The sequence below is a fragment of the Paraglaciecola sp. G1-13 genome (assembly GCF_055809255.1).
Genome location: NZ_CM147903.1, coordinates 4,150,917 through 4,208,087, shown reverse-complemented (window position 1 = coordinate 4,208,087; position 57,171 = coordinate 4,150,917). Strand labels below are relative to the sequence as shown.

Genomic DNA, 57,171 nt, shown 5'->3' with positions numbered 1-57,171 from the left:
AAGACGTATCTTTTTTATTGGCTAACGAACCAAACTAAGATTTTGCAACCAAAGTACAATGGGTTTACTTTTGATGCTTGCGTATAGTGTTCTCATTGGGGTAACTTTACCTACCTTTTTGCTTTGACCGATAGGTTATATGGTAATAGATGTGTTTTACTGCATAAATGTGTTGCCAATTTTTAATTTAGTTGGTTAAACACATGTGTTTAGTTTAACGTGAACAAATAATCAGTAATGCTACAGTTAATGAATAACAGGGCAGGCTGATAAGCAGTTTTTTGGTTTATTTTATACAGGGTAGTTTGTGAATATCTTTCGAACATTACATCGCAGTATTTTGCTGCTCTTCGTCGTTGTGGTTGTATCCATCGTTACCTTGGTGCACTTCAGCGTGTCTAAAATCGTCGCGGAGCAAAGCCGTGCTCAGCAGCAGTCTCATTCTCCAGCCGTAGAGCTCATTGTGCAGCAACTAATGAAGCCGCTGCATATTTCTGAAACCCTTGTTAAAGCAAAAGAATTGCAAGATCTCATGGGCGCACAGAGCGTTGATGAAGACGCGGTGTTTGCTAGCCTTAAACGCTTGCACCGTGAATTTGGAATGAATTTCTTTATCGCCAGTGAAAAGAGTCGTCGGCAATACTATTCCGATGGTACAACCACGGAATTGGTTGAAGGGGACGTGAGTTGGTATTTTAAATATAAAGAGTCAGCTCAGAATGAAATAGCCGATATTGGTAAGTGGGAAGACACTCACTTTTATATCGATTTAAAAGTCTTTGATGAAGATCAGAATTTTCTTGGATTTTTCGGTGTAGGTAAAAGCCTAAGAAGCTTTTTGGATATTTTCGCGCGTTACAAAGAAACCTATGGTTATGATTTTATCTTTGCGGACCAAGACAGAAACATCACCTTGTCGTCTGATCCCAAATTAGTCGCGGCTAATTCAAAGTTTACCAATTTAACGGAATTGCCTTGGTTTAAAGATTTGTCGGAAGACGAGCAAGCGGGTTCGCTTAATAATTTATTGGTTAAAATAAACGGCTATGATTTTTTAATCGCTGAATTAAATATTCAACCTTTTGATTGGACGCTGTATTTAATGACGCCCCTTGAGTCGCGTCAAACAGAGATAAGCCGAGGCTTTATTTTCAGTATAGTGACCTTGTTGGTGCTTATTTTTGGCCTATTTTTGATCATATATAACCTGTTGTATTACTTCAAAAAAGACATGCAAAAGACCCGTCAAATAGACGTGTTAACTGAATTGCCCAATCGCGCTAGCATGTCCCTTAAGTTCGATGGCTTGATGTACGAGAAATCTTCTGTCAGCTTGGTGCTTATTAATCTCGATAATTTTAAATCTGTGAATGAAACCCATGGGCGTAAGGCAGGGGATATTGTGTTACGCCAAATCGCGTCAATGTTGCAGTTAGAGCTTAGAGAGCAAGATATTATTGGGCGATGGGGTGGTGAAGAGTTCTTGTTGCTACTGCCCAATACCGGCCCTCATGAGGCGGTAGATGTAGCAGAAACCGTACGTAATCGCCTAGCCAATATGACGATAACAACAGGTAGCATGTCTATTCAAATGACGGCCAGTTTTGGTGTGTCGTTTACGGCTATCCCTCGGGCCATAAATGAAGTGATTGCCGCTGCCGACGATGCGCTTTTTGCCGCTAAGCGGGAAGGACGAAACGTGGTGCGCCTGCAATTGATTGAGGAGCATTAATTCTTCAATCTGCATTGCAAGGTTGAGTGCCTGGTGCGTTATATATGGCTATGCAGATATATGTTAGTTTGCATAGCCAATAAGGCATTACACCGCAGGTTTGGCTTTTAACTTACGTTTTGCTATCACGCGGCTTGCCACTCCGGTGACGAGTAACACACCGCATATCACTAATATCACGCCTACCCACATCGAAGGTGTTAAGGTCTCATTTAATAGGACAATCCCCCACAGAATACCGAAGGCTGGAATTAGGTAAGCCACGGTTAGGGCATTGCTTGGGCCGACTTTGGCGATTAATCTGAAGTACATCAAATAAGCTAATGCAGTGCAAAGTGCACCAAGAGCAATGGCATCAACCCAACTGCTTGGCGAAGGAAGCGTGCTAGGCATAAACCAAATATTCAGTGGTAACAGACACAGTGTTGCTGCAAACAAACTGCCTGCGGCTAGCGCCATTGGACCCACGGCGCTGAGGTGTTGCTTAGTAAAGCAGCCAGCATAGCCGTATAGGGCGGTGGCAACTAAAGTCGCTAAAGTGGGCAAAATGGAAATGCCGTCAAATGCGGCGGCCTGCGCAGCACTAAGCACTGCCACCCCAAGAAAACCAATCAACAACCCCAGTACTGCAACGCTAGGTATGCGCTGCTTTAACCACAACCAGCCAATCATTGCCCCAAACATAGGGGCTGTAGCGTTCATCACAGAAGCATATCCAGCTCCTATGTGTAATAAACTGTAGCTAAATAAACAAAATGGTATGGCAGTATTGGTTAACCCGACTATTAAAATACCGCGCCAATGCTCGGTTATTTGTCTGATTGCGACGCGATTGCACACAAATGGCAGCAAAATGAGGCTGGCAATACTTGCTCGCATGGTGATTAAGCTTATTGGACCAAATTCAGGCGTGGCGGTGCGAGTGAAAATAAATGCGGCCCCCCAAATGCTTGCAAGCAAGACTAGCTCGATAAAATCGCGTAATTGCATTTAACCTCCCTGTACTATTCAGCTAATTTTTGCTGGTGATGCGTTGAATTGTGGGTTCTCTAGACTCAGTAAAGTGGCTTTGCGTGTTAAGCCGCCGGCGTATCCCGTCAGTGTGCCGTTGGCCCCAATCACTCTATGGCAAGGCACGATAATCGAGATAGGATTCTTGCCATTAGCGCTGCCCACCGCCCGCACGGCGTTAGGGTTGTTTAATTGCTTTGCTATATCGCCATAGCTACATGTAACACCGTAAGGTATGGCGCGTAACTGTTGCCAAACATTCTTCTGAAAATCAGTACCTATGGGGGCTAGGGGCAAATCAAACGCTTCACGGTCGCGGTCAAAATATTCTTTGAGTTGCTGTCTCGCTTGCTTCAATAACGCATTGCTGGTGGCAGCTGTATCTGGATGCTCTACAAAGGTAATAGCGATGATAGCGTCATTACTCGCACTTATTTTTAGTAGGCCACATGGCGTGGGTAAATAGGTACACAGCGGTGTAAACGATGTACGGCTTTCCATTACGCGAGACTCCATAAAGTAAATGTTAAATAACTACGCCAAGGGCTGACTTTGTCAGCATCTATGTCATGTAAAAGTAGCTGTTTTTTGATGACTAAATCTGAGTTAAGCCAAATATCCGCTTGGGATAACCCTCGCAAATTAGCATAAGCAACTGTCCATGGACCAATGCCTTTAATTGATAACCAATCATCGGGTGGAGTATCAGGGTGCTGAGCATAAAAAGCAGCAAAACGGCGCAGGGTCTCACGACGACTGTTGGGCATGCCTAAAAAACTGAGGTCACTGTTTGCAACTGCATCAGGCGCCGGAAAATAACGATTAAGTTCAGGCACTGGCGCCTGATCATCAAGAACAGGCTCTCCGAGCGTTGCCACGAGCTTAGTGACAAGATTAATAGCCGCGGTCACTGATATTTGCTGACCAAGAATAGCTCTGCACCCAGCTTCAAAGGTATTCCATATACCGGGAATGCGGATACCAGGGGTAATGATTTGCTTGGATAAGCCACTTAATTCGATTCTGTTGTCAATCGTCGCGCTATCCGCATCAACATCCAATATGCGCCGAACGTTACTCAAACAGTGCTTGAGTTGCCGCAAATCATCAATTGCTAAGGTAACGAGAAAGCGGTATTTATCTGGTTGATGCTGGGCCTGAAAATAACCTTTGCTGGTTCCGAAGGTAAAATTACGTGCGTAACTATCTTGGCTCACCCATTCGCTACCTGATATTGCTCGGCGCGCCAGAAAGTCACGCAAGTGGGGCCAGTTGTACGGCGGGCGGTAGGCTAAAGGAATAACGATAGGTTGTATTTGGTTACTGGGTTTTATACGTAATTCCTTTGGAGTACGGTGCATGACGCGTTGCATATTATATTGTAAGCGTCTGGCGTCTTTAAAGCCCGCGGCATCCGCAACATGTTCGATAGGTAATTGGGTGTGCTGCAATAATTGTTTGGCAAACAGAATTTGTTCATAGACTTGATATTGTTTCGGGCTAAGACCAATGTGTTGAATAAAAAGTTGGCGTAAATAGCGGTCGCTTATACCGAGTTTTTCTGCAATTGCGGTCATACTTAGGTGTAGGTTTTCGCCAAGTATCCGCAGCGCTCGGTTGACTGTAGTATCAACTCCGTTCCATGCGTGGGAATGCGGCGCACTGTCTGGACGACAGCGTAAACAGGGGCGATATCCCGCAAGCATGGCCTGCTGTGCTAAGGTGTAGTATTCGACGTTTTCTTCATGTGGTAGCTTTGCTGGGCAAATCGGCCGGCAAAAAATCCCTGTCGATTTGACCGCTATAAAAAAACGCCCATCGAAACGAGGATCGCGGGTAAGTCTCGCTTGTTGATAATCTTGTATCGTCAGCATGAGGGAACCGAATGTGTTAAGCCATGGACTAATGGTAATCCGGTGAGTGGCTATTATGCGTCGAAAACGGAACTCAAAGCAAAAATGTTGTTCTTTGATTAGCTCGCAAAAGTTAACCCGGCAAAGTTTTGCGAAAGTAGTATGCAGCGCTAGCAGTATTCAGATTCTGCTCTGGCAGTTTCGGCTTTCGTAATTGCTTGTTGAATTTGATAGGGAATAAAGCAGATAATACGCGGCCGTTTTCTGTGCGTTGAAAAGGGATGTAATCTTGATAACCGATATTTTGGAGTGGCTGTTTTCACGTGTTTAAGTCTTTCTTATTGATAAGCCTCGTTTTTTCAAACTTAGTTTGCTCGCAAGCCATGGGTGAGGAATGGCTCGACGACTTTGCTAGTCGAGTGAAAGCTAAAACGGCTAAGCAGCGCGTGCCAGGTTATTTGTTCGCTTTTGTAGAAGAGGGCAAGCCAGCCAAGATGGTGGTGTCGGGCAAAACAGCCAACAACGGTACGGCTATCTCTCCGCAAACGGTTTTTCGCTTAGCGTCAGTGTCGAAAACATTTACCTCTATTTTAATGGCAAAAATGGTCGATGAGGATAAATTAAGTTGGCAAACCCCTGTGAAAAAAATGACCAACGAATACAGTTTTGATAACAGCAAAAACTTACAGCTCAGTCATATTGTTGGTCAATCGAGTGGGTTCTCGCCCAATGCGTATGACAATCTCATTGAAGCAAATTACCCGGTCAAACGAGTACTTAGCATGCTGACCGATTTAAAGCCTTTATGTACGCCGGGTGAATGCTACACCTACCAAAATACCCTGTTTGGGGTTATCGAAGAGTATTTTCAAGAAAATAACACGTCGTACGGACAACAATTAGAAGCTGAAGTATTGCGCCCGTTAAATATGAAAGGTGCCAGTGTAGGGCGTGAAGGCTTACAAGCGTCGAATTCATGGGCCAAACCTCATGTAGCGATCGCGAAAAATAAATGGCGCAGTGTGAAGGTTAACGAAGACTATTATCGCTTTTCACCCGCCGCAGGGGTGAACGCTAGCGGAGCTGATATGGTTAAGTGGGTTGGGGCGCTGCTTGGCGAACAACCTAATGTGATTGGGCCGCAAATTATTGATCAAGTGACACAACCTCGAGTCAAAACCAAACGCGAAATGCACCGCCGCTTATGGCAACGTTACTTGAAAGACGCGCATTATGGTTTAGGTTGGCGTGTATACGACTTTGATGGGCATAAATTGAATTACCACGGTGGCTGGGTCAAAGGTTATCGTGCAGCGGTTGCGTTCGCGCCGGATCAAAAAGTGGGCTATTTCATGCTCATGAATGCAGAATCAAATTTGATTAATGATTTTACGGCTGATTTTTGGGCCAGTTATTTTGAACATTATGATGCCCAGCAAAAACTAATCAGCGCGGCCCCATAATTGGTTTTTAAATGAAATAAAAAAGCCCAGAATTGAAAAACAAGACTGGGCTTTTTTAGTGATTTAGTAAATGCTTAATTGGTTTTTAAATAGGTATAACCTTTTAGGCAATCTTCGTAAAAGTCAGTCCATTTTACCGCTTCGCGGGGCTTCATTGCGCCACTTGAAATATGCTGATCAATCATACGTTTAACCGATTGGGCCATTGCATCTGGGTTGTACTGCATAATAGATAACACGTCTTGTACAGATGAGCCTTTAACCATTTCTTCAATGTAGAAGTCTTCTGGGTCATCATCATCACCAAAAATATGCACTTCGTTCAACCGGCCGAACAAATTATGCATGTCGCCCATTACATCTTGATATGCGCCGGTGAGGAACAACCCTAAGTAATACTCTTCCCCTTTTTTAAGTGGCGGCATTGGCAGCACGTCTGAGATACCGTGCTCAACCACGAATTGGTCAAGCTTACCGTCACTATCACAGGTGATGTCGACGAGTGAACAATTCACGGTGGGTTTCTCGTTCATGCGAGCAATGGGTACGACCGGTAATACTTGGTCTATCGCCCACGTGTCCGCTGCGGATTGGAAAACAGAGAAATTACACAAGTATTGTGACGACAAGTTGTAGTCAAGTTCTTGTAATTCTTCTGGTACAAACTCAGCATCTTTCAGGCGATGCTGCAATTTGACCATAATCTGCCAATACAAAGTTTCAATTTTGCCTAATTCTTCTAATGAAATAACGCGCAGTTTAAATGCGTTAATTGCGTGCTCCTTCCATTGAGATGCATCATTGAAAATTTCTTGAAGGTTGTCTTGCGAGTCTACACTTTCAGCCAATTCGCGAATGTTATTCAATAAAACGTGATCGTTGGGCAATTTATCTGTGGGAAGCTCGGCGCTATTCGCGCGAATTTCACCAACAACTTGCGCCACAACGCAGCTATGGTGAGCGGTAATAGCACGGCCACTTTCGCTAACAAGCGTAGGATGAGGAACGCCTTCTAAGTCACACACTTCACGCATACCGTAAACGACGTCGGCTACGTATTCTTCCATGGTGTAGTTACGTGATGAGTCATTAGTTGATTTGCTGCCATCATAATCGATACCTAACCCGCCGCCCACATCAACGTACTCTAATTTAAAGCCCATGCGGTGTAATTCTGCGTAAATACGACCGCCTTCACTGATGGCCTCTTTGACTGCGCGTATGTCAGTTAATTGGCTACCAATATGGAAATGCAGTAATTTCAAACATTCGCCCATGCCCTCGCTTTCTAGATAGCGAGCGGCGCAAATCATTTCACTGGTAGTGAGGCCGAATTTAGCACGGTCACCGCCTGAACTTTCCCATTTGCCACGGCCTTTTACAGTCATTTTTGATCGAAGGCCAATGATAGGCATCACATCTAATTGTTTAGCGGCGTTCACAAGCAGGCTTAGCTCTGAGTATTTCTCAATTACCACTATCATCTTGCGGCCAAGTTTGCGACCTAACAAGGCTAAACGCATAAACTCGGCGTCTTTGTATCCGTTTAAGATCGTCAACGAGTCGATATTGGTATTGTAAGCCATAACCGTAATAAGCTCGGCTTTAGAGCCTGCTTCTAGGCCATAGTTAAACGGAGCGCCAGCGTCTACTATTTCTTCGACCACTTCGCGCATCTGGTTTACTTTAACCGGATAAACACCCATGTACTTGCCCTGATACTGGGCTTCTTCGATGGTGTTGATAAAGGTTTGATTTAAGCACGCAACCTGAGAGCGTAAAATATCGTGAAAGCGCACAACAACGGGAAATTGAATGCCTTCTTCTTTAATTTCTTCGATGACGGATTGGAAGTCGATACGCATATTTTTATTTGAAAGATCTGGAGTGATCTTAAGATTGCCGTTTGATCCGATTTCGAAGTAACCAGCACCCCAACGTTTAACGCCATATACGCGCTCCGCATCGTCGATTGTCCAATCTGCTTGCTCTGCCATTACCATTAATACCTAGTTGCGGGACTGTAAAGTCGCGCATTATAGTGAACAAATTTCTTCAACGCTATGACACTGAAGACACTTTATTAAAAACTTCAATCGCTCAAGGAATAACCACTTTACTCGTCGCTGACTAAGTAGGTGATAGAAGCATACAAACTACGCTGTGAAGTAGGATAAAACCATTATTTTCTACGCTATCTTCACACGCATATACACATGACTTTGGCCAAGTAAACGAGCCTATTAGCCAAGCTAATGCAAGTTATTAACCAATAAGTTGAATTAGGTTAGCCAAAAGAGCGCAATACCGCGGGATGGCTCACTAATTGCTGTCCTCAATATTTGCTTCGTCATGTAATGCAACGTCAGTTTATTCAACTACTCGACCCATTGGGTCAAGAATAGTTGAAGAGTGGGTAAAACAGATGTCTCGAATTGCCGCTAGATGATAAACATTGCTTGACGAAACCTCCATGCTGGTACAGGTTGTATCTCGTGACCAATCCCTATTATAACGGAGCCTCTCGGTACGCTTATGCACGACAATAATTGCTCAACTCCCTCGATGGATGATCCAGAACATATTTTGGAATTGCGCCATTTAACCATAGATGATTATGCCGACGTAAAAGAGCTTATGGACATCGTCTATTCTCAAGTTGGTGGGGCCTGGCCTTTGAAAAATTTTCAATCGCAGTTGAATGTTTTTCCTGAAGGGCAAATCTGTATTGAAGATAAAGGCAAGGTTGTCGCTGCCGCCATTTCAGTGATAATCGATTACGATAAATTTGGTGATAAACATACCTATGAAGACATTACCGGTGACGCATATATGTCTACCCACGATCCAAAGGGTGATGTGCTTTATGGCGTAGACCTTTTTGTGTCTCCTGAGTATCGAGGCTTGCGATTAGGGCGACGCTTGTATGAAGCACGCAAAGAAGTGTGCCGGAATCTAAACTTAAAATCGATTGTGGCTGGTGGGCGGATTCCTAACTACACCAAGTATGCAGCGCAGATGTCACCATATGAATATGTTGAGTTAGTCAAATCAAAAGACATTCACGATCCAATTTTAACCTTCCAATTGTCCAATGGCTTCGAAGTAAAACAATTACTTAAAGCGTATTTCCCTGAGGATAAAGCGTCTCGTGGTTACGCTACGCTGCTTCAATGGCACAATATTTACTATGACCCTGAAGAGCCTGAGTTGTTGGGTAGCCAGCGCAACTCAGCGCGTATCGGATGTATTCAATGGCAAATGCGTTATTTCAATGATGTGCCTGAGTTGCTCCAGCAAGTTGAATATTTCGTGGATGCCTTGTCAGATTACAAATGTGACGTCGCACTTTTCCCTGAATTTTTTAACGCTCCATTAATGGGGATTAAGCAGGCTGATACATCTATCGATGCGATTTGGAATTTAGCCACTTACACGGATGAAATCCTCACCGAAATTTCACGTTTAGCTGTCTCGTATAATATAAATGTTATTGCCGGGTCGGTGCCGGTTATCGAAGAAAATGAACTATATAATGTGAGCTATTTTTGCCACCGAGATGGACGTGTTGAAAGCCAATATAAATTGCATCCGACACCGCATGAGAAAAAAGATTGGATCATGCAAGGGGGGAATCAATTACAAGCATTCGATACTGATTTTGGTAAAGTCGGCATACTGATTTGTTACGATGTTGAGTTCCCTGAATTGGGCCGTTTATTGGCAGAGCAAGATATTCAAATCTTATTCGTTCCGTTTTGGACTGACACCAAAAATGGCTACCTGCGTGTACGTCGTTGCTCTCAAGCTAGGGCGATAGAAAACGAATGTTACGTAGCAATTGCTGGCAGTGTGGGTAACCTTCCTAAGGTTGATAACGTGGACATTCAATACGGTCAAACAGCTGTGTTTTCCCCATCGGATTTCGCATTTCCCCATGATGCAATAGTGTCAGAAACGACGCCGAATACTGAAATGACGCTGATCGTTGACTTAGATTTTGATAAGTTAAAACAACTTAAAAATGAAGGGTCTGTGAGAAACTACTTAGATCGCCGCCGAGACTTATATGAAGTGAAGTGGAAGGGCCCAAAGTAAGTAAGCATTAACTAACTTTAATTGATTTACTCTCGTTAGTTAAACTGACAGCACAGAATAAGGTTACTTTCTTGCTGTCAGTTAGATAAAAACAACGCTTCGTTATAAATGGCTTAAGCAAAGATTAGTGCACACTAACCTTTGCTTTTTTTTACCCTTCGTATTGAAAAACTTCTTCTAGCGACTGACCAAATACTTCGGCAATTTTGAAGGCAACCTCTAAGGTTGGTGAATACTTACTTTTTTCGATTGCCATGATCGTTTGGCGGGTCACCCCGACCAATTCTGCCAACTCTTTTTGGGTCATTTCATCAGCAAAAAAACGTAACTCTCGGATCTTATTTTTGATTGGAACATTTGCCACTTTAGGCACCTTTTCTATAGAAAAATACTTGGCTCGAATAGCGTGCCACTTCGGAAATAATAAAACTGAAAAATAAAATATATGCGCTTAAAAGCGGAAAAGTAGCGACTGCATTTTGGCTTTTAAATTCAGGAATAAACGATCCTAATAATATATGACCTAAGGTCAACATAACACCCAAAATAAGTATGCGATAGCCAACGCTGTTCGCTCTCATTTTGTACAATTTATCTCGTTCATCAGCAGGCTGTTGCGCATCGCTTGGGTTACATATCGCAATGACACTATGCAGAATAATTTCTACTACTACTGTTGTGACAACCGCTTGAAATAATAGCTGAACCGCAGCACTGTTTGCCTGCTCTGAGGGCATCGAGCCTAGGCTCAAAACACTGATAAAATAATAACCAAAAATACATACTGTAGATATCAGCGATACCCAAATGCTTTTCTCTGTATATGACATATCCGCTCACCTTGTAACATTGTAGGGGATAGAATATATGTTAAATCAAACTTTGTGTAAAATATTTTTAACTTGAAGTCTTTTTTTTTACTCTCAATGGAGATTTCGGAGGCTCATTCGCCGATATCTTCGTTCCACAGTTCGGGCTTATCACGAATGAAATCATTCATCAGGCTGATGCATTCCTGATTATGCAGTACCTGAGTGTTCACCCCGCGGGAGGTCAAAAGAGACTCTTCGCCCATAAACGTTTGATTTTCTCCAATCACTACTTTTGGGATACCGTAAAGTAGAATGGTGCCGCTGCACATGCTGCAAGGTGATAATGTGGTGTAGAGCGTCGATTCTTTATAAACGCGTGCTGATTGGCGCCCCGCATTTTCAAGCGCATCCATCTCACCGTGCAATATTGGGCTGCCACTTTGCACGCGCTTGTTGTGACCTCGTCCGATAATTTTATTATTGTGTACAAGTACTGAACCAATGGGGATCCCGCCTTCTGCTAAGCCCAATTTTGCTTCGTCAATCGCCGCCTGCATAAATTTGTCCATGAGAACCTCTGTGATAATGTGCATAGTGTTAAAAAAATGAGTGATTAAATAGCTTAAAAATATTCCGCTGCTCGTTGATATTTCTTCGTTTTATCGCGTGCGCCGGTAAGCAGGTTACTTCATTAGTCTCAAGCAAGCTCTGTCACAAAGCATAAGCGAGCGGAAATATCTAGACACGCTTCAAGCATAAGCAAATTAAGTCGCTATGGTAATATAGTCTGCTAATTGAGGATTATGGTTTCGCCTCAATGTGACTTTCAAATATCACCATTGGGAGATCCAATAGGCATAACCATATTGCCATTTTCTTTAGATATTTTAAGAAAAATGTCATTGATAGCCGCTATCATAAATTAAAACTCAGGAGGAAAAAATGACGTTATTGGTTGATACGCACTCGCATACGGTCGCCAGCACACATGCGTATAGCACTGTGCATGAGTACGCTGTGCAGGCCAAACTTAAAGGGATGCAAATGTTCTCACTCACTGAACATGGCCCGTCGATGCCTGACTCTCCTCATCCGTGGCATTTCGGTAACCGCCATGTTCTGCCGCGTTTTGTCGATGGCGTTGCGATATTACGCGCAATCGAAGCGAATATTATGCCGGTCAATGGTGGCCATGATATTCCAAACGGTCTTCATCCCTTTCTCGATTTTGCCATCGCGAGTTTCCATGAGCCCGTTTTTACGCCAGCAGGTAAAGCGCAAAATACGCAAGCCATGATAACCACTATAGAAACGGGTGACATACAGATTATTGGCCATCCTGGGAACCCTAATTTTCCCATTGATATAGGTGAAGTGATCCGAGCCGCAAAAGATAACAATGTGGTTTTAGAAGTGAATAACAGCTCATTTAAAGGCTCGCGTTCTGGCAGCGGCCCTATTTGCAAACAGGTACTTGAGATGACAGACCAGCTCGATTGGAAGGTGGTGTTTTCAAGTGATGCACATGTGGCATACGATATTGGGAATGATGCTTCAAGTAGCGCGTGTGCTGAGGAAGTTGGTTTTCCCCTAGAGCGAATTGTGAATCGCGACGCACATCATTTTGTGGCGTTTTTGGCCCAGCATAATAAGTCTGTTGCTACCGAGTTGCAGGACTGGTTAGGCGCACTGTGATTCGCTGACCGTTGCCTGTGATCAGCTAAATGATGACTTAGCGGCTTCGCTTAGCCACAACATTTTTTATATTTTTTAGCGCTTCCGCAGGTGCAGGGGTCGTTTCTATTTGGGGTTTTAACGAACGTCTGTGTACCTGGTAATTTGAGTAAGGTATCGAGTTGAATCGTATTTTCAGGCTTATCAGCATCTACGGTGATTTCAGCATGCAGATTATGCTCAGCTAGAACAGATTTTAGCTCGACTTCCCTTTCGTGGGTTTGCACCGAGATGTGTAGCGGTGCATTTTCACTGCCCACCTTGGTTTTTCGCTGAGTGTTGTAGCCAAATCTCTGGTACTTTTCCCGGGGATCTATTCGGCCTTTGAAGAAAAACTTAGACATGTTTGTTCCTTGACGCGTTAAAAAAAGGGCGCAGATACTAGCAGGCTTTCCCGCAAGTCCCTATTAATTATTTTACTGGGACGGGTATGACGGTACAAAAGGTTTCAAAAGTAAAAACGGCTCTTTTGTGAGCCGTCTGATAATTCAAAAATACTATTCAATATTTTTATTCGTCGTCTAATGAAGCACCAGTGATAGGCTCTAAGAAGATTTGGACATAAGACGCGTATATACTCACTAAAATTACCGGTAGGACAATAAGTAGACCTAAACCAAGGGTAAACATACCAAAAAGAAACATCGGAATTAAAATTAGCCCGTACCAGAAAAAGGGTAGGGTGTTTAGGAAGCAGGCGACGAAGCTGAGTCTTAGTGCTGCAAACACAGATAAATCATGACGAATAATCAGTACCGGAGCAAACCACAGACCCATCATCAATGGAATGAGCAGTAAGGTCGCGATTAAAGCAGAGATAGCCAAACTATTAACGTCAAAATCAGCAGGTAGCGTATCTACGTCGCCACTGAGCATGGCAACATACATGTCTCCTAACGTTATCCACATAATAAGGCCTGAAAGCACCATGCTCACAAAACCTAACCCAACTAATTTAGAAAGATTGTGTTTAAAGCCCGCAAACATATATTGACTCGTAAATTCTTTGCCTTGACTGGCTTCATAACAACCAAGCATAAGCCCCGCAATGAACACGTAATTTAATAACCCGCCCGCTATTTGCCCTACAATAGGGATGACCGACATTACCAAGGAAAAAACAAACCAAATCAAAATACAGGTAACCCAAGCGCCGGGGTTTCGCTTGAATTGGTGTTTTCCTTCGCGTAACCATGAAATAACATCCTTAGCTTTGCATACTTTGGGGAAAACTAAGCGGTACGTTGAGCCATCGTGTGATGAAGGAGAGGTTTGCATAGAAAAAATTCTCTTAGTTGAGTAAGACGTTTAAACATGGGTTATATATCCTGTCAAAGTGACTTCATAAGAACAAGATGTAATGTAGCTGTATGTGTAACTCTGTGTTGCCAATATCCCACATTTACACATCATTAGCATCCTATAACGCTTAATACCTTCTACTTTTCAATATCTTATGTTCTGGCATGAAACTAGCATTGAAGTGAATATAGATAAACTAAGTAGCGATGAGGTAACAGGAAAAGCGGCTTGCAGTTTTCACTTTTCAGTTAATAAATTGTTTGCTAAAAATTACAGGAGACAACCATGTATTTCTTCGTCATCATAGTATGTGCTTTGACCGCACTAGTAACATTGCGAAATGTAGCTATGTTAGAAGGAGTCGTGCACGGTCTTGTAAAGGTAGTTTGTTACTTAGGGTTAATCACTTTCATCGTGAGCACCCTAGTAAGAGTCATACTAAATCGCTTGAATTTTCGAGCAGCGTAAATATAAGGAACTAGAATGAAAAATACATTTACCAAAACAGCTATGGTGATCTTTGTTGCGTCATTATCTCTTGCAGCTTGTAGCGAGAAGAAGGAAGCGACAACAGGTGATAAGATGGACTCAGCTGTACAAACCAGCAAAGAGAAAATGGAAGCCGCTGGCGAGAAATCTAAAGACGCTTACGAAGAAGCTAAAGATACAGCATCTGATGCTTATGAAGATGCTAAGGGAGAGGCTTCTGACGCTTACGAAGACGCGAAAGACGCCTCTTCTGAAGCCTACGAAGATAGCAAGGAAAAAGCGTCTGAGTGGATGGAAAAAGGCAAAGACAAAGCAAGTGAGATGAAAACTGATGCAGCTAATGCAATGGAAGACACTTGTGAAGATGCTAAATCTAAAATGAATGCAGACGACACCGACTGCTAATTTCGCGCCTCCCGTTTAACTCGGGCATATCGCGTAAAAAATGCCGCTTCTTGATAGAGCGGCATTTTTTATTTAGGAGCATTTTTTTTAGGCTAATTGATTAAACAATGATTCCAAGCTTAATCCCTTGTGACCAAGCATATCCTTGAGTCTTCGCAGAGCTTCTACCTGAATTTGGCGAACTCGCTCACGTGTTAACCCTATTTCTACACCAACATCCTCTAGCGTTGAAGGTTCGTACCCTAACAGCCCAAATCGTCTGGCTAATACTTCTCTTTGTTTAGGATTTAAATCTTCTAACCAGCCAACGATACTTAATTTGACGTTTTTGTCCTGCAAATCTTCTTCAGGATCGTGACCGTTATCGTCAGCAATGATATCCAGTAAAACGTTGTCGTTCTCACTGCCGATGGGTGTATCGACCGAGGTAATACGCTCATTTAAACGCAGCATCTTAGTGACATCTGCAACGGGTTTTTGAACCGCCTCAGCTATTTCCTCTGCTGTGGGTTCATGATCTAACTTCTGCGCCAATTCGCGAGAGGTACGTAGGTATACGTTAAGTTCTTTTACGACATGAATAGGTAAGCGAATTGTGCGGGTTTGATTCATAATAGCCCGTTCAATCGTCTGGCGTATCCACCACGTCGCATAGGTAGAAAAACGAAATCCTCGTTCAGGATCAAACTTTTCAACTGCGCGGATAAGGCCGAGATTACCTTCTTCGACTAAGTCAAGTAAGGCCAAACCTCTGTTGTTATAACGTCGCGCGATCTTTACCACTAATCGTAAGTTACTGACGATCATACGTTGTCGTGAGGCTTCATCGCCTTTTAGGGCTCGGCGCGAAAAATACACTTCTTCTTCTGCAGACAGAAGGGGGGAAAAGCCTATTTCGCCTAAATATAATTGGGTGGCATCGAGATTTTTACTAGGGGCTTCTTTGCTAGAGACGATATCTTTGAATTTATCTTCAGAATCTTTCTCTGCCTTCACTAATTCTTTTTCTACGGCTTCTTCAATGTCGTCGACTAAATCTAACTCTATGGTAGCGCTATTTTGATGACTCATGGTGACTCCTTAGCTAATACTAATTCCTAAACATCTCCTGATAGTTTTATAATTATTTATTGTTATTATCGTTTAGGCAGATAGCGTAGCGGGTCTATAGACTGGCCCTTGTAGCGCACTTCAAAATGAAGTTTAACTGTGTCGGAACCACTTTTTCCCATAGTCGCAATTTTTTGACCTGCTCTAACCCACTGTTGCTCTTTCACTAGAATACTATCGTTATGGGCATAAGCGCTCAAAAATGAATCTGAGTGTTTCACTATAACTAGCTTTCCATATCCACGCAGGGCATCCCCTGTGTAAACAACTTTGCCAGCAGCGGTCGCCAAAATAGGTGAACCTAAGTTTCCGTTAAAATCTAAGCCTTTATTGCCGTGTTCCGTGTTAGAAAAACCACGTGTAACGGTGTTTTTAGTTGGCCATAGCCATGCTGCGATTTTACTTGGAAACTCACTGCCGGAAGAGGTAGTTACCTCTTTTGTAACAGTGGCGTTAGATTTACCATACGCCTGCTTTTTTGGGGGGTCAACTACTTGATTTGATTTTGAATTTGAACTCAGACCAGTGCCATTGTTAGACCTTTTAACTATTGACCCTGATGATTTTTTGAGCGTTAAACGTTGGCCTGGGAAGATATTATACGGAGGTCGAATACCGTTTAATTTTGCAATATCTCGATAATCTTGTCCACTTTTCCAGGAAATGGTGTAGAGCGTATCGCCCTTTTCCACTGTGTAAGAATGAGCATTATAGGACGACTTTTTAACATCCCGAAAGGTTTTGCCTTGATAAATCTCAACAATAGGCGCAGGCGCCTTGCGACTTGAACAAGCCGTAAGACAAATGCAAAAAGAAAAAATAAGCAAACCAGACGATTTTTTCATCTGTTGATACAGCCAACGTGGATAAGTAAGGTTAACAAGCTTATTCCCGAGGGGCAGAGCCTACTTTTTCTAAAAGTAATACTGCGCCAGCACCGAATAGACTCAATGCGATGGCATACCATAGATAAGAAGGCTGACTTGTTAATACCTCGAATGTGCCGGGTAATATATTTTCTTGCACTAGGGGGATCGTTTTACCGTGACTGTTTACTGTTGATTCTATAGTCAGCTTCCAGGGCCATACTTTGTTCAGCGAACCCAACATAAAACCGCCCAGTAGCGCTAACGTGAGTGTTTTATGGGAATTAAACATCCAGTTCAATACGCGAGAAAAGCTTAATAACCCAAATACGCAACCGATGGCAAACAGAGCCAATGTCACTATATCGAGCTCTTTCACCGCAGTTAGAATATGCGTATACATACCGAGTAAAAGCAAAATAAAGCTGCCTGAAATACCGGGTAAAATCATGGCGCAAATGGCAAGCATTCCGGATAAAAAGATAAATAACTTAGTCGGTTCAATCGCACTAGGGGGGATCATTGTAATCAGATACGCGGCAAGCGTGCCCATGACAAAGAAAGCGATAGTTTTTACATCCCAAGATTCAATATGCCGTACTAGGGACCAAATTGCTGCCAATATTAAGCCAAAGAAGAAAGACCACAACATCACTGGGTAGGCATCAAGCCAGTATAAGACCAACCGTGATATGGTGAAGATGCTTAGCATAATGCCCATGAGTAACGTCAGTAAAAAAGCGCCATTAATATGCTTCCACATCGCTGCAAAGCCTTGGCGAAAAAGAACGTTTAACGCCTCTGGCCCGCATTGCTTTAACGAGTAAATGAGCTCTTCGTAAATACCCGTGATAAATGCAATTGTGCCACCAGATACGCCAGGTACTGCATCTGCTGCACCCATTACCATTCCTTTTGCGGCTAAGGCCAGATGGTCTCGCCATGATCGTTTATTTTGCATTATTTTTTGTCTATCCCTGAGGTTGCTCAGTCATTAATTCAGTTTTTAGGCAGCGAGTTATTCTTTACATAACGCTACGAGCTAACGAATCCCCTCATAATTATGAGCAGAAACAATAATATAGACACGCATAGCGCCATTTGATCTAATAAATTTCGCCAAAAACCAACTAGATAACAACACCATGCGTGATATTCATATCTTACACGATTTGCTTAAAAAACAATGCCCTAATCTACATGCCAAACGTCTTTCCTCTTTGATGGTTGCCACCCAATCTTTGCTAGATGGTCAGCAACTGTCGTTGACCGAATTAGGACGCAATATCTCAGGCTCCGTGGCCCCGAAACACAACATTAAACGCATCGACAGGCTGCTTGGTAATAACAACCTACATAATGAACGGCTCGACATCTATCGTTGGCACGCAAAGCTACTTTGCGGCGCTAACCCCATGCCGGTTGTTCTTGTGGATTGGTCTGATGTGCGTGAGCAGCTCAGGCATTTAACCTTACGTGCATCGGTCAGTGTTCAGGGGCGCTCTGTCACGCTTTATGAGCGCGTATTTTCATTCGGTGAATACAATTCACCTGTTAGTCATAATCCGTTTTTACGGGAGTTGGCGAGTATCCTGCCGTCGGGTTGTTGCCCGTTGATTGTGACCGATGCAGGCTATCGTAACCCTTGGTTTCGAGAAGTCGAAAAGCATGGATGGTTCTGGCTAGGCCGAGTGCGCGGAGATGTGGGATTTAAGCGTGATGGGCAAGCATCATGGCAAAGTAATAAGTCGTTTTACCCCAGTGCAAATTCTCGCGCCAAATACCTTGGCTGCGGTGAGTTGGGGCGTAAAAGCCCGCTTCATGCACACCTGCATTTGTACAAAGCAAAGGCCAAACATCGAAAGGATAAACGCTCTTCAAAGGCAGGTCGAAACCACACCGCCCAGCAAAGCTATCGTGCGGGTAGCAAAGAGCCTTGGCTACTCGCCACTAATCTTCCCGAGAACGATAAACTTAACTCAAAACAGCTGGTTTCCCTTTATGCAAGACGGATGCAAATAGAAGAAACCTTCCGTGATATTAAAAGCCCTCAATACGGAATGGGTCTTCGTCACAGCAACAGTCGCTGTACCAAACGATTCGACATATTACTGCTGATTGCGATGCTCGCAGAATGGCTATTACGGTTACTCGGTATCATCGCCGTGAAGCAAAACTGGGAAAGAGAGTTTCAAGCTAACACGACTCGACATCGGCGCGTGTTATCTATCATTAGACTAGGCAGAGAAGTCAGGAAAAGGGCAAAAGATTACAGGATGAACTCAGCCCAAATGACATGGGCTATCGCCCAATACATTACCTGGGTTCACAAAGAAGGAAGACCAATTCTATGAGGGGATCCCCCAGCGCTACGAGTTAAGCCACTTGCTAAATACGAAGGCAATCAAATAATGTCACCCGCTACAAGAGGCACAAAGCGTACCGCTTCAATTATCTGTTCGTTAAACCCTTCACCCACGCGAGTAATGCAATGTAGTTGCTGGCTTTGTTCCCCTACAGGGATAATAAGCCGACCACCATCATTCAGTTGTTCAACCAATTTAGCAGGTACTTGGCTTGCCGCTGCGGTCACGATAATGGCATCAAACGGCCCTTTACTAGACCAACCTTGCCAACCGTCACCGTGCTTCATAGAGACATTATGTAAATCCAATTGGTTCATTCTGCGTTTAGCTTGAAATTGCAAACTTTTGATGCGCTCAACACTGAACACTTTATCAAACAGCTGAGCCAAAATAGCGGTTTGATAACCTGAGCCAGTGCCAATTTCCAGTACCGCCTTTGGTGCATTGCTTGAGGCCAACAATAACTCTGTCATTTTCGCTACAATATAAGGCTGAGAAATGGTTTGACCTTGACCAATCGGTAAAGCGGTATTTTGATATGCTTTATGGCGTAACGCGTCAGGCAAAAATAATTCTCTGGGCGTACAAGCCACCGCATTTAGGACTGAAGCATTGACTATGCCTTCTTGTTTTAACAGATGGGCTAGGCTTTCCCCTTTGCGTGAAGAAACTCTCATGTAACTGTCTATCCAATGTGTGTGTGATTAATACCAAATGCTGAACAGCGATAATGACGATAAACCCTCATCATGCTGTTTCTAATCATTATATTTTTGTAATCCATTGTCGCACATCTTCAAGAGATTGATGAGCGGTCATATCTACTGATAAGGGAGTGACAGAGCAAAAGCCTTCACTTATGGCGTGAAAGTCAGTCCCTGGCCCTGCATCTTGTTCTTCGCCCACAGGGCCATACCAAAAGATGGTTTTCCCTCTTGGGTCGGTGTCCTTTATCATCGTCTTTGCTCTGTGGCGTCTTCCTTGGCGGGTTACTTTTATGCCTTTTATCTCGCCATAGGGTAAATCAGGAATATTAACGTTTAAAATTTGGTCCGCTGGCAAGGGATGTGCTTGCAAGTGGGTAACTATACGGCGCACAAATTTCGCTGCGCTAACAAAGTTATCACTGGTGTGGGCACATAGCGATACCGCAATGGCGGGCAACCCCATGTACCTTCCTTCAGTGGCGGCGGCTACCGTACCAGAATAAATAACGTCGTCACCCAAATTAGCACCATGATTGATACCAGAGATAACTAACTCCGGGTCCTGCTGTAAAAAGCTATTCACACCAACATGCACGCAATCTGAGGGAGTACCATTGACCGCATAAAAACCACTTTGCATTTGTTCCATACGCAAAGGTTGTTGAAGCGATAATGCATTGCTTGCGCCGCTGCAGTTACGATCAGGGGCAATGACCGTAATTTCATGGTCTTCTTTTAGCTCCTTATATAACTCAGCTAAGCCTTGAGCAAAAACGCCATCATCGTTACTGAGTAAAATTCTCATTCGCTGGGCCCCGTATCGACAGATTCGACATTTAAAATTTCTCGCAAAACTGACGTGGCAAATGTGCCAGCAGGTAATTCAAACGCAATGCGCAGATTATTTTGCTCCCACGCCCATGTCAGGTTGCTTGGGTATAAAACAATAGGACGTCTTTCTTGCTCCAAGCCTAGACTGGCTAACGTTTGCGTTATCTTGGGGTGTTTCATGACAACGCTTTTTTCAAATGCTAATGCTGAGCCGGTGGACGCAAGCTCGCCTTTACCCCACAAAGGTGCAGATATGGTTATGTCTCGTGTGGCTAAGCGTTGCTTGATGGTATCGTCGATATCATCGCTAACAAAATAGCTTGCGTTGCCCGCTAAAGACATTACATCGCCTTCTAAGGGCTGGGCAAAATCCCCTGCATTGATACGTTCGCTCAGTACCTCGTTAAATAACCAAGAACGTAATGCCGAGATAGCCATTGAGCGCTTATTACGGTTGCGAATAACTTCACCGTTAATCATTTTTTCAGCAAGCACCAAATTACTGCCCTTGGGATCATAGCGGCTATCACCAAATCTTTGGGGGCCATAGTAATTAGGGGCACCTGACAGGCTCACTTGCGCAATGCGTTGTGCTAAGTCGTCGCTGGGGGTAACGTCGCGCATCAAAATAGTAAACTTATTACCTTTTAATACACCAGTTCGCAGCTTTTTATTGTGACGAATAGCTTTGAGTACGGTGGCACCAGGTACATTCAGCGCCGACCAATCATATTCTGCTTTACCGGGTTTGTGCACACCAAACCATTGCTCGCTAACTGAGTGTTTGTCTTTGCGCCCAGCGTAGGTAACGGCGCGCAGTGGTAGCTGAGCAAACTTGGCGATCTGCTCCGCCAAATAAGCGGTATTTAAACCTTCTTTTCGTACCCACAGATAAATATGTTCGCCTTCCCCGACAGGCTCATAACCGAGAATTTCTTGCACCACAAAATCATCAGGTTGCTGTTTGAATATGCCAGTTGATTCGGGCTTGCTACTTAGGTACCGCCAATGGTTAATTTGCATTCAATTATGCCGCTATGCTTTTGTTCAATAGCACCACCGCATAGCACGCGATCCCTTCTTTTCGCCCGGCAAAGCCAAGCTTTTCAGTGGTAGTGGCTTTTACATTCACTTGGTTTAATTGCGCGTTTACGTCTTGGCGGATGTTTTCACGCATGGCTTGAATATGCGGCGCCATTTTGGGCGCTTGAGCGACTATGGTTAAATCAAGGTTGCCTATCTCGTAACCATGCTCATTAACGAGCGTCATTACGTGGCGTAATAATGCACGGCTATCTGCACCTTTAAACTGTGCATCAGTATCGGGGAAGTGACCACCAATATCGCCTAAGGCTAACGCGCCCAACAGTGCATCACATAGCGCGTGTAGGGCGACGTCTCCGTCAGAATGAGCCAGTAAGCCTTGCTCGTAATCAATCTTCACACCGCAAATCGTGATGGGGCCGCTATCACCAAATTTATGCACGTCGTAACCGTGACCTATACGTAAGTTCATAAAGTTGCCTTGTGTTGTAGATAAAATTCGGCCAAATGTAAGTCCTCTGGTTGGGTAACTTTAATGTTACTGCTTCGCCCTTCAACTAAATGTACCTTACCTTGCATCCATTCTATGGCAGAGGCTTCATCGGTAATTTCTATGCCTTGAGCCATTGCTTGGCCCAAAGCGCTACGCAGCGCATCTAACGGAAAAAACTGCGGTGTTAAAGCGTGCCATAGATTGTCACGGCTCTCAGTGTGCAATATATCGTGCGACGAATTTCCGCGTTTCATCGTGTCTCGCACACGGCAGGCGAGGATCGCGCCATGCTCTGAATGCTCGGCCGTGGCCAATAGTTTGCTTAAGTCGTCTTGGGCGAGGCAAGGGCGCGCGGCATCATGCACGAGTACCCAATCAGCGTTTTGAATGCTGTTTAGGCCTGCTAAAACTGAGTCTGCGCGTTCACCGCCACCATCAACCCGCTTTACCCAGGTTTTGCTAGCAATGGGCAAGCTGTCAAAGTATTGATCTAATGGGTTTATCGCGACAATGATTTGTTCAATTTGAGGGTGAGCGTACAGGTTCTCTAGGGTGTGCTCCAAAATGGTCTTGCCGGCTATGGTCAAATATTGTTTGGGCCTGTCGGCTTGCATACGTTGACCTATTCCTGCAGCGGGCACAACAACGGTGTACAGGGGAGCAGTTGACATAGTTTTCTATTCTTCGCTTGGGAGTATTCGATAGAAGGTTTCGCCCTGCTTAATGAGGCCAAGTTCGTTTCTTGCTCGCTCTTCAACCGCCTCCAGACCTACTTTTAGGTCTTGAATGTCAGCTTTGAGCAAATTATTACGCTGCAATAGCTCAGTGTTTTGCTCGGCTTGCTCTGCCACTGATTTTTCCATGGCGACGTACTCTGGAATACTGTTTTTACCAAACCATAAGCGATATTGCAGCGCAGCCAACAGAACGAAAAGGAGTATGGGGACTACTTTCATTATGCTTAGCTCCTTTTATGGTTTAGTTGTTAGGGAATAACGGTTCAGCGCGTATTATGCCGAGGTTTTTTCATCGCGGCTAGTATAAGCCCCTAAGGTTAGCCACTCAGCTAAGCCTTAAGGGCTTTTATTCAACTAATTCATCAGCTTAGTTAAACAGCTTTCCTTTTAACTTATCTTTTAGCTTGTCGGTTAGCTCTTCTTTTTTCTTATCAACCACGCTGTTCAACTTACTATCAAGCATGCTTTGCATACTGCTTAAGTCACCATCTGCGAGTTTTTCCCAATCCAGCCACTGGCTCATTTCTGAATCGGTTGCGCCCAAGGGGCCTTCAATTTTGGCGTTGAGTTTCTGTTTAAGCTCACCCAGTTTACTGCTTTGGTCGCCCGTTAAGTTATTGAGCATGACCTTGGCCAATTGTTTGTCTAAATCAGAACTAAAGCTGAGATCCATATCGCCAAGAATACCGCCGATATCAGCGTTAATTGTTAAATTGCTTAAGCCTGACAAGGTTTCAGCGATAACGTTTGTTAGGTTGTTACTGCCAGTGGCAGATAAATCCAACTGACTTATTGCCGCATTGCCAGTACCTGAAATAACGTTTTTATCAATGCTGGCTTTACCTGAGCTAGATAGCAAACCTTCAAGCAAGGTGGAAGAGAGCTTTTCTTGGTTTAACAGTGAAACATCTGATAACGCTAAGCCACGCAAATTCCAATCTTGATTGGCCTTTACTCCAGCCTCATTTAGCCAGAAATCACCATTTAACTTCAGTGATTGCCATAACGAACTTGCGCTTGAGTCCACTTTGAAGGTAGTAGGGCGACCAATTTTGTCATGCTCATTGGTGATATCGTGCCACACGCTGAGCACACTTTCATTGCGCCAAGTAACAGATACATCCGCATTTCGGACTAAAAAATCAGGTAATGCAGCGGTATCATCGAATGCCACCCAGCGACCATTGTAGGCTTCTTCTTCGGCTTGTTCTTCTTTGCTTTTTGCTAACATTGGAGCCGCTAAATCATAGGCGCTCAATACATATTGACTGAATTCACCAGCCTTTTCGCCAAACACCATAGTGGTAACGTCTTTAATTGCGCCCTCATCGCCGGCAATTAACCCTTGCAACTGAGCGTAATCGTCACCTGGGGCTGCCTTGAGTTCAGCAAGGCGTGGAGCCATATCGTTTTTTGCATCACTTACAGCATCTTTAAACTCGGTGATCTTAGCTTTGTCCGCTTTAATCTCTGCACGCAAAGCATCAAACTCTTCTTTGGCTTTCGCTAATTCAAGGGGGTTTTTATAGTCCGTATCGGTAATGACTTCAACGCGCTTTTTGTAGTTTTCTAACGCGTCTTTGCTTGGAAGTTGTGCATACTTTTGTTTCAATATTTCGCTGTGCTTTTTATAAGCGGCTTGAGTTTCTTCCACTGCTTTCGTGGTTTTTAAAGGCGACTTCGCTAGTATTTCATCGACACTGGGTAAATTTTTAGGATCGAATGCTTCTTGTAACTCTTCCTTAATCGCCGCCTTGGCGGTGCGATACACGGCCCCTTCTGAGTCCCTAGGTTGTGCAAACTGCACCCCACTGACCGTTAAATCATCGATGATAACCTTACGCAGAAGTAGAGGTGCTAGCTCGATTTGTGCGGTGATTTCATCTGCCTGGACTTGATTCTGGCTAGGCGTAGCCGGATCCGTTAATTGAACCCCCGTGAGGCTCACGCCAAATGGTGAGAAGGTATGACTCACTTGAGCTATATTAACTTCCGCCCCGGTGGTTGATTCCAAGCTCTTGATGGCTGCAAGTTTTATCCACAAATCGAGGAATACGATGAGAATGGCAGCAATAAGGCCGGTGACAACAAAGAAGGCGATAAGCCCAGGCCAACGAATAAGTTTCTGCATGTTATTCTCCTAGCGTCTGATAAATTTGGTATATACGACTGCTTTTGAGGAACTGCACCAGTTTTAGTTTGTTCACCCATTGCATGAAACGCACGCGATATTGCACGACTAACATCTTACTGATAACCAAAATGAACGGCGCTAAAATTAGACTGAACAATAAGCTTCCCAAGGTAAGTGTGTGGTAAAACTGGGTAATTTGACCAAATGTGGAGTTATATAAGCTGGTCCACATAGAGGTTAAATTAGCTGAGGTCAGTAGGGATTCGCCAATACTTGCCATCATGGGGTTGAGCATTAATGTAAGCCCGGAAAACAGCGCATAAGCGAGTAAGAAAGTACTAAGGTTAACTCTTAGAAAAAGTACAATGAATAAAATAATGATGCTGTGTAAGCCTAAGAATGGAGTGAGCCCCATTATCATCCCTAACATGACGCCAAAAGCCAACTGCCAAGGACTATCGTCCGAGTTTAGGGCTTTCAGTAATTTTGCTAAAAGTTGCATTAGTAAGTCCTTATATTAAAAATTCAGTGTAGTCATGAAGTTAGTCCCGTATTAGTAGTTCATCTATCGCAATATAACTTCCTAACGATAAAAGGAGCCCACCACTAAGCCGGTTCTGCCATACCTCGAATGCGGGATGCTGGTTAAGCCACGAACCCAATTTGCCAGCTAGCATTGCCACGCAAATGTCACACATAAAAGCGATAAGTGCGTACATGCCACCTAATATGGCAAACTGCAAAATGACTGAGCCAGCATCGTGTTGAATAAATTGTGGTAAAAACGCGATGAAAAACAATGCGGTTTTAGGATTAGTCAATTCGACGATGATGCTTTGCATAAAAATGCGTGGAATAGTCATGATGGTTACTCTAGGTTTGCTTTCATCACTGTGCTTAGTGCTGAACAAATAAACCCAGCCTAAGTAAAGCAAGTAGGCAGCTCCAGCTAGTTTCAATAGCATAAATGCCAGAGGAAAATAGATAAAGATTGCCGCTAGGCCAAAAGCCGTTGCTAACACATATACCAGCGAGCCAACCGCCATTCCGCCTGCAGCCGCGATACCCGCAACATGCCCTTGGCTAATGCTGCGCGCCATTATGTACAAATTAGACGGCCCAGGAGAAAGGCTGAGTAACAATGCAGCAAGGGCAAAAGAGAGCAATATGTCCGCGGAGGGCATGACGAATTCCTTAAGTGGGTACTCTATTCGGTATAACGCAAAAAAGCCGCCCATTGGCGGCTTCCATTAGCTGATTATAAACTACATCCAAGTATCACTTTTGCGTCGTTTCTTGGGCAAATAAGCGACTATAACCCCTAGAATTAAGCTGATAAGCGCCACGATACCGCCACGGGTAAACCACTGCATTTTTTCAGTTTGGTCGGCCGCATCCAATTTCTGACTAAAATCAGCGTTTTGCTGTTCCAAGGTTTTAAGTTGTTTCGTCAGTCTGTCATTTTGCGACTGCAACTCAGAAAATTGCTGTCGTAAACTGTCGTTCTCATCTTGTTGAGCGTTATTGCTCTGTGTGGCATCGGCAAGTTGTTGCTGCAAGCCAGGGACGAGTTCACGCAAACTTTTTTGAGGACTAACAAATTCACCGTCGACCCAACCTGTCCGGTCTTTATCATCGACGATCTCTACATAATTACTGTCACTGTCTGTTTGTAACACTGTGACTTCAGAGCCCGCCACAACTGAGCCTAGAATACGGTAGTTTCTACCTGGACCTGAATGTAAAAAAGTGAATAAATCGTCTGAAATATACTGGGTTTCGCCCTGAGATTGTTGAGCACTTGCCTGTATGGAAGGCAACAAAAATAAGGCGCAGGTAACACTGAACAAAAATCGCTTTAGCATAATAAATATATAGTCTCTGAATGTCTGGCTCGATCTTATGGCCTAGCTATAGGAAAGGCAATAGGTGAACCTGATTAGTCTTATACCTCCCGTTCACCGTTGTACTGCATAAAAGGGAAAGGTAAGGTACTTTTTTAAAATTAAATGACAGTCACTATGGACCTAGAAATTGAATTAAAGTTGCTTGCAACACCAAGCGCACAGCAAGATATTTCATCTTGGTTGACGCAAAGCCAACTAAATTACACGGTTTTAGCTCAGAAGCAACTGCGTAATGACTACTTCGAAACCCCGCAGCGCACTTTGCGCAAGCATGATATCGGTCTTCGGATTCGGGGGCATAACGGCGAGTATGAGCAAACGGTGAAAACCAAAGGGCGTGTCATCGCGGGTATGCATCAACGCCCTGAATATAATGTCTCGTTGCCCAGTCCTGTTCTGCAATTAGCCTTGTTTGATGAGGATATTTGGCCACAATCTATTGATCTGAGAGTCTTGGAAGAAGACCTTTACTTGATGTTCTCAACGGATTTTATGCGCCACACGTATCTCATTACGCTTGGTAGCGGCACACAAGTGGAATTAGTGTTTGACCAAGGGGCTATTTCAGCGAATGACAGGACTGTCGATATCTGTGAAATCGAGCTCGAGCTTAAAGGAGGCGAACCCAGTGAGCTTTTTGAACTGGCCCAGCAGCTTGTTGATATAACCCCCTTACGTGTAGGCCTGCACTCTAAAGCGGCTAGAGGCTATCGCCTAGCAGACAACCTTGCAGAGCCAACTTATACGCCAGCGCCTTATTTTAGTACTTCATTAGAATACTCCCCCATCCAACATGGGGTATCAATGCTTGAGCAAGCACTTGAGGTATGGCAGCAAGGAGAAGCTGCGTTTTATCAAAGCCAACGCGTGAATGACTGGCGTAACATGCGCGCAGGAATCATTCTAGTACAGGAGATTTTAGCTATATACCAGCACGCGTTTGAGTCACAGGCGACAATTGCTGACAGTGGCTCTGCTGGCTTATTGGCATCATCAGTCGTTCAAACATTGCAGGGCAAGCTTGATACTTTATCTGTGCAATACCAAGAAGCAGATTTGATGCTTGATGCTATGCATTTGCACACCAGCGATTTTCTGACTCAGCATAAGGCCCCTTATCACGGACAGGTTAATTGTAAACTGGCCGAATTCAATAAAACTGCTAACGTGCTAACTAGATTACGTTCTGTGTTAGCTAAACCACATAGTATGCACGTGCAATTGTCGCTAGGAGCGCTGTGTTTGACCGCAACGAATGAGAATGCAATACGAAAAGACTCACCTGCACGTCAGGATGATGCAGCCAAAAAAGTGACAATGCCGCAACTTATTCACGACACAATGAGCGCGAAGGACATAGGATTACCATCCAAGCGCAATAAACTTGCAGCATGCAAGGTCATATGGGGTGCCTTGGGTGCAATAAATGCGTATGACGCACATCAGGGGAGCAGCAATCCTTGGGGCGTGCTACGCGGTGAAGACGATAAAAGCATGCGCGATGCGCTGAATATTTTACTCGAGCGTCACCTGTTATCAGTTGAGCCTAATGTGAAAGCAGAATTAACGGCATGGTGCGCTAATAATTAATCGATTTAAGTAATCGGTTTTTAGAACTTTAATCTTTTTTGAACACTGTCATGCTAGGTGTTTTAAAGGCGTTCGTGTGTGTCACGTGCACTAGCAAGATGTGATTGATTAAGATGATTACCTACGTACTGAGTGCGTTCAATAGCAAAGCGGAGATGAAATGAAAGCGTCAGATTTATTTGTTAAAGCCCTAGAGGCAGAAGGTGTTGAGTATATTTTTGGTATCCCAGGTGAAGAAAACTTAGATTTGCTTGAATCGTTACGAGACTCAGACATCAAATTAATCTTAACCCGCCATGAGCAAGGTGCAGGTTTTATGGCGGCCACCTATGGTCGATTAACCGGAAAAGTGGGTGTGTGTTTATCGACACTTGGCCCCGGCGCAACTAACTTGGTGACTCCCGGTGCATACGCTCAATTAGGTGCAATGCCCATGTTGATGATCACTGGCCAAAAACCGGTGAAAACCAGCAAGCAGGGGCGCTTTCAGGTCATTGATGTTGTGGACATGATGCGTTCGATTACTAAGTACACCACACAGGTGGTCAGTGGTGATCGCATTCCATCTGTGGTGCGTGAAGCATTTCGTCTTGCTCATGAAGAACGCCCTGGTGCAACGCATATCGAATTACCAGAAGATATTGCGGCAGAAACCACCCAAGCTCAGTTACTTAAACCTAGCATTTCTCGCCGCCCCATCGCTGAATACAAAGCGATTAATAAGGCAATTGAAATGATAGAGGGCGCACGCTCTCCATTATTGCTTATTGGCGCGGCAGCAAACCGCAAACTCACCTCCAAAATGCTCAAAGAATTCGTTGAAAAAACCGGTATTCCTTATGTCACTACCCAAATGGGTAAAGGCGTATTAGATGAATCACATGAATTGTTTATGGGTAACACAGCGCTTTCTTCTGGCGATTTTGTACACCGAGTGATCGATAGTTCAGACTTAATCATCAACGTTGGCCACGATGTCGTTGAAAAACCGCCGTTTTTTATGCAGCACGGTGGCCGTGAGGTGATTCATATTAACTTTGAGCCCGCTGCGGTTGACCCTGTGTATTTCCCGCAGTTAGAAGTAGTGGGTGATATTGCTAACAGTATCTGGCAAATAAAAGAGCAAATTCAGCAGCAAAGTAATTGGGAGTTTAGTTTCTTCAAAAAAGTGCATCAGGCGTATCTCGATCATAAAGCGGAAAGCGAAAATGACGATCGTTTCCCTGTTTTACCTGAACGGTTTGTTAAAGACATCCGCGAAGCCATGCCACGTGATGGCATCGTCACTCTGGATAACGGCGTGTACAAAATCTGGTTTGCGCGCAACTACCCCGCGGCACTGACCAACACCTTACTGCTTGATAACGCATTGGCCACAATGGGCGCAGGGCTGCCCTCAGCGATGGCAGCGAAAATGGTTCATCCTGATAAACCTGTGCTGACAGTGTGTGGTGACGGCGGATTTATGATGAACAGCCAAGAGTTAGAAACGGCCGTAAGGTTGAATTTGCACATAGTCGTCATCATTCTAAGAGATGACGCTTATGGCATGATCAAGTGGAAGCAAGCCAACATGCAGTTTGCTAACTACGGTTTGGATTATGGCAACCCTGATTTTGTGAAATATGCAGAAAGCTACGGTGCGAAAGGCTGGAGAGTAGAAGCGGCGGATCAAATATTACCGCTGGTGAAATCATGTTTATCTGAGCCTGGCGTGCATGTCATTGATGTGCCCGTTGATTATAGCCTTAATGACCAAACGTTGAACGAAACTCTCCGTGAACGTAGTCAACAACTATAAGGAATACAGAATGTTAGCGAAAGAATATCCCTATTATCTTGCGAGCAAAGCGGTGTATGCCAATCGCGATCTGAAAATCACCAATAAGTACACGGGCGAGGTAGCCACGTATGCTGCATTGGCTGATGCCGAGGTGATTGATAAAGCAATAGATGCCGCCGAGAAAGCTCAGCCCCTGCTAAACAAAATGGCACCTTATGAGCGTCAGGCTATTTTAAATCACTGCGTTAAACGCTTTGAAGAGCGCTTTGATGAACTGGCGCATGCCTTGTGTATTGAAGCGGGTAAGCCAATTAAAGATGCCCGCGGTGAAGTGACTCGGTTAATCGATACCTTTAGAATTGCCGCCGAAGAATCAGTGCGCATGAAAGGTGAAGTGCTTAATCTAGAAATCACCCCTCGAGCGAAAGGTTACCAAGGCCAGTATAAGCATGTGCCGATTGGGCCATGCTCGTTTATCTCGCCGTTTAATTTTCCGTTGAATTTAGCGGCGCATAAAATAGCCCCTGCGCTAGCAGTAGGGTGTGCCTTTGTGATGAAACCAGCGAGCCGTACACCTCTTGGGGCCATTATCATAGGTGAAATTTTAGCGGAAACGGATTTACCAGAAGGGGCGTTTTCGATACTACCGTGCAGCCGTGACGGCGCTGACTTATTTACCACCGACGAGCGCTTTAAATTGCTTAGCTTTACCGGTTCACCTCAAGTGGGGTGGGAGCTAAAAGCCAAAGCCGGTAAAAAGCCCGTCATTTTGGAACTAGGCGGTAATGCTGCTTGCGTGGTCGATGAAGACACAGACCTTGACGATGCCATCGAACGCATTATTTTTGGTGCCTATTATCAGTCAGGGCAAAGCTGTATCAGCGTGCAACGTATATTGGTGCATGAAAAACTGTATAGCGAGTTTAAGCAGCGCTATACGGAAAAAGTGGCTAATTTGGTTCACGGCGATCCCCTTGATGAAGATACCTTCATCGGGCCTATGATTTCTGAATCTGAAGCTGAGCGTTTAGATGATTGGATCCAAGAAGCGGTGAAAAGTGGCGCGACCGTATTGGCCGGCGGTAAACGCGATGGTGCTATGTTGCAAGCTACTTTGCTCGAAGGCGTGGCGCACGATGCAACGGTTAATTCAGAGGAAGCATTTGGTCCTGTATCTATCATTAGTTCGTTCAGTGATTTTGATGAAGCATTAAAAGAAGTGAACAACAGCCAATTTGGTTTACAAGCCGGTATTTTCACACGTGACATCTACAAGGCGCACAAAGCGTGGGATGAGTTAGATGTTGGCGGCGTGGTGATTGGGGATGTGCCAAGCTGGCGTGTGGATAACATGCCCTATGGCGGCGTGAAGGAGTCAGGGCTAGGACGTGAAGGTATTACCTATGCCATGGACGACATGACTGAAATACGTTTGATGGTACTCAGAACCCCTCAGTAGCACGGATTACGAGTTATAAAGGCGTCTTTGGACGCCTTTTTCGTACCTGAACGCTTTACATTTAGGGGATTGTCACGAGAAGTAGTCATGTAAAATTTTACGGGTGAATTCTTTTCTTAAATAGAATCCTCTAGGGCGGGTTTGAATGATTTGGCCATTTTTCCCTATAGCATCGGTTAAGACGCTGCCGTTCGCAGCTTTAGGGCGTAACTGCATATATTCACCATAGCGCGCGGTTACCTTTTCAATATCCCCCATAGCAATCATATCCATTATTTCCTCCCAATCTTGGCGCAAATACGCTTCTTGTTGACCTTGTAGGGACCATAAAAATGGTGTGCCTATAACGCGCTCGCTTGGGGGGATGTCGCGCCTGCCATCTATGGGAACCCACAAGACTTTATTTAGCTTATTGCGCACGCTACTGGTGGCCCAGTGAATACCAGCCACATCAACTAAATGCGCATAACAAACATAAGTCGTTTCAAGAGGATACCCGTTTACGTCAATGGGGATAGTTTTGAGTTCAACGCCGATATTGGCAAAATCTTGCTGCGCTTTTGAGCCCGCTTCAGCGCCTAGAGCCAGCTCAAGTAGCTGACCACTCCAGCCTTTTTCACGCTTAAAATCGTTGGGAACACGAATCTTCTTGCTTTGTGCTAACTCGCCTAAGGTCAGCCCTGCCAGTGATCCAGCGCGTTCAAGCAATTCGTCAATACTGTTTGGTGGGGCTTTAATTTGTGATGGATTATTAGACAAACTCGTTCCCCCTTGGCACTTTTACGAATTGAATGCAGCCCTTCACGATAAAAAATTGCGCCGCGTAATAGGTACTCATGACAAGTACGCTTTGCAAAGGTAACGGCGTGATAAAGGCATTAATGGCCAATAAACTATCAGATACCACAAACAACAATGCGCCTAAGCGTAATGCATATCCCTGCGTATTCGCTGCAAGCGCACTGATAAACATTACACTTATGGCAACAAAATAGCCTATTACCGGCAGTTGAAGCGAGCCGACTGCAGGTAGCAGCAGAAATAGCATGGCCACTAAATACGCCGAAAATAAACTGACGGTGAGTAAATTTAGACGGTCAAGGTTTCGCCAACGAAACAAGAATATCGAGTATAAAATGTGTGCTAAGGCAAATGCACTAAGGCCCAGTATGAAACTGTGCTTGAGAGGCAAGGCAAGTAGCATATCGCCCGCGGCGCTGGACAATATGCCCGCTATTAACCACCATCTTGCTGGCAAATCTGTTTGTTTTCCCGCGATGACGCCTAGCAGTAATATCGGGGCCGCTTTATGTAGGAAGCTCCACGAATAGGTCGTTGTTAGCGTACTTGTTATGTAGCTTAGGGCTAAGAGCCAGTAAATTGTTGTGATTATTCTATGCATAGTCAGTAGTTTATGGAAGAATGCCAATCAATAAAAGAATTGAATTCTCGGGAGTCTAAGTGATTGATGCCGAAGGATTCCGCGCCAACGTTGGCATAGTGATTTGCAATAGCTTAGGTCAGGTCTTTTGGGCCCGCCGCTATGGTCAACATTCTTGGCAGTTTCCGCAAGGCGGAATCGATGAAGGTGAAACTGCTGAACAAACCATGTACCGCGAACTTTATGAGGAAGTTGGCCTAAAACCAGAACACGTAAAAATTTTAGCGGTAACCAAAAATTGGTTGCGATACAAATTACCAAAGCGCTTGATCCGTCAGGGCAGCGCTCCTGTTTGTATTGGGCAAAAGCAAAAATGGTTTTTGTTACAACTGACCTGCAAAGAGCAAGACGTTGATTTGCTGCAATCTGGTCATCCTGAATTTGATGACTGGCGCTGGGTTAGTTTTTGGTATCCAGTACGTAATGTGGTGTCTTTCAAACGTGAAGTGTACCGCAGAGCAATGAAAGAGTTTGCGCCTACGGCAATGGCACTGAGCAGTAAACCGGCCCAAGGCCAAAGAAGTAAACGTAGACGCAAAAACTAAAGGGTTAATATGTTAACCAAGCTAAAACGCATCGTTAAAGAGGTCAATCAAACTCCCGTCCTAGATGATGCGCTTAGCGGTGTGGCAAAGAGTCTTAAAGAGGCCATCAAGGTCGACTCTGTCAGCATATATTTAGCCAACTACGAAAAGCAGCACTTTACGCTGCGAGCCACAGAAGGCCTGGCGAAATCTGCTATTGGAAATGTATCGATAGGGTTTTCTGAAGGGCTGATCGGCTTAATTGGCCAGCGCGAAGAGCCAATCAACATTAGTAATGCGCAAACCCACCCCAGATTTAAACATTATCCTGAAGTACAAGAAGAGCAATATCACGCCTTTTTAGGTGCGCCTATTATTCATCAACGAAAAGTATTGGGCGTGCTGACACTACAACAGCAACGAAAGCGTCTTTTTAGCCAAGATGAAGAAGCGTTCCTAGTGACACTCGCAATGCAGTTGGCCGTTGAAATTGTTAATGCTGAAGCCCGTGGCCGATTTAGCTTGAGCGATGACCACCCTGAACAAAATGAGATCAAAAGTGTCAAGGGTGTGCCGGGCTCTTCGGGTTTAGCGGCCGGAGTTGGCGTGGTACAAAATTTACTGGTTAATCTACGTAACCACGTACCAAAACGCGGTGGCGATCGGGAAACCCAAATACAGAATTATCGCTCTGCGGTTATGCAAACTCGGGAGCAAGTTGAGGTCTTATCTCAGCGAATTCAAGGTGAGGTGCCCGATGACGTGCAAGCTATTTTCACCCTTTACCACCATCTACTGGATGCGAACAGCTTAGGCCGTGAAGTAGAGCAGAAAATAACACTTGGATGGGATGCTGCAACGTCTTTAAAAATGGTGGTTGAAAACTATATCACTCAGTTCCAAGGCATGAGCGATGCCTATATGCGTGAACGCGCAGTGGATGTAGAAGATCTTTCCAATCGCATTTTAGCAAATCTCCTTAATCTTGATACCAGCCGTTTAACGCGTGAAGAGCTGCCAGAAAAATGTATTTTGGTAGCAGAAGAGCTGACGGCGACCATGCTTGCTGAATTCCCTAAAGGTAAGCTCTGCGGCCTGATTTCGATTCGTGGCTCTAGTAACTCTCATGCAGCAATAATGGCTAGAGCATTGGGTGTTCCCGCGGTTATGGGGGTGACAGGTGTTCCACTATCCCTACTCGATAACAAAGACATTTTACTGGATGGTTACACCGGCGGGATTATTGTTTCGCCTAATCAGACCATTGAACGAGAATTCCAGCAGCTTATACATGAAGAAAAGCTGTTAAGTGATAAAATTCTTGCACAAGACGACCTGCCAGCCGTAACGAAAGATAATTGCTTGCTGAGCCTATTGGTAAATGCAGGGCTGTCGGCCGATATCGAAAATACCTACTCTAGTTACGCCGATGGTGTGGGGCTATTTCGTACTGAAATTCCCTTTATGATGCGTCAGCGTTTCCCTACCGAAAAAGAGCAAGTTGAACTTTATAGAGCAATGTTAAGCGCTGAGCCAGACAAACCTTTCACCATGCGTACGTTAGATGTAGGCGGTGACAAGCCTTTGCCGTATTTCCCTATGACTGAGGAAAACCCTTTTCTGGGCTGGCGAGGTATCCGCTTAACACTTGACCATCCAGAGGTGTTTTTGGTGCAAATTCGCGCCATGTTACGCGCCAGCATCGGGTTGCAAAACTTGCAAATTATGTTGCCTATGATCACATCGGTAAGTGAAGTGCTAGAAGCCAAGAGGTTAATAAGTCAGGCCTTTTTCGAAGTGCAAGAAGAGGCGAAAGTTCAAGATGGTACGCTGTATCATCCTAAAATCGGTGTGATGCTTGAAGTGCCGGCGGTTATTTATCAACTGCCTCAGTTAGCAAAAATTGTCGACTTCTTTTCAGTGGGCAGCAATGATTTAACCCAGTATTTGCTGGCAGTCGATAGAAATAACGCGCGGGTTTCTGAGCTGTATGATAGCTATCATCCGGCTGTGTTAGCTGCGCTGTACAATATTGCGCAGCAAGCCAACGACTTAAACGTACCCATTACTTTATGTGGTGAATTGGCCGGGGAGCCCGGCGGAACAATCCTATTAATGGCGATGGGATACCGAAAACTAAGTATGAACAGTCATAGCTTACTCAAAATAAAATGGGTTGCCCGCAGCGCTAATTTGAATGATGCGAAAACATTACTTAATGAAGTGTTAACCATGAGCGACCCGAAAGACGTGCGCGAACGGGTAAACCTTTATCTTGAATCGATTGGTCTTGGCGGCTTGATCCGCGCGGGTATTTAGCGGGAGTAATAAAAGTGGATCCTGCATTACTTATATTCTTGGTATGTACCTTATTAGGTGCGTTCGTTGGCTTATTCGCTGGGCTGTTGGGCATAGGCGGAGGGCTCATTATCGTGCCTTCTTTGCTGTATCTGCTTACCGAATACGTACACCTACCGTTAAAAGTTGCCATGCCAATGGCGATCGCTACGTCCTTGTCTACTATCGTGTTAACTGCTATTTCTTCATCAAGGGCACACTATAAGTTAGGTAACTTGCGCCAGTTCTATTTGCTTTGGACAGGCTTGGGTATTTCAGTAGGAGCGATAATCGGCCCTCAGTTTGCTACCGTCATTTCAGCACAATCATTAAAAACGTTATTTGCCACCTTGGTGCTGCTTATTGCAGTGCAAATGGTGTTCTTGGGCAACAAAAATGCGAAACGAGACGTGACGAAACAACTGTTGCTATTGATTGGTGTCATAACTGGTTGCATTTCCTCAGTTATGGGAATCGGTGGGGGTGCTATCATGGTGCCCGCGTTATTGTGGTGTCGGGTTGATGTGCGAGCAGCAATTGGTTGTGCTGCATTTAGTGGCTTAGTCATCGCGTTGTTCGGTTCCGCCAGTTTTATCGTTGCAGGCTGGAATAACGAACATTTACCCCAGTGGTCTGTGGGCTTCATTTATTTGCCTGCCACCTTTGGGATAGTGTTGACGTCAGTGTTTACTGCCAACATAGGGGCGAAATTAGGCCGCTCATTGGACACGAAACTTTTAAAGAAAATTTTTGCCGGCTTTTTAGTCATTGTTAGTCTACGAATGTTATTAGGATAAAAATTCAACATGGTAAGTAGTTATTTTACATTTCCACAAATAGACCCAATCATCTTTAGCATTGGGCCCTTAAGCTTGCGCTGGTACGGCTTAATGTATTTGGTGGGATTTGCCGCTGCGTTTTGGTTGGCTGGCGTGCGTTTATCACGCACTAATTGGACAAAAGAGCAACTAAGCGATTTATTATTCTGGGGCTTTTTAGGCGTTATTTTAGGAGGGCGAATTGGCTACGTACTCTTTTATCAATTCGAGTTATTCCTCTCTGATCCCTTATATTTATTTAAAATTTGGACTGGGGGCATGTCTTTCCATGGCGGCTTGTTGGGTGTTATTGCTGCACTTTGGTGGTTCTCGCGCAAAGCAAAATGTACTTTTTTACAAGTGGGTGATTTTATCGCGCCCTTAGTGCCCATTGGTTTAGGGGCTGGGCGTATCGGTAACTTCATAAACGCCGAGCTATGGGGGCGTACTACGGATGTGTCCTGGGGCGTTATTTTCCCTGGAGCGGGGCCCTTACCTCGCCACCCTTCACAATTGTACGAATTCGCTCTTGAAGGCGTCGTTTTGTTCTTAATACTATGGCTTTATTCCCGCAAGCCTCGGCCTATTGGCGCGGTAAGTGGTTTATTCTTATTAGGGTACGGCAGCTTTCGGTTTTTTGTGGAGTTCTTCCGAGAGCCGGACCAGCACATAGGTTTGTACGAAGGGGCATTCTCTCTGGGAATTTCACAGGGGCAAATATTATCAGCACCTATGATCATAGGTGGAATTGCGCTGATGGTGTGGGCTGTGCGCCGTAATAAAATGGCAGAGACTGGGGTACCTAAGTCATCAAAAGCCGCTAAAGCTTAATTATTTCTATTTACTGGCTCGCACTCTGTGAGCCAGTTCTTTTGGCCACAGAGCCTACCGCGTTAAACCTATACTTAATTATCACCTCAAAAAATAATCTGCCCAGCTGCTTCTTGTTAGTCTAAATCATCGATGGTCGATTTCTGTTCAGGAGAAAATGATGTTAGATAATTTATTTTCAATGCAAGGCAAGGTATGCGTAGTCACCGGTGGCTCACGGGGTTTAGGGGCTTTTATGGCGCAGGGCTTTTTAGAAGCAGGTGCTAAACGGGTGTATATTACTGCGCGTAAAGCACAAGCGTGTTTAGATGCCGCCGAAGAGCTTAGACAATTTGGCGACTGTGTGGCACTCGTGGGTGATGTTGCAACCAGCGAAGGTGTGATGGATTTGGTCAAGCAGCTAAATGACCGCGAGCAGCATATTGATGTGTTGGTGAACAATGCGGGCACGGCTTGGGGGGCACCATTTGGCCAATTCCCTGAAAAGGGCTGGGACAAGGTGATGGATTTAAACGTGAAAAGCCCATTCTTTTTAACCCAAGCGTTAACGCCATTGCTTGAAAAGAATGCGAGCAAGGACAATACGTCTGCCGTGATTAATATCGGCTCTATCGCGGGGATTGTAGGCAACGGGCTTGATAATTACAGCTATGCTGTTTCTAAATCTGCAATTCATCAGCTAACCCGGGTTTTAGCCAAAGAGTTAGTTGATAAACATATTCGAGTAAACGCCATCGCACCTGGTCGTTTCTATTCAAAGATGACCGAATTTCTGAGTGAAGATAAAGAAGCGTTTGAAGAAGAACTCCAGTCTATACCTATGCGTCGCTGGGGCGAAGCATCTGATATTGCTGGTGTCGCTTTGATGTTAGCAAGCAAAGCGGGAGGCTTCATGACGGGACAAATACTGCCCGTAGACGGAGGCACAACGTTAGTCAATTAACCAATTAAGCTGACAATAAAAAGGGCTAGTAATCTAGCCCTTTTTATTAAATGCGTGAGTGCTAAAAATGCAACTCCGTTTTGCTAATATTACTTACGAGTCGCGCGTAACATCCAAGATGTTTTCTCATGAATTCGCATGCGATCAGACACTAGGGCAGCTGTTGATTCGTCTTCAGCATCTTGAGCCAGTTTCAATACTTCACGAGACGTTCTCACGACTTGCTCATGACCTTTAGTGAGTAAATCAATCATCTCTGATGCTTCAGGTACACCATCCACTTCTTTAATAGAGCTTAGCTTGGCAAATTCTTTATATGTGCCAGGGGCTGCGACATCCAGTGTACGAATACGCTCGGCGATATCATCGACAGCTGTTGCTAATTCTGTGTATTGCTCTTCGAACATCAAATGTAGCTCGCGAAACTGAGGGCCTGTGACGTTCCAGTGAAAATTATGAGTTTGTAGATACAGAGTGTAAGAATCTGCTAATAAAGCCTTTAGTCCATCAGCAATTTTTATTCTGTTTGTTTCATTGATACCAATATCGATCGTTGTCATGCCTAACTCCCTAGGTTCAAAAATAAAAGGAACGGTAATTTAAAAATTCTGAATACCCTAATTATATGCGTCGTTAAGCTCATGTTTACAAGGGGCAATGCAGAAAAATAGCGCAAAAAATATAGCGCTAAAAAGTGAGCTGCCCTCATGGGTCTTTATATAGGGTGCATGTGTAAAGGTTATAAATTATACCAATGGTTAACCTATTTATATGACATTTTCATGAACAAATAATCGTCACTAATTGTATAATAAACCATCTAGGAGCTTATATATGCAATTGTTACGTTGGTCTGAGCTGACTGTCTTGTTTTTATGTACCCCACTGTTAATTCTGTTTCTTGTCTCTGACTACGATACTTGGTTAATGCCATTACTCATTTTAATGGGCGGTTATTGCTTACTTTTACTGTGGAAGGACGTTAATTTCAAGCGCTTCCGCTTGTGGCACACCGATGATTTTTGGCGACATCTAGGGGCTACGTTAAAGGTATTCATTCCTGCAGCCATCCTTTTGGCGTGTGTTGTCTATTATTTTGCGCCGCACATTTTGTTCAAGTTACCCAGAGAAGACATGCAGTTTTGGCTTATTACGTTAGCGATTTACCCTATCGTTTCAGTGATCCCTCAAGAGCTCATTTTTAGAACCTTCTTTTTTCATCGATACAAACGGATCATTCCGTCAAAAAACACCCGATGGGCGCTCAGTACCGCGAGCTTTTCACTGGCTCACGTCGTGTACGGGAACTGGATTGCAGTGGGCCTGTCTTGTATTGGCGGAGCATTATTCGGTTATCGCTATATGCAGTCCCGGTCTACTTTGGTGGTCGTGATAGAACATTCTCTTTGGGGATCTTATTTGTTTACGCTGGGCGTTGGCGTCTTTTTGCTTACCCAAAACATCTAACTCTGCTGGCTTGATAGCAATGAGGGTAAACCCGCGCATGCTGCGCCATCACTACGCGTTGTTAATAATATGTTTGTAAAATGCTCATTCTGCGTTAATAAATAAGCTTTTTAAAATGCTGTATATGGCTTTTGTACGATTTTACCGCAAAGAACAAGTATTTTATCGACTAATACTGACATTTTCTTAACAAACGCTATATCATCCGCATCCTAATTTTTTGCCTCTCTCACCGAATACCTAGAGTGAGATGAGTTGATTCGTAATGAGATCCTATGAACGTAAATAAAATTCTTTTGGCGGTGGGTTTAAGCACCTTATCTTTAAATACCATGGCGGCGGCTTTTCAATTGTCTGAGCACAGCGCATCAGGACTTGGGCGCGCTTTCGCGGGTGACGCAGCGATCGCCGAAAATGCTTCAGTTGTGGCGCGCAATCCAGCTTTAATGTCGCAATTTAGCGAGAGTCAGTTATCGGTAGTGGGTACTTATATTGTTCCAGATGTGAGCTTGACGGGCGAGAGTGCGCCAGCTTATTCCAGCGCTGATGCATTGAATGACGACAGCATTGCTCCCGAGGCATTTGTACCTGCAACTTATTATGTCATGCCGCTTGATGACAAGTTTGCATTAGGCTTTGGTTTGTTCTCAAACTTTGGTTTAGCAACTGACTTCGCCGAAGATTACGCCGCAGGCCAGTTGGCGGGCAAGACCGAAATCCTAACGGTTAATTTTAATACAAGCTTGTCATATAAGATAAACGAACAGTTGACTGTTGCTGGTGGGCTGAATGTTGTGTACGCCGATGCCACTATTACTCGTCATTTAGGCGATTTAAGTAATGCTCTATCTGCCCAAGGATTAGTTATTCCGTCGAGCACGACGGGACTAGATTTGGAAGGCGATGACTACGGTTTTGGCTATAACCTAGGCGTAGCCTACGATTTTGATGAAAATTCGCGCTTTGGTTTTCATTATCGCAGTAAGGTCGACATTACCTTTGACGGGACTTATAGCAACGACTTACCACTTATTCCTGGGGTGTTTGACAATGGCCAATCAGGTGCTGTTCAACCTGGCAGCGTGGATTTAGAACTGCCAGCAATCGCGGAGTTTTCAGGTAGTCACCAGTTAGATGATAAATGGGGTGTGCACTACAGCGTGTTGTGGACAAACTGGAGCAGCTTCGAGCGTTTAGAGGCGTATGTCCCTAGCCAGGATGAGCCAGTTTTTGAAAAGGAAGAGAACTTTTCAAATAGTTTCCGTTACGCCATTGGTGCAGATTACCGGTTGAACGCAAAAGTGATGTTACGAGCTGGTATTGCTTACGATGAAACCCCAACTGACTCTCAGTTGTTGTCGATCTCTATTCCTGACACCAATCGTCTATGGATAAGTGCGGGCGCAAACTATTTACTTGATGACAACTCATCTATTGATTTGGGGGTGAGTATCATTCGCGGCCAAGACCGGACCTTCACTGAAGAAGATGATGCTGGTGGTGAATGGGAATTCAATAGTGAAGGGCATGCGTTTATCGTGTCTGCCCAGTATAACTATGCATTCTAATATGCTGTTTTAGCATTCGCTAATGTTGATAAAAGCCGGTTCGGAATTTATTCCCTACCGGCTTTTTCGTTAGGCGAGTATGACCAGCACTGCACCAACCAGAATTAACCCAAGGCCCCACTTGTCAGAGCGCTGTAATCGCTCCTTAAACCATTTCGCAGATATCAGTAAGGTAAAGAATATCTCAATCTGGCCTAGGGTTTTAACCAAGGCTACGGTTTCTAAACTCATAGCGGTGAACCAGCCAATTGAGCCGACAAAGCTACAAAAACTGATAACAAAAACTAATTTAGGCTTTAGGCACAAGGCGCGCAAAGTTTGTGGGCTACGAATGAGTAGCCAAAGCAATAGAATGAGGGTTTGTATCAGCAAAACCCAAAATAAGACATATGCTGCGCTTTGTAAAAACGGTAGCTGCGTCATTAGGCTTGCTTCTCGTACCCATAAGGTGGTCAACGCAAAGCACAGTCCGCTGGCTAAGCCGATAAGCAGTGTAGGCCAAGATATATCCCGCATGCCTTTAGGCACACTCATTAACCATACGGCAATGCCGCCTATTATCACGCCACACCAAGCCATTGCTGACAAAGGGGCAGCAAAAAGCAGCGCACCTAAAATGGCAGCAATGACGGCCTCGCTCTTGGCTAACCCCACACCCATTGCATAATTTCGTAAGCGGAAAAGTTTGACCATTAACGCAGTGGCAAAAATTTGCGATATAGCAGCTAGTACTATGGCGAGATAGAACTTGGCATTCATTTGTGGGACGGCGCTATCCTCAATAGAGAAAAGGATATATGCGTAGAGGGCAGCCATGGGGACGGCAAGAATAAAGCGAGCAAGGGTGACACCTAACGTGTCTACGTCAGCACTGAGGCGCTTTTGAAATGCATTTCGCCATGATTGCATGAACGCAGCCATCACGGTAAACGGGATCCACAAACTCATGTTATCGCCTTTAAGTTTTGCACGGGCAATGCCGAGTTCACGGTAATCAACTCATCTCAATTGAGGATGAATCGAAGCACAGGACGCCAGCAAAAAGAGCTAGCGCCACATGAGTAGGTTAATATGTTTATACTGAAAACGGGTATTTAATTGCTGGATGGTGAGCATAACCCTCAATGCTAAAGTCATCCATAGTGACCCACGTTTCTAAGTCTTCTAATGACTTAATGTCCGGGTTGATGATCAATTTAGGCATACCTAGAGGTTCACGCTTCAACTGCACGTCACGCATCAACTCTAATTGGTCTTCGTAGATATGGGCGTTGACTATTTTGTGGTACGCCATACCCGCTTTTTTACCGGTGATCTGCGCCACAATCGCCAGCAAGAAGTAAACCTGAACCATATTGAAATTTAGCCCAAGGGGCACATCACAACTACGCTGTGTGCTGTTTAAATACAAAGTATCATCAAGCAAGGAAAAATGATGACTGTACATGCAAGGGCGAAGGCAGCCCATGTGAAATGCACCGGGATGATAAAAAGTGAATATTTCGCCTCTGTCATCAATGCCATTTTTTAAGTCATGAATAATTTTAGCGAGTAGGTCGATGCTTCCACCATCAGGCTTGGGAAAATTACGCCCAATTTTGCCGTAAATTAATCCGCAATCGTCTTCGCCTTTGCGATGAGGGTTGTCTAACCAAGCTTGGTTCTGGTTCGCATTTGCATCCCAAGTTGACGTTCCTATTTTGCGGAAGTCGGCGGCATTGTCATAGCCACGAATATAGCCAATCATTTCCGCAATGGCTGATTTATAAAAACTCTTGCGCGTAGTCACTAAAGGGAATTCACCGTTACCCACGTTGTAGGTGAGATCTGCGTTGATAACGGTAAGGCATTTTTTACCGGTTCTTTCGTTATTCACCCATTTGCCATCGTCAACTATACGTTGGCACAGATCGAGATATTGCTTCATTTTATTTAACGGCTACTCTATTTGAAATGCTAGGGGGATATTATCAGAAATGTGAGGACTTTTTTAACGAAAAATAATAACTCAGTATCTGTTTTTCGGGAGCCTTTATACGACTGATGTCGCCTTGTGGATTGTATTTATTCACTCTAAAATTCATATCTTAGTGTCGTGCTCCAAGGCGTAAAAGATGATGATTCATGCGTTTTCCTCGATTCCCGTTCTAACAATGGAATAAATATCTATATGACAATGTCAGTCCTTATTTGTGATGACTCCGGTTTTGCTCGCCGTCAAATGGCTCGTGCGATACCAGATGGTTGGGATGTGGACATTTACTTTGCCGAAAATGGTAAAGAAGCGCTCAGTGCCATCAAGCAAGGACAAGCTGACGTCATGTTTCTCGATTTGAACATGCCGGTAATGGATGGTTATCAGACTATGCAGGTCGTAAAAGAGCAGGACCTGCCTACTCTGGTGATCGTAGTCTCGGGAGATGTTCAACCTGAAGCCCATAAAAAAATGCTGGGCCTTGGTGCTATAGCTTTTATTCCCAAGCCTATCGATAATCAAAAGTTGGGCGAAATACTACGCCAGTACGGCGTGTATTCAGGTGACATGACCTGTAAGGGGCGTTCTGAAAAAGTTGCTATTGTTGAGCCACATAGCCAGGGCGCAGAGCTTGACGCCTACCGTGAGATGGCAAACGTAGCTATGGGAAGAGCCGGCGAGAACGTTGCTAAGCTGCTTGGGGAGTTTATTCAACTGCCTATCCCTAATGTAAATCTAATTACTAACAACGAATTACACATGGCGATGTCTGACGTGAAAACTAGCGACAGCATATCTGCTGTTTCCCATGGCTTTATCGGCGCTGGAATTAACGGTGAAGCATTGGTGATTTTCAATGATGCCAACATCGCAAATATGGGCAAGTTGTTGAACTACAAACATAATAGCACTGAAGAAGAATCCGAGTTAGAAGTGCTGATGGATATCTCCAATATTATTGTGGGCGCCTGCATCAATGCATTGTCAGAACAACTACATGTCACCTTTAGTCACAATCATCCGATAATTTTAGGGCGCCATTGTGACATTGATCAAGTGCTTGAGAGCAATCATCAGCGCTGGGATAAAATTCTCGCAATTGAAATAGCCTATGCGATTAAATCCCACGATATTCAGTTTGATTTGTTGTTGCTGTTTCCTGGCAATGCAATGGAATTGGTTTACGCAAAACTTGTTACGGTTACCCAATAGGAGTTGCATCAGTGCAAGATATGAAAGAGTTAGCTGAAATGCATTGGAAGCACGATTTACTTGGCTCCATTGAAGTAGGCATAGTGGTGGTTGACAGGGAATATCTGGTAATGGTGTGGAACTTGTTTATGGAGAACCACAGCAATATCGCGCCGAGTACGATCCGAGGTACATCTCTATTTAAGCATTTTCCTGAAATCGACGAAACTTGGCTAAGGGCCAAGGTCGAACCTGTTTTTTCCATGAAAAGCCCGGTTTTTGTTATCTGGGAACAGCGCCCTTTTCTTTTTCGGTTTGGGGCTAATCGACCTATTACTTCACCCTCTAAGTTTATGTACCAAAACATCACCATATTTCCATTGGCCTCTTTATCGGGGCAAGTAGAACAAGTGTGTATCGTGGTGTATGACGTAACCGATCAGGCTGTAAGTAAGCAGGCAGTTGATGAACTCAACAGTGAGTTGCAGCGATTAAGCCGAATAGATGGTCTAACAGGCATTTTTAACCGCCGCTATTGGGAAGAGCAATTTAGTCGCGAATTTAAACGAAATTTGCGTAAGCCGAGTCAGTCGTCAGTCATCATGTTAGACATCGATAATTTTAAAAAAATCAATGATAACTACGGTCACCCTGCGGGCGATGAAGTGATACGCCAGCTCGCCAAGCTGATCGAGGATGTTACAAGAGAAACAGATATCTGTGGCCGTTATGGCGGTGAAGAATTTACAATTTTATTACCCGATACTGCCTCACAAAATGTCATGGTTCTTGCGCAACGTATCAGAGATACTGTGGAAAATCTCAAAATTGAGTATGAACAGCAGACTATTTCCTTTACAGTCAGCTTAGGAATAGCGCAATTTTCCCCTGTATTTGAACAACATATACAATGGTTAGAAAGTGCTGATAAAGCCCTATATCAAGCGAAAATTAGCGGCCGTAATCGGGTGGTTATTGCTTAAAGTAAACGCTTAAGTCAGAGTATAATTAAAAGAATATCTAGTTGTTATGAATAATAAAACGTTACGCCAGGCGTTGTTAAATAAGCGCATGCTTATTTGTATTTGCACTGGTTTTTCCTCCGGTCTTCCCCTTTATTTATTGATTCAATTTGTGCCAGCTTGGCTTCGCTCAGCTGATATTGATTTGTCTACCATTGGCTTGATTAATCTCGTCCTGTTTCCTTACACATGGAAATTTATCTGGTCCCCAGTCATGGATCGCTTCGTGGTACCTATGCTCGGCAGGCGACGAGGCTGGATGTTCATTACCCAAGTGGCGCTGATTGTGTTGATGAGTATGTTGTCTTTTTATGACCCTGCAACAGACATCAGTCATATTATAGTGATTGTCGCGGCTATCGCTTTTTTCAGCGCCAGCCAAGATATTGTTATTGATGCCTATCGCCGAGAATTACTACCGGACGATGAATTGGGAGCTGGGAACGGCTTTTATGCTCAGGCGTATCGCATCTCTTCATTTGTACCCGGTTCGTTAGCGATGATTTTAGCGGGCTTCTATCCTTGGTCAGTGGCGCATATGAGCATTGCTGTATTTATGTTGGTCGGTCTAGTGACCACGCTAATGATTAACGAAACATCCAAAGCAGGGGACGAACCACAGACACTGCGCTCAGCGGTGGTAGAGCCTTTTGTGGAGTTTTTCCAGCGTCAAGGTTGGCAGCAAGCGGTACTTATCTTACTGTTTATCATGTTTTATAAACTAGGCGACAGTATGGCCACCGCCCTAGAAACACCATTCTTTCTAGATATGGGGTTTTCCACGGTAGAAATAGGCTCAATTGCGAAAATAGCCAAAACTATTGGAGCAACAGCGGGGACAATTCTTGGCGGGGTAGCCATGATCAAACTGGGTATCAATCGAAGCTTGTGGGTGTTTGGCGTCTTTCAATTGATATCTATTTTGGGTTACGTCATGTTGTCCATGGTGGGGTATAACCATCTTGTGTTGGCGATTGCTAGTGGCTTTGAATATTTTGGCGTTGGGCTGGGCTCCGTAGCGCTTATCGCGTTTATGGCTAAATCGACTAATCGCCATTTTACTGCTACACAGTTCGCTTTGTTTTCAAGTATTGCGGCGGTGCCACGCACATTTGTAAGCGCCACGACAGGTTATGTTATCGAAGCGGTGGGTTACACCCAGTTTTTTATTATCTGTTTTGTGTGCGCTATTCCAGGAATGTTAATGCTGCTAAAAATAGCACCATGGAATGCAATTAAAAGCGAGGAAACACAACCATAACGATAATCCGTTAAGGTCGTGAGCCTAAATATTCATAAGGAAATGGATACTCATCTTCGCTTTCTAAGAAGTTAACGCATAAGTCTAAATCACTGCGTAAATTGGAGTCTTCTCGTAAGGTTTTTTCTGGCCAAAAATGTAACTGGTGAAGCACATACCAAAACACGCGCTCCTGCTGCGAACTTGGTTGATCCGCTAAATGGCTGACTTGAGACCATTCCTCCATCGTATCCCAGAAATACAAGTCTAATTCTTTGTAAACTATGCGGTTGTTCCAGAAGGCTCGAACAAAATATGCGAGTTGCTGAGACTTAACATTTAAAAACTTTTGTACACTTATCACTGCCTAATACCCTCGTATCAATAAGTCGAACTAGACAAAAGTATAGTGTTTTATAGTGATTATGTTTGGTCTTTACCCAAAAAATGCGGCAGATTTAAGCTATCTTTTTGAAATAAAGAATGTTTTATCCGAGTACTACAATGTATTTCTCGCCTCACCAGCCTAAATAATGCAACCAGCCGTATATTTCTTTACTCAAAAACGCGCTGTCTGAAAAGGTGTTAAATGTGTTGGTGAGTTGTCGCTGTCGATAGTCCAGTTTTAGATTTTTGCTGGCATCAATTCCGCGTTGAGTTGCACTCATTAAACTCCAATTATTATCTTGAGGACTATAAATATCGAGTAATGGCATTTCTGTCACTGCTGTGTAATTCGCAATGAGCGCATTCAAGTTGCGCTGGGGCCAAAAAGGACTAATTGTCACTAGGGCATCAGGGCTGGGAATTTGTTTTTCAGCATATATCTTTATCAACCAAGCGGCGCTAGTGCCTTGGGCGATAATGAGTCTAAAACCAGAGTAACTCTGAGCCCTAGCCATTGCCGCCTGCATCAATCCACGTAGCTCTTGTTCATGTTGCAAGAAGTGTCCATTGCTTATCTGGTGTAACTGATACTGAGGGGATGCAGGCGAGCTATTAGCTGGGGTAGGCGTTTCCTGTGCGGCCTCTGTTTCATCATTTGCTGTATTATCTTGCGATTCGTCAGTCGCCGACGCTTGAGATTGAGAATCTGGTGCGGTCGTTTTTTCATCGGCCAAATCGGGCTCAAACCCAATTGTTGGCGGCGTTATTTGCATAGTCACCCAACCCAAATCATTGAGATATTGGGTAAGCATGGCTAAGTTTTGCTGACTCGAAGGAGGGCGGCCTGTTTCGCCAACTAATATGGCTACGCCATTTAAATTGGATGTGGTGTTTTGTGACTCAATGATTACCGTAGGCTTGTTATTCGCTTGTAGAATTTTAGCCTTGTCGGGGAACAATTGACGTTGTACATCTGTCAGGGTGCTGGCGCTTGTCATGCTTGGTACAAGCAGCATGCAACCCAACGCAACGTTGTGCATGAAAGCGTGAAGGGCAGGTATGCAGATGTCATCCAAAAATATCTTGGATCTGTTAAAAAATGAGATGTTCATAGAAACCAAATTTCCCTCGCCATAGCCTGTTATCGGGCGCGAAATAGAGGAACTTTAGTAAAGGCGACATTAAAAAGGAACTGGGGCGTGAAAATCCACTGACGCGTTCGTCGCAGGGTGGGTAAAACCCAAGGTTTGAGCGTGCAATTGTAGTCTGTTAGCCATGGCCAACGCGTCAGAGTGAGCATACAGACGATCCCCTAAAATAGGATGCCCTAAGCTCAACATGTGTACTCTTAGTTGATGGGAGCGCCCTGTTACTGGCGTTAATTCCATTCGCGTCGTGTGGTCATTTCGCTCTAAAACGCGCCAATGAGTTAATGACGGTTTGCCTCTTTGTTGACAGACCATTTGTTTAGGCCTGTTCGGCCAATCACATATTAGCGGCAAATCGACACTACCCCGTTCGCCATTGACTTGACCAAATACTCTGGCGATATAGGTTTTACGTGTTTGACGCAGTTCAAACTGCTTTGATAGTTGACGGTGAGTGTCTTTATCAAGGGCCATGACTAATAAACCTGATGTGGCCATGTCTAAACGATGCACAATACGGGCAGTAGGATAAACCCGCTGCACCCGCAATTCTAAGCTGTCTTTATGCTCTAGGGCCTTGCCCGGTACAGTCAATAAGCCACTTGGTTTATTGAGTACCAACACATATTCATCCTTAAACACAATCTGTAAATATGGCCGCGTGAGCGGCGCATAATTGACTATGGCCATAAACTCGATTCTTCCTAGGGGTTGTTCACTATCAGTCTAATGGCTTCAAGATTCACCCGTGCTTCGCTAATAACCAGTTTCAAGTCGTCGATTTGTTGCTGCAGGTGAGCAATTTCTTCATCGCGAATTGACGGGTTCACTTTCTGTAAGCTTTGCATACGTTTTAGCTCACCGCCCAGCAAGGATTTCATTTGCTTTTGACACTGCTTGCGGACTTTTTCCGCGTCGGCTTCACCTTGACTTTGCGCTACAGCTAAAGCTTTGGTTAATTGAGGCGTCAACGCTTTAATCAATTGATTACCCATTTTACCGCGTACTTTGTCCAGCTTAGTAAACGGTTTTTCAACCACACTGTTAGTGGTATCAACACAAATTTTGATAGGCGTGGGGGGCAAGAAGCGATCAAGTTGCAATGATTTTTCAGCTTTACCCGATAACACAAACAAGCACTCTAGCCAGTATGCGCCAGCGGGTAAGGATTTATCCTCTCCCAATGCTACCGAGCTCTTACCTGTGATCTCTGTAGTGACGGTCTCCATGGCATGTTGCACCATGGGGTGGTCCCAGCTAAAGAAGTTCACATGCTCCAAACGGGTCGCGGTGGTGCGTTCGTAGGTAATGGTCATGCCTTCTTCATCTAGGCCGGGTAAGGTCGCTACCATGGTTTCAGTGGGCCGAAGGATATAACAACTTTCGTCTTTATCCTCTTGGGCAAGGCCAAGGGTGTCAAATAAGCGTGTCATAAACAGCTCAAGGGTGGGTGAGTCTTCTGCGGCGAGTATTTCTTTTTGCAGCTTTTCCACTCGGCCTTTACCTGACGAGTTAAGCTCAAGCAGTTTGTCACGCCCTTGTTCTAACCGCTCTTTGAGTTGTCTGTGCAAACTTGCGGTTTGGTTAATTAAGTTCTCGCTCGCTGCAAAGTCGGTTGGGAACATCAAGCAGCTATGCAGTAACTCTTGGGTTTCCTCGTACACCGTCATGCCTGTAGGGCAAGTATGCTCAAACGCATTCAGACCCTGGTGATACCAGTCAAGTAGTACTTGTTGGGCGCTCATATCAAAATAAGGCACATGAATGCACACATCGTGGGTTTGACCGATACGATCAAGACGACCGATACGCTGCTCAAGCAAATCTGGTACTTGGGGTAAATCAAATAACACCAAGTGGTGAGCAAATTGAAAGTTACGCCCTTCACTGCCGATTTCACTGCAAATTAACACCTGCGCGCCTTCTTCGGTTTGTGCAAAGTAATTTGCGGCTTTGTCGCGCTCTACTATGCCCATGCCTTCATGGAACACTGTTGCCCGAGTACCGGCTTTTACCCGCAGTACCTCAGCTAACTGCAATGCGGTCCCTGCGTTGGCACAAATAGTGAGAACTTTCTCGCCTTTAAGCTCTTGTAGTTTATCAATAAACCAGTCCACTCTTGGGTCGATATTGAACCAGCTGTTGACCATATCTGGGTTGCGCTCTGGTGTTAAATGCAACGACAAGTTGGTTGGATCTTCATCTTGAGCGGCAATATACTCTTCTGGCTGTTCTAGGCTGTAGCTATACAATTTACGATCAGGGAAGCCACTGACGCCAGCGCGGCTGTTTCTGAAAAGCAAACGGCCTGTACCGTGTCTGTCGAGTAAATTATGTAGTAACTGCGTTTTTTGCCTAGCAGACATAGCATTGATGTCACCTAGATCTTCGTCTTTAGCGAAGGCTTCAATAGCGGCAATGTTATCCGCGCTTAAGGCATCACCTGACATCAAAGGAGAAATAGCTTGAGCTAAAGTACTGTATTGCTGCTCTTCTTTTACGAAGCTGTGGTAATCGTGAAAGCGAGCTGGGTCGAGCAAGCGCAGCCGTGCAAAGTGACTTTCATGGCCAAGTTGGTCAGGCGTGGCGGTTAACAGTAACACCCCTTTGGTGACTTGGGCTAAACCTTGCACCACTTGGTACTCTTGAGACGGCTGGCCTTCACTCCAAATCAGGTGATGGGCTTCATCAACCACCATTAAATCCCATGGAGCTTGCATGGCTAACTCGTAATAGCTGCTGTTGTGGGTTAAAAAGTCTAAACTACAAATAACCAGCTGCTCAGATTCGAACGGGTTACCACTTTCACCAGCCATGGCGCTGCAGCGCTCTTCATCGAAAATGGAAAACGCGAGGTTCACCCGGCGCAGCATCTCGACCAACCATTGATGCACCAAGCTTGAAGGCACTACAATTAACACGCGTTCAGCACGGGCAGTTAGCAATTGCTGATGGATAATCAACGCAGCTTCAATGGTTTTACCTAGACCTACTTCATCAGCAAGTAACACTCGAGGTGCAAAACGACGGCCCACTTCTGCTGCTATGTGCAATTGGTGAGGGATCAAGTCAACCCGGGCCCCCACAAAGCCCAATAATGATGACGTACTGTGGCTATATTGGTGATTCAAACATTGCTCGCGTAAATCAAACCACTTGGGGTGGTCAAATTGTCCTGCAAACAAGCGTTTTTCTGGCTGGTTTAGCTGAAAATGATGATCAATAAAAGTTTCTTTCAACAACACTTCTTCTTCGGTGTCATGGCGAATACCGGTATAGGTCAACATTTCGTTATGTTCAGTAACGTTAGTGATCTTCATATCCCAACCTTCGTGGCTGGTAATGTTGTCGCCCTCACCAAATGTAATGCGGGTTAGTGGAGCACTTTGCTTGGCATACACTCGACTGTCTCCCGTGGCAGGGAATAACAAACTGACAGCGCGATTATCAACGGATACCACAGTCCCTAAGCCGAGTTCTGTTTGGGTATCGCTTAACCAACGTTGACCAAGTGCGAATGAGTGTTTTTGCGCCATAGAGTGTCTCCCAACAGTGTATGCATAACTGAACTTTTGATGCGGGCGGAATAATTTCGGCGCGCATTGTATACCAATAGAGCCTAGGGATGGAGGTCAATCCACCTTGATATAAACATATTGTGCATAAAAGTCGTTAACTCAAGCCCATTCCTAATAATCTATGTTCCTGCGGGCGGGTTTTAAACTAAGTGATGGCATAAACGCCATATAATAAAAGTAGATGAATAAGGAACAAAAGTGGTTTATTGTTTCACTAACAGATGGCCAATAGCAGCTGAGTGATATACCTGATTGGCTGTTTATGGGTGATTTGTTTTGCAGTGCCTTTTATTCAAATGGAGTGACGAATGCCAGAAAAAAAAGCGTTAGACACAAGAATTTACGTACTCGATACCAATATCCTCCTACACGAACCCCTCGCATTTCTATCTTTCAAAGAGCATGACGTAGTCGTCCCGATGACTGTCCTCGAAGAGCTCGATTACATCAAAGACAGCAAAAAAGATGTCGCCCGTGATGCTCGAGTGTCCATTCGCGCAATGGAAGACTTACTTCACGACGCCACACCAGAGCAGTTAATGGCAGGCGTTAGCATGCAAGGAATTGGCGTAGGTGATAATGCACCAACAGGCAGTTTGTCGATCTTTGTCGACCACGCATTGCCAGCGGATCAGCACGTGTTCACCAGTGATGAAAACGACAATCGTATTATTAACACTGCACTGCATCTACAGGGGCAATGTAGCCCTAGGCTTGTTACCTTGGTGACAAAAGATATCAACATGCGCTTAAAAGCTAAAGGAGCAGGTCTAGCTCATGTTGAAGACTACCGAACGGATCAATTAGTTAGTGATATAAAATATTTATCTAAAGGTTTTCATCGTTTTAACGGGGATTTCTGGAACGAAGTTACCGCAGTAGATAGCCGTTCAGAAGGTCGTGATACCATTCACACTCTCGCCCGAGAGGTCTTGCCAGAGGCCTATGTGAACGAGTATTTACTGGATGATACTGAACACTTCGCAGGTTTGGTTGAATCCGTGTCAGAAACAGAAATTGACGTACTCGATTTGGGCTACGAACGTTTGATGGGCCGAAGAGCGTGGGGAATTACCCCAAAGAATATCGGCCAAGCCATGGCGTTTCACTCTTTGTTGGACCCACATATAGATTTGGTGATCTTAACTGGGCCTGCAGGTAGCGGTAAAACCTTGCTAGCACTGGCCGCCGCCCTTGAAATGGTAGTTGAGAAGAACATGTATGATAAGATCATTGTTACTCGCAGCACACCGGAGATAGCCGAATCTATAGGCTTTTTACCAGGCACGGAAGAGGAAAAAATGGCCCCTTGGTTAGCGGCCATTACGGACTCTTTAGAAGTGCTACACAAGAACGATGAAAACGTCAAAGGCTCCATGAGTTACATCATGGAAAAAGCCAATATTCAGTTTAAATCGGTTAACTTTATGCGTGGGCGAAGCATCCAAAACGCCATTGTTATTTTAGATGAATCGCAAAACTTAACAGCCTCACAGCTTAAAACCATTATCACCCGTTGCGGAGAGGGCACTAAGCTCATTTGCAGTGGTAACTTAGCGCAAATTGACAGCAACTATTTAAGCGCGGTCACCTCTGGTTTGACCTACATAGTTGAGAAGTTTAAAAACTTCTCAGGTAGTGCCACGATTAACTTAGACGGAGTAGTACGTAGTCGCTTAGCAGAGTTCGCAGAAGAGCAGCTCTAGAAAAATCCAGTCACTGAAAAAAAAAACCGCCAGTCAATCGGCGGTTTTTTTACGCTTGAGATTGGCAGGATTGGTGTTAACCCATAAAGGGTTTTGCTATTCCTACGTAAGCCTCAAATATAAGCACTAGCCATATTGTGACCACCCAAGGTTTAACCCTTCTAAGGCTACGAACCATTTGCAGATTGTCTGCATCATCGTGGGAGTCTTGCAACATTTTAGCGTAGGTGATTGAGAACTCTTTTAGATTGATACGTATCATTAGTCCGCAAAAAATTAAAAACGCGAAACCCAGTAACTTAATGATTATCCAAGGGTTGTCAGCTAAACGCCCTGTGTTATAGGCGTATATGCTTGAGGTCACTAACGCCGCAATCATGGCCCAACGAAATAAGTAATCCACTTTGGTTAGCAAGGGAATATAGTTAGCATTGTGCTTGTAGTGCAGCACTAACACCATGCTCAGCCATAAGGGACCAAGCAAAATGATTCCTATTAACTGCCAAAGTTCATGCTCGATGCCTAAGTAATGAGCAAGTATGCCCCCCACCGTGAGCATCAAACTCATACATATTTTAGGGATTAAATCGCAACCAAGCATGATTTTGGCCGCAGTCAGACGCGTTTCTCTGCTGAGTTTGCTGTCGACGACAAATTGGCTCGAGTAAAAAACCCCGACGTCACCGCCCAGCCAGTAGCAAAAAAGTAAAATATGGATCAAAAGAGCGATATCGTATGGGGTCATAAAGGCTTACTCATTTATTAACATAGTGATGCAGGTTAGATATAACCCACAGATGCAGCTAAGCACATGGCAATTATCAAATGTTAGGTTATTCATGTAAACATCGGGATTTATCGTATTAGCGTCAGTATAAGCCTAAGGAATGACTTCATAACTATACATACCTGTATCGAGAAAGCGCTGGCTACTTGGGGCGGTTTCATTTAACGAAAATAGCGCTGGGCCCGTTGGCTCCATTAATAAATATGCCTCATCGTTTATTTGCATGCTTCTTTCATCCTTTTTAGCGGGAACACCTATGCCTAATAACGCATGGTTGGGTAAGTACAGCATCACTAACTCGATTTTTGGAAACAGAGCGCGTATCACGCTCGCCATCAACACAGATTTGCTGTCGCAGTCGCCACGATTATGACTTAGTAACGTTAGCGGGGGTGAAAACCCAGCGCCATTGGAAGAAACGCGGCTTTCTAAATCATCATAAGGAATACTCTGTAACCAACCTAACAGTAAGTTCAAAAAAGCCCGCGTATCTCCGCGTTCAGACGCTTCAGCATACATAGCTTCGGCAAATGGCTTTAGTACTTCCTGATTTTCCTTGATGTAACGCAAATGGTCCGGTTTGATGCCCTCCTGACTAAGGTAATCACTGAACCGCGCATAGTAGTGATCCGTTAAATATTGCTCGAATGCGTCATCCTTTACTTGCAGCAATTGTTTTTGATACTTTTTTGCTGATTCTTCAGAGCGGCTTCTCACACTGATCTGCAGCGTTTCCCCTATGCGCTTTATGTCAATACGTGCTTCTTTGGCGTCGATTTTGTTGCGCTCTTTAAGCATGGCAATTTGCTGATAGCGAGTGACCTGCTCAGGTACAAAGCGTTTGTGATGCGAAGTGTTGATGTCGTCTAGGGGCAAAGTGAACGAAAACTGATGTTTCTCTTGGTCCTTATCGCGCCATTTGTAGCTCAATTGGATATCGTTTTCGAGGGTGTTTTTACTAAAGCTTATTTGCTCGCCGTGGGCAAAGTGAATAGGACTGACAGATAACACGGTTATCGACATGAAAAAGGCCAATAGGCATTTTACATGCCTAGCCACAAAGCGGTTGGCTAAACCGCTTTTACGTGCGCGCGCAGTAAACTTCCTAGCTAAGAAGTTTTTTATGCAAGAAGCCATTACGCTCTACTGCGTCAACTAAAGGGATAAAACCCGCTGGGGTTGAGAGGTTGATATACCCTGTTTGACGCTCAAGTAAAATGTCATTGAATTGTGTCGGACGGCTCACAACAGGTGTGCAAGAGATATCAGTTGCGTCACCATTAGCAAAATGGCTAGGCCCGCCAGAGGCGGCAAACGCGATATCCAATTCGCTATGCTCGACACGAGTCGCGAATCGATACTGACTCAAATTTTTCATGACGAGCTGCATCAAGTCGCGTTCATTGTCTATGGTGTGTAATTTACGTCGTAAAGAGTCTGACGCATGGAAAATATCAATCAAAGTAGAACTCCGTATTAAAAAACAGGCTATTCGCTGTCGGTTCGGGCGTGAATAATGAAGTCGTTATCACTGTCTTGGGTAATGAGGATTTCTATAGGACTACAACACACCTGACAATCTACGATTTGCTGTTGATTAACATCGTTGTCTTGATCAATTTCTATATCATTGATTTCCATGCAGTATGGACAGCTGAATTCGGCATTTGATGTAAGGCTCATCGTTGTACTCCTATATGAGCCTTATATGGTAAAGGAAGATTGGGTAATCTTCCTACCGTTTATCACGCTTTATTTTTGAAAACTTGTTACATATTCCACAAACGCTTTATTTGCGACTTTGCGGTCTGCCGCAATTTTCTGCACTTCGGGTAATTCGTTCAGTTTAGCCATTAGGTTCTTAGCGCCTTGTGAGCCATCAAATAAATCAATGTCGAATAATTTGTAAGCGACACCAGAGGCTAAGTCCACGCTGTATAAGAACATAATATCCGCAGCGCTAAATTCATCACCTGCCACATAAGGCGAGAAAGAGGCAAGTCTGTTTAAACCTGTCATGCCTCTGAAAAGGGCGCGCTTCACTTCTTTGCGTGTTTCATCGCTGACTTTGCCACCAAAAAAGGCTTCAGGGTGACAGCGGCGGGCAGGTAGCTCTAAATATAGCTCTATAAATTTGACCAACTCCTTTACTCTGGCTTGAGCGAAAGGATCTGCTGGGTAGAGCGGTTTATCAGGATACTTAGCATCGAGATATTCCAAAATGATATTGGTTTCAACAATGATGCCGTCTTCAGTTTCTAGCGCAGGGACTTTACCCATGG

General features: G+C 44.5%; 56 protein-coding genes (1 of these 56 cut by a window edge). 20 read left to right on the top strand and 36 right to left on the bottom strand.

The genetic code is table 11. The features are described 5' to 3' along the window. Positions 1-307 precede the first annotated feature (307 nt). Positions 308-1,732: a sensor domain-containing diguanylate cyclase gene (locus AC0L6N_RS17780; RefSeq protein ID WP_473476467.1), complete on the top strand. Its 1,425-nt coding sequence runs from the start codon at positions 308-310 to the stop codon at positions 1,730-1,732. Positions 1,733-1,819: 87 nt separating this feature from the next. Here AC0L6N_RS17780 and AC0L6N_RS17775 read toward each other — a convergent pair whose 3' ends face one another. From AC0L6N_RS17775 to AC0L6N_RS17765, 3 genes are read right to left on the bottom strand one after another with little or no spacing between them, the layout of a single operon-like run. Then, complete coding sequence (locus tag AC0L6N_RS17775) at positions 1,820-2,722, bottom strand: DMT family transporter (RefSeq protein ID WP_473476465.1); 903 nt, start codon at positions 2,720-2,722, stop codon at positions 1,820-1,822. Positions 2,723-2,740: 18 nt separating this feature from the next. Beyond that, a complete protein-coding gene (locus AC0L6N_RS17770; RefSeq protein ID WP_473476463.1) occupies positions 2,741-3,244 on the bottom strand; it encodes a methylated-DNA--[protein]-cysteine S-methyltransferase in 504 nt (167 codons plus the stop codon). After that, positions 3,244-4,617 (bottom strand): DNA-3-methyladenine glycosylase 2 family protein, encoded by a 1,374-nt coding sequence (locus tag AC0L6N_RS17765; protein WP_473476461.1) that lies wholly within the window; start codon positions 4,615-4,617, stop codon positions 3,244-3,246. The genes AC0L6N_RS17770 and AC0L6N_RS17765 overlap by 1 nt, the downstream gene beginning before the upstream one ends. 302 nt (positions 4,618-4,919) lie before the next feature. Between AC0L6N_RS17765 and AC0L6N_RS17760 the strand changes: the two genes are divergently transcribed. Then, positions 4,920-6,059: a serine hydrolase domain-containing protein gene (locus AC0L6N_RS17760; RefSeq protein ID WP_041714116.1), complete on the top strand. Its 1,140-nt coding sequence runs from the start codon at positions 4,920-4,922 to the stop codon at positions 6,057-6,059. 74 nt (positions 6,060-6,133) lie between these two features. Here the strand turns inward: AC0L6N_RS17760 and speA are convergent, their stop codons facing one another. Next, positions 6,134-8,056 carry a biosynthetic arginine decarboxylase gene (speA, locus tag AC0L6N_RS17755; RefSeq protein ID WP_041714115.1) on the bottom strand — a complete coding sequence of 641 codons (1,923 nt, stop codon included), beginning with the start codon at positions 8,054-8,056 and terminating at the stop codon, positions 6,134-6,136. 538 nt (positions 8,057-8,594) lie between these two features. On the opposite strand from speA, the gene AC0L6N_RS17750 reads away from it, so the two are divergent. Beyond that, positions 8,595-10,157, top strand: a complete 1,563-nt coding sequence (locus AC0L6N_RS17750; RefSeq protein WP_011576579.1) for a bifunctional GNAT family N-acetyltransferase/carbon-nitrogen hydrolase family protein — start codon at positions 8,595-8,597, stop codon at positions 10,155-10,157. Positions 10,158-10,308: 151 nt separating this feature from the next. On the opposite strand, the gene AC0L6N_RS17745 is transcribed toward AC0L6N_RS17750, so the two are convergent. From AC0L6N_RS17745 to AC0L6N_RS17735, 3 genes are all read right to left on the bottom strand, one after another. After that, the gene (locus AC0L6N_RS17745) at positions 10,309-10,521 is read right to left on the bottom strand and encodes a helix-turn-helix transcriptional regulator (RefSeq protein WP_006992993.1); all 213 of its coding nucleotides are present in this window, start codon (positions 10,519-10,521) and stop codon (positions 10,309-10,311) included. A 1-nt stretch (position 10,522) separates the two neighbouring features. Then, on the bottom strand, positions 10,523-10,987 hold the full coding sequence (locus tag AC0L6N_RS17740) for a hypothetical protein (RefSeq protein ID WP_011576578.1): 465 nt from the start codon (positions 10,985-10,987) through the stop codon (positions 10,523-10,525). 113 nt (positions 10,988-11,100) lie between these two features. Then, entirely contained in the window at positions 11,101-11,538 is a 438-nt protein-coding gene (locus tag AC0L6N_RS17735) for a nucleoside deaminase (RefSeq protein ID WP_473476456.1), read from the bottom strand. Between the two features lie 373 nt (positions 11,539-11,911). Between AC0L6N_RS17735 and AC0L6N_RS17730 the strand changes: the two genes are divergently transcribed. After that, positions 11,912-12,664, top strand: coding sequence for a PHP domain-containing protein (locus AC0L6N_RS17730; RefSeq protein ID WP_473476453.1), 753 nt, complete (start codon positions 11,912-11,914; stop codon positions 12,662-12,664). Positions 12,665-12,714: 50 nt separating this feature from the next. Here the strand turns inward: AC0L6N_RS17730 and AC0L6N_RS17725 are convergent, their stop codons facing one another. Both AC0L6N_RS17725 and AC0L6N_RS17720 read right to left on the bottom strand, forming a co-directional pair. Then, entirely contained in the window at positions 12,715-13,047 is a 333-nt protein-coding gene (locus AC0L6N_RS17725) for a PBPRA1643 family SWIM/SEC-C metal-binding motif protein (protein ID WP_473476451.1), read from the bottom strand. 166 nt (positions 13,048-13,213) lie between these two features. Further along, entirely contained in the window at positions 13,214-13,981 is a 768-nt protein-coding gene (locus AC0L6N_RS17720) for a BPSS1780 family membrane protein (RefSeq protein WP_473476448.1), read from the bottom strand. 507 nt (positions 13,982-14,488) lie between these two features. Here AC0L6N_RS17720 and AC0L6N_RS17715 point away from each other — a divergent pair. Then, positions 14,489-14,899, top strand: a complete 411-nt coding sequence (locus tag AC0L6N_RS17715; protein WP_473476446.1) for a hypothetical protein — start codon at positions 14,489-14,491, stop codon at positions 14,897-14,899. A gap of 87 nt (positions 14,900-14,986) precedes the next feature. Here AC0L6N_RS17715 and rpoS read toward each other — a convergent pair whose 3' ends face one another. From rpoS to AC0L6N_RS17700, 3 genes are all read right to left on the bottom strand, one after another. After that, the gene (gene rpoS, locus AC0L6N_RS17710; RefSeq protein ID WP_006994694.1) at positions 14,987-15,970 is read right to left on the bottom strand and encodes an RNA polymerase sigma factor RpoS; all 984 of its coding nucleotides are present in this window, start codon (positions 15,968-15,970) and stop codon (positions 14,987-14,989) included. Positions 15,971-16,035: 65 nt separating this feature from the next. Beyond that, positions 16,036-16,854, bottom strand: a complete 819-nt coding sequence (locus AC0L6N_RS17705; protein ID WP_473476443.1) for a peptidoglycan DD-metalloendopeptidase family protein — start codon at positions 16,852-16,854, stop codon at positions 16,036-16,038. Positions 16,855-16,894: 40 nt separating this feature from the next. Then, the gene (locus AC0L6N_RS17700) at positions 16,895-17,836 is read right to left on the bottom strand and encodes a polyprenyl-phosphate transporter (protein WP_473476440.1); all 942 of its coding nucleotides are present in this window, start codon (positions 17,834-17,836) and stop codon (positions 16,895-16,897) included. 184 nt (positions 17,837-18,020) lie between these two features. Between AC0L6N_RS17700 and AC0L6N_RS17695 the strand changes: the two genes are divergently transcribed. After that, entirely contained in the window at positions 18,021-19,229 is a 1,209-nt protein-coding gene (locus AC0L6N_RS17695) for an IS4-like element ISPat1 family transposase (RefSeq protein ID WP_473476437.1), read from the top strand. Positions 19,230-19,279: 50 nt separating this feature from the next. Here AC0L6N_RS17695 and AC0L6N_RS17690 read toward each other — a convergent pair whose 3' ends face one another. From AC0L6N_RS17690 to AC0L6N_RS17645, 10 genes are all read right to left on the bottom strand, one after another. After that, on the bottom strand, positions 19,280-19,918 hold the full coding sequence (locus AC0L6N_RS17690; protein WP_011576569.1) for a protein-L-isoaspartate(D-aspartate) O-methyltransferase: 639 nt from the start codon (positions 19,916-19,918) through the stop codon (positions 19,280-19,282). Between the two features lie 88 nt (positions 19,919-20,006). Beyond that, positions 20,007-20,753, bottom strand: coding sequence for a 5'/3'-nucleotidase SurE (surE, locus tag AC0L6N_RS17685; protein WP_011576568.1), 747 nt, complete (start codon positions 20,751-20,753; stop codon positions 20,007-20,009). Then, positions 20,750-21,802: a tRNA pseudouridine(13) synthase TruD gene (gene truD, locus AC0L6N_RS17680; protein WP_473476433.1), complete on the bottom strand. Its 1,053-nt coding sequence runs from the start codon at positions 21,800-21,802 to the stop codon at positions 20,750-20,752. Before truD ends, surE begins: the two co-directional genes overlap by 4 nt. A gap of 4 nt (positions 21,803-21,806) precedes the next feature. Beyond that, a complete protein-coding gene (ispF, locus tag AC0L6N_RS17675) occupies positions 21,807-22,295 on the bottom strand; it encodes a 2-C-methyl-D-erythritol 2,4-cyclodiphosphate synthase (protein WP_011576566.1) in 489 nt (162 codons plus the stop codon). Then, entirely contained in the window at positions 22,292-22,987 is a 696-nt protein-coding gene (gene ispD, locus AC0L6N_RS17670) for a 2-C-methyl-D-erythritol 4-phosphate cytidylyltransferase (RefSeq protein ID WP_473476430.1), read from the bottom strand. The genes ispF and ispD overlap by 4 nt, the downstream gene beginning before the upstream one ends. 6 nt (positions 22,988-22,993) lie before the next feature. Continuing rightward, positions 22,994-23,272, bottom strand: a complete 279-nt coding sequence (ftsB, locus tag AC0L6N_RS17665) for a cell division protein FtsB (protein ID WP_011576564.1) — start codon at positions 23,270-23,272, stop codon at positions 22,994-22,996. Between the two features lie 148 nt (positions 23,273-23,420). Continuing rightward, the gene (locus AC0L6N_RS17660; RefSeq protein WP_473476427.1) at positions 23,421-25,184 is read right to left on the bottom strand and encodes a TIGR03545 family protein; all 1,764 of its coding nucleotides are present in this window, start codon (positions 25,182-25,184) and stop codon (positions 23,421-23,423) included. 1 nt (position 25,185) lies between these two features. Next, entirely contained in the window at positions 25,186-25,689 is a 504-nt protein-coding gene (locus AC0L6N_RS17655) for a DUF2062 domain-containing protein (RefSeq protein WP_473476425.1), read from the bottom strand. A 40-nt stretch (positions 25,690-25,729) separates the two neighbouring features. After that, positions 25,730-26,371, bottom strand: a complete 642-nt coding sequence (locus tag AC0L6N_RS17650; protein ID WP_011576561.1) for a LysE family translocator — start codon at positions 26,369-26,371, stop codon at positions 25,730-25,732. Positions 26,372-26,452: 81 nt separating this feature from the next. Beyond that, entirely contained in the window at positions 26,453-27,052 is a 600-nt protein-coding gene (locus AC0L6N_RS17645; RefSeq protein WP_011576560.1) for a TIGR04211 family SH3 domain-containing protein, read from the bottom strand. 156 nt (positions 27,053-27,208) lie between these two features. Here AC0L6N_RS17645 and AC0L6N_RS17640 point away from each other — a divergent pair, with 156 nt between their 5' ends. The 3 genes from AC0L6N_RS17640 (at position 27,209) to AC0L6N_RS17630 (ending at position 31,926) form a co-directional block, all read left to right on the top strand. Beyond that, positions 27,209-28,684 (top strand): CYTH domain-containing protein, encoded by a 1,476-nt coding sequence (locus tag AC0L6N_RS17640; protein WP_473476422.1) that lies wholly within the window; start codon positions 27,209-27,211, stop codon positions 28,682-28,684. Positions 28,685-28,844: 160 nt separating this feature from the next. Then, complete coding sequence (locus tag AC0L6N_RS17635) at positions 28,845-30,485, top strand: acetolactate synthase large subunit (protein ID WP_011576558.1); 1,641 nt, start codon at positions 28,845-28,847, stop codon at positions 30,483-30,485. A gap of 10 nt (positions 30,486-30,495) precedes the next feature. Continuing rightward, positions 30,496-31,926 carry an aldehyde dehydrogenase family protein gene (locus tag AC0L6N_RS17630; protein ID WP_473476419.1) on the top strand — a complete coding sequence of 477 codons (1,431 nt, stop codon included), beginning with the start codon at positions 30,496-30,498 and terminating at the stop codon, positions 31,924-31,926. Positions 31,927-31,998: 72 nt separating this feature from the next. Here the strand turns inward: AC0L6N_RS17630 and mutH are convergent, their stop codons facing one another. After that, positions 31,999-32,685 (bottom strand): DNA mismatch repair endonuclease MutH, encoded by a 687-nt coding sequence (mutH, locus tag AC0L6N_RS17625; RefSeq protein ID WP_473476416.1) that lies wholly within the window; start codon positions 32,683-32,685, stop codon positions 31,999-32,001. Then, positions 32,678-33,328: a lysoplasmalogenase gene (locus AC0L6N_RS17620; RefSeq protein ID WP_473476414.1), complete on the bottom strand. Its 651-nt coding sequence runs from the start codon at positions 33,326-33,328 to the stop codon at positions 32,678-32,680. The genes mutH and AC0L6N_RS17620 overlap by 8 nt, the downstream gene beginning before the upstream one ends. A gap of 59 nt (positions 33,329-33,387) precedes the next feature. On the opposite strand from AC0L6N_RS17620, the gene rppH reads away from it, so the two are divergent. From rppH to AC0L6N_RS17595, 5 genes are all read left to right on the top strand, one after another. Continuing rightward, positions 33,388-33,912 carry an RNA pyrophosphohydrolase gene (rppH, locus tag AC0L6N_RS17615; protein ID WP_006994712.1) on the top strand — a complete coding sequence of 175 codons (525 nt, stop codon included), beginning with the start codon at positions 33,388-33,390 and terminating at the stop codon, positions 33,910-33,912. 9 nt (positions 33,913-33,921) lie between these two features. Further along, positions 33,922-36,210 carry a phosphoenolpyruvate--protein phosphotransferase gene (gene ptsP / locus AC0L6N_RS17610; protein ID WP_473476411.1) on the top strand — a complete coding sequence of 763 codons (2,289 nt, stop codon included), beginning with the start codon at positions 33,922-33,924 and terminating at the stop codon, positions 36,208-36,210. Between the two features lie 14 nt (positions 36,211-36,224). Further along, positions 36,225-37,025: a sulfite exporter TauE/SafE family protein gene (locus tag AC0L6N_RS17605; protein ID WP_011576553.1), complete on the top strand. Its 801-nt coding sequence runs from the start codon at positions 36,225-36,227 to the stop codon at positions 37,023-37,025. 9 nt (positions 37,026-37,034) lie between these two features. Then, positions 37,035-37,877 carry a prolipoprotein diacylglyceryl transferase gene (gene lgt / locus AC0L6N_RS17600; protein WP_011576552.1) on the top strand — a complete coding sequence of 281 codons (843 nt, stop codon included), beginning with the start codon at positions 37,035-37,037 and terminating at the stop codon, positions 37,875-37,877. Positions 37,878-38,037: 160 nt separating this feature from the next. After that, positions 38,038-38,820, top strand: coding sequence for a RhlG family 3-oxoacyl-ACP reductase (locus tag AC0L6N_RS17595; protein WP_011576551.1), 783 nt, complete (start codon positions 38,038-38,040; stop codon positions 38,818-38,820). A gap of 89 nt (positions 38,821-38,909) precedes the next feature. On the opposite strand, the gene AC0L6N_RS17590 is transcribed toward AC0L6N_RS17595, so the two are convergent. After that, a complete protein-coding gene (locus AC0L6N_RS17590; protein ID WP_006994717.1) occupies positions 38,910-39,380 on the bottom strand; it encodes a Dps family protein in 471 nt (156 codons plus the stop codon). A 274-nt stretch (positions 39,381-39,654) separates the two neighbouring features. Between AC0L6N_RS17590 and AC0L6N_RS17585 the strand changes: the two genes are divergently transcribed. Continuing rightward, entirely contained in the window at positions 39,655-40,287 is a 633-nt protein-coding gene (locus AC0L6N_RS17585) for a CPBP family intramembrane glutamic endopeptidase (RefSeq protein WP_473476407.1), read from the top strand. 275 nt (positions 40,288-40,562) lie between these two features. After that, positions 40,563-41,855 carry an outer membrane protein transport protein gene (locus AC0L6N_RS17580; RefSeq protein WP_473476404.1) on the top strand — a complete coding sequence of 431 codons (1,293 nt, stop codon included), beginning with the start codon at positions 40,563-40,565 and terminating at the stop codon, positions 41,853-41,855. Between the two features lie 69 nt (positions 41,856-41,924). Here AC0L6N_RS17580 and AC0L6N_RS17575 read toward each other — a convergent pair whose 3' ends face one another. Both AC0L6N_RS17575 and AC0L6N_RS17570 read right to left on the bottom strand, forming a co-directional pair. Further along, on the bottom strand, positions 41,925-42,803 hold the full coding sequence (locus AC0L6N_RS17575) for an EamA family transporter (RefSeq protein WP_473476401.1): 879 nt from the start codon (positions 42,801-42,803) through the stop codon (positions 41,925-41,927). A gap of 127 nt (positions 42,804-42,930) precedes the next feature. Further along, positions 42,931-43,782 carry a thymidylate synthase gene (locus AC0L6N_RS17570; protein WP_473476399.1) on the bottom strand — a complete coding sequence of 284 codons (852 nt, stop codon included), beginning with the start codon at positions 43,780-43,782 and terminating at the stop codon, positions 42,931-42,933. 243 nt (positions 43,783-44,025) lie between these two features. On the opposite strand from AC0L6N_RS17570, the gene AC0L6N_RS17565 reads away from it, so the two are divergent. Genes AC0L6N_RS17565 through AC0L6N_RS17555 form a run of 3 tightly spaced genes read left to right on the top strand, consistent with a single transcriptional unit; the run spans position 44,026 to position 47,304 of the window. Further along, entirely contained in the window at positions 44,026-45,042 is a 1,017-nt protein-coding gene (locus AC0L6N_RS17565; protein WP_011576545.1) for a response regulator, read from the top strand. 11 nt (positions 45,043-45,053) lie between these two features. Beyond that, a complete protein-coding gene (locus AC0L6N_RS17560) occupies positions 45,054-46,004 on the top strand; it encodes a GGDEF domain-containing protein (RefSeq protein WP_473476396.1) in 951 nt (316 codons plus the stop codon). A gap of 46 nt (positions 46,005-46,050) precedes the next feature. Further along, on the top strand, positions 46,051-47,304 hold the full coding sequence (locus AC0L6N_RS17555) for an AmpG family muropeptide MFS transporter (protein WP_011576543.1): 1,254 nt from the start codon (positions 46,051-46,053) through the stop codon (positions 47,302-47,304). A gap of 10 nt (positions 47,305-47,314) precedes the next feature. On the opposite strand, the gene AC0L6N_RS17550 is transcribed toward AC0L6N_RS17555, so the two are convergent. From AC0L6N_RS17550 to rapA, 4 genes are all read right to left on the bottom strand, one after another. Continuing rightward, entirely contained in the window at positions 47,315-47,647 is a 333-nt protein-coding gene (locus AC0L6N_RS17550; RefSeq protein ID WP_011576542.1) for a hypothetical protein, read from the bottom strand. Positions 47,648-47,801: 154 nt separating this feature from the next. Next, positions 47,802-48,668, bottom strand: coding sequence for a DUF3530 family protein (locus AC0L6N_RS17545; RefSeq protein ID WP_473476393.1), 867 nt, complete (start codon positions 48,666-48,668; stop codon positions 47,802-47,804). A gap of 183 nt (positions 48,669-48,851) precedes the next feature. Beyond that, positions 48,852-49,508 carry a bifunctional tRNA pseudouridine(32) synthase/23S rRNA pseudouridine(746) synthase RluA gene (rluA, locus tag AC0L6N_RS17540; protein ID WP_473476390.1) on the bottom strand — a complete coding sequence of 219 codons (657 nt, stop codon included), beginning with the start codon at positions 49,506-49,508 and terminating at the stop codon, positions 48,852-48,854. Between the two features lie 14 nt (positions 49,509-49,522). After that, the gene (gene rapA, locus AC0L6N_RS17535; protein WP_473476388.1) at positions 49,523-52,354 is read right to left on the bottom strand and encodes an RNA polymerase-associated protein RapA; all 2,832 of its coding nucleotides are present in this window, start codon (positions 52,352-52,354) and stop codon (positions 49,523-49,525) included. 350 nt (positions 52,355-52,704) lie between these two features. Here rapA and AC0L6N_RS17530 point away from each other — a divergent pair, with 350 nt between their 5' ends. Then, entirely contained in the window at positions 52,705-54,102 is a 1,398-nt protein-coding gene (locus tag AC0L6N_RS17530; protein WP_011576538.1) for a PhoH family protein, read from the top strand. Positions 54,103-54,178: 76 nt separating this feature from the next. Here the strand turns inward: AC0L6N_RS17530 and AC0L6N_RS17525 are convergent, their stop codons facing one another. The 5 genes from AC0L6N_RS17525 to AC0L6N_RS17505 all read right to left on the bottom strand — a co-directional run. Beyond that, positions 54,179-54,847 (bottom strand): hypothetical protein, encoded by a 669-nt coding sequence (locus AC0L6N_RS17525; RefSeq protein WP_473476386.1) that lies wholly within the window; start codon positions 54,845-54,847, stop codon positions 54,179-54,181. A gap of 135 nt (positions 54,848-54,982) precedes the next feature. Further along, positions 54,983-55,912 carry a hypothetical protein gene (locus AC0L6N_RS17520; protein ID WP_473476384.1) on the bottom strand — a complete coding sequence of 310 codons (930 nt, stop codon included), beginning with the start codon at positions 55,910-55,912 and terminating at the stop codon, positions 54,983-54,985. A gap of 82 nt (positions 55,913-55,994) precedes the next feature. After that, positions 55,995-56,351, bottom strand: coding sequence for a hypothetical protein (locus tag AC0L6N_RS17515; protein WP_011576535.1), 357 nt, complete (start codon positions 56,349-56,351; stop codon positions 55,995-55,997). Positions 56,352-56,377: 26 nt separating this feature from the next. After that, on the bottom strand, positions 56,378-56,572 hold the full coding sequence (locus AC0L6N_RS17510) for a zinc ribbon domain-containing protein (protein WP_007985042.1): 195 nt from the start codon (positions 56,570-56,572) through the stop codon (positions 56,378-56,380). 69 nt (positions 56,573-56,641) lie between these two features. Further along, positions 56,642-57,171, bottom strand: the 3' portion of a protein-coding gene (locus AC0L6N_RS17505) for a glutathione S-transferase family protein (RefSeq protein ID WP_473476382.1). The gene runs 133 nt beyond the window's last position; 530 of the gene's 663 nt are visible here — the last part of the coding sequence; its start codon lies beyond the right edge, outside the window; the stop codon is at positions 56,642-56,644.

What these genes read in the sequence shown, in the direction of transcription:
- AC0L6N_RS17775 (WP_473476465.1), bottom strand. Translation starts at nt 2,722, where the DNA reads ATGCAATTACGCGATTTTATCGAGCTAGTCTTGCTTGCAAGCATTTGG.
- AC0L6N_RS17770 (WP_473476463.1), bottom strand. Translation starts at nt 3,244, where the DNA reads ATGGAAAGCCGTACATCGTTTACACCGCTGTGTACCTATTTACCCACG.
- AC0L6N_RS17765 (WP_473476461.1), bottom strand. Translation starts at nt 4,617, where the DNA reads ATGCTGACGATACAAGATTATCAACAAGCGAGACTTACCCGCGATCCT.
- speA (WP_041714115.1), bottom strand. Translation starts at nt 8,056, where the DNA reads ATGGCAGAGCAAGCAGATTGGACAATCGACGATGCGGAGCGCGTATAT.
- AC0L6N_RS17750 (WP_011576579.1), top strand. Translation starts at nt 8,595, where the DNA reads ATGCACGACAATAATTGCTCAACTCCCTCGATGGATGATCCAGAACAT.
- AC0L6N_RS17740 (WP_011576578.1), bottom strand. Translation starts at nt 10,987, where the DNA reads ATGTCATATACAGAGAAAAGCATTTGGGTATCGCTGATATCTACAGTA.
- AC0L6N_RS17735 (WP_473476456.1), bottom strand. Translation starts at nt 11,538, where the DNA reads ATGGACAAATTTATGCAGGCGGCGATTGACGAAGCAAAATTGGGCTTA.
- AC0L6N_RS17730 (WP_473476453.1), top strand. Translation starts at nt 11,912, where the DNA reads ATGACGTTATTGGTTGATACGCACTCGCATACGGTCGCCAGCACACAT.
- AC0L6N_RS17725 (WP_473476451.1), bottom strand. Translation starts at nt 13,047, where the DNA reads ATGTCTAAGTTTTTCTTCAAAGGCCGAATAGATCCCCGGGAAAAGTAC.
- AC0L6N_RS17720 (WP_473476448.1), bottom strand. Translation starts at nt 13,981, where the DNA reads ATGCAAACCTCTCCTTCATCACACGATGGCTCAACGTACCGCTTAGTT.
- AC0L6N_RS17715 (WP_473476446.1), top strand. Translation starts at nt 14,489, where the DNA reads ATGAAAAATACATTTACCAAAACAGCTATGGTGATCTTTGTTGCGTCA.
- rpoS (WP_006994694.1), bottom strand. Translation starts at nt 15,970, where the DNA reads ATGAGTCATCAAAATAGCGCTACCATAGAGTTAGATTTAGTCGACGAC.
- AC0L6N_RS17705 (WP_473476443.1), bottom strand. Translation starts at nt 16,854, where the DNA reads ATGAAAAAATCGTCTGGTTTGCTTATTTTTTCTTTTTGCATTTGTCTT.
- AC0L6N_RS17700 (WP_473476440.1), bottom strand. Translation starts at nt 17,836, where the DNA reads ATGCAAAATAAACGATCATGGCGAGACCATCTGGCCTTAGCCGCAAAA.
- AC0L6N_RS17695 (WP_473476437.1), top strand. Translation starts at nt 18,021, where the DNA reads ATGCGTGATATTCATATCTTACACGATTTGCTTAAAAAACAATGCCCT.
- AC0L6N_RS17690 (WP_011576569.1), bottom strand. Translation starts at nt 19,918, where the DNA reads ATGAGAGTTTCTTCACGCAAAGGGGAAAGCCTAGCCCATCTGTTAAAA.
- surE (WP_011576568.1), bottom strand. Translation starts at nt 20,753, where the DNA reads ATGAGAATTTTACTCAGTAACGATGATGGCGTTTTTGCTCAAGGCTTA.
- truD (WP_473476433.1), bottom strand. Translation starts at nt 21,802, where the DNA reads ATGCAAATTAACCATTGGCGGTACCTAAGTAGCAAGCCCGAATCAACT.
- ispF (WP_011576566.1), bottom strand. Translation starts at nt 22,295, where the DNA reads ATGAACTTACGTATAGGTCACGGTTACGACGTGCATAAATTTGGTGAT.
- ispD (WP_473476430.1), bottom strand. Translation starts at nt 22,987, where the DNA reads ATGTCAACTGCTCCCCTGTACACCGTTGTTGTGCCCGCTGCAGGAATA.
- ftsB (WP_011576564.1), bottom strand. Translation starts at nt 23,272, where the DNA reads ATGAAAGTAGTCCCCATACTCCTTTTCGTTCTGTTGGCTGCGCTGCAA.
- AC0L6N_RS17660 (WP_473476427.1), bottom strand. Translation starts at nt 25,184, where the DNA reads ATGCAGAAACTTATTCGTTGGCCTGGGCTTATCGCCTTCTTTGTTGTC.
- AC0L6N_RS17655 (WP_473476425.1), bottom strand. Translation starts at nt 25,689, where the DNA reads ATGCAACTTTTAGCAAAATTACTGAAAGCCCTAAACTCGGACGATAGT.
- AC0L6N_RS17650 (WP_011576561.1), bottom strand. Translation starts at nt 26,371, where the DNA reads ATGCCCTCCGCGGACATATTGCTCTCTTTTGCCCTTGCTGCATTGTTA.
- AC0L6N_RS17645 (WP_011576560.1), bottom strand. Translation starts at nt 27,052, where the DNA reads ATGCTAAAGCGATTTTTGTTCAGTGTTACCTGCGCCTTATTTTTGTTG.
- AC0L6N_RS17640 (WP_473476422.1), top strand. Translation starts at nt 27,209, where the DNA reads ATGGACCTAGAAATTGAATTAAAGTTGCTTGCAACACCAAGCGCACAG.
- AC0L6N_RS17635 (WP_011576558.1), top strand. Translation starts at nt 28,845, where the DNA reads ATGAAAGCGTCAGATTTATTTGTTAAAGCCCTAGAGGCAGAAGGTGTT.
- AC0L6N_RS17630 (WP_473476419.1), top strand. Translation starts at nt 30,496, where the DNA reads ATGTTAGCGAAAGAATATCCCTATTATCTTGCGAGCAAAGCGGTGTAT.
- AC0L6N_RS17620 (WP_473476414.1), bottom strand. Translation starts at nt 33,328, where the DNA reads ATGCATAGAATAATCACAACAATTTACTGGCTCTTAGCCCTAAGCTAC.
- ptsP (WP_473476411.1), top strand. Translation starts at nt 33,922, where the DNA reads ATGTTAACCAAGCTAAAACGCATCGTTAAAGAGGTCAATCAAACTCCC.
- lgt (WP_011576552.1), top strand. Translation starts at nt 37,035, where the DNA reads ATGGTAAGTAGTTATTTTACATTTCCACAAATAGACCCAATCATCTTT.
- AC0L6N_RS17595 (WP_011576551.1), top strand. Translation starts at nt 38,038, where the DNA reads ATGTTAGATAATTTATTTTCAATGCAAGGCAAGGTATGCGTAGTCACC.
- AC0L6N_RS17590 (WP_006994717.1), bottom strand. Translation starts at nt 39,380, where the DNA reads ATGACAACGATCGATATTGGTATCAATGAAACAAACAGAATAAAAATT.
- AC0L6N_RS17585 (WP_473476407.1), top strand. Translation starts at nt 39,655, where the DNA reads ATGCAATTGTTACGTTGGTCTGAGCTGACTGTCTTGTTTTTATGTACC.
- AC0L6N_RS17580 (WP_473476404.1), top strand. Translation starts at nt 40,563, where the DNA reads ATGAACGTAAATAAAATTCTTTTGGCGGTGGGTTTAAGCACCTTATCT.
- AC0L6N_RS17575 (WP_473476401.1), bottom strand. Translation starts at nt 42,803, where the DNA reads ATGAGTTTGTGGATCCCGTTTACCGTGATGGCTGCGTTCATGCAATCA.
- AC0L6N_RS17570 (WP_473476399.1), bottom strand. Translation starts at nt 43,782, where the DNA reads ATGAAGCAATATCTCGATCTGTGCCAACGTATAGTTGACGATGGCAAA.
- AC0L6N_RS17565 (WP_011576545.1), top strand. Translation starts at nt 44,026, where the DNA reads ATGACAATGTCAGTCCTTATTTGTGATGACTCCGGTTTTGCTCGCCGT.
- AC0L6N_RS17555 (WP_011576543.1), top strand. Translation starts at nt 46,051, where the DNA reads ATGAATAATAAAACGTTACGCCAGGCGTTGTTAAATAAGCGCATGCTT.
- AC0L6N_RS17545 (WP_473476393.1), bottom strand. Translation starts at nt 48,668, where the DNA reads ATGACAAGCGCCAGCACCCTGACAGATGTACAACGTCAATTGTTCCCC.
- rluA (WP_473476390.1), bottom strand. Translation starts at nt 49,508, where the DNA reads ATGGCCATAGTCAATTATGCGCCGCTCACGCGGCCATATTTACAGATT.
- rapA (WP_473476388.1), bottom strand. Translation starts at nt 52,354, where the DNA reads ATGGCGCAAAAACACTCATTCGCACTTGGTCAACGTTGGTTAAGCGAT.
- AC0L6N_RS17530 (WP_011576538.1), top strand. Translation starts at nt 52,705, where the DNA reads ATGCCAGAAAAAAAAGCGTTAGACACAAGAATTTACGTACTCGATACC.
- AC0L6N_RS17525 (WP_473476386.1), bottom strand. Translation starts at nt 54,847, where the DNA reads ATGACCCCATACGATATCGCTCTTTTGATCCATATTTTACTTTTTTGC.
- AC0L6N_RS17520 (WP_473476384.1), bottom strand. Translation starts at nt 55,912, where the DNA reads ATGTCGATAACCGTGTTATCTGTCAGTCCTATTCACTTTGCCCACGGC.
- AC0L6N_RS17510 (WP_007985042.1), bottom strand. Translation starts at nt 56,572, where the DNA reads ATGAGCCTTACATCAAATGCCGAATTCAGCTGTCCATACTGCATGGAA.